The sequence below is a fragment of the Streptomyces sp. NPDC059906 genome (assembly GCF_042730645.1).
In the GTDB taxonomy this organism is placed as follows: Bacteria; Actinomycetota; Actinomycetes; order Streptomycetales; family Streptomycetaceae; genus Streptomyces; species Streptomyces rubrogriseus.
The window spans coordinates 1-55,200 of sequence record NZ_JBHWKU010000035.1; the positions used below are offsets into that span (position 1 = coordinate 1).

The window sequence follows — 55,200 nt, forward strand, 5'->3', positions numbered from 1 at the left end:
GCGCGCGGGGCCCCCCCCGCCCGCCCGGGCCCGCCCCCACCCGGGGGGGGCCCGCCCCGGCCCTTGTGCTTGCCCCCTCTGTTGCTCCACCTCGTGCATGACTTGCGTGACTTGCGGGCTGGGAACGGTCCGTTCACCGCTCGCCCTCCCTTTGTTGCCAGTTCAAGTGCTGCGCAAGCCCGTCGCAAGCAACGCAAGTCGTTTACGTGTCAATTTCCGCCCCAACCGCGACCGTTGACAAACCGGTGACGCGCTAGAAACCTGATGACGCACTTTCCGCAAAGAATCGACTGTCCTGCTCAATTGGCGCGCAGATTCGGTGCTTCCCCCCAACTGCCGGGCCGCCGCGCCCTCCCCGACTCCCCACGGAACAGAGGACCCCCATGAGACGGAGATCTCTCGGCCGTCGGACGCTCACGGGCGCCGCCGTCGCCGGGCTGATGACCCTCGGGCTGCTGCCACTGCCCCTCGCCGCCACCGCGCAGGCGGCGACGGAGCCGGTGACGGCCGCCGCCGACGTCAACCTGGCCCTCGGCCGCCCCGCCAAGGCAGGCGGCTCGCACGGCGCCTACCCGGCCGGCAATGCCACCGACGGACAGCAGGCCACCTACTGGGAGGGGTCGGCCGGCACCTTCCCCGCGTGGCTCCAGGTCGATCTCGGCACCGCCCGCGACGTCGACCGGGTGGTCCTCAAACTGCCCGCCGGCTGGGAGAACCGGACCCAGACGCTCTCCCTGCGGGGCAGCACCGACGGCTCTACGTTCCACAGCCTCGACGCCTCGGACGGCCGGGCGTTCGGCCCGGCGCAGGCCGGCACCGTCGCCATCGACCTCGACACCCCCTCCGAGGCCCGCTACGTCCGCGTCGACATCACCGGCAACACCGGCTGGAACGCGGCGCAACTGGCCGAACTGGAGGTGTACGGCGACGACGTCGACACCGGCCCGCCGCCCACCGGCACCAACCTCGCCCGCAACAAGCCGGTCGAGGCCACCTCCACCACCCAGAACTACGTCGCCGCCAACGCCACCGACGACTCCACCTCCACGTACTGGGAGGCCGCCGGCAACCCGGCCGACCTCACCGTGAAGCTCGGCTCCGACGCCGACGTCAGCGGTGTCGTCGTCAAGCTCAATCCGGACCCGGTGTGGTCCGCCCGCACCCAGAGCATCCAGGTGTTCGGACGGGCCCAGGGCGAGGACGGCTTCACCTCGCTGCGCGACCGCGCCGACTACGCCTTCAGCCCGGGCCAGGACAACGCGGTGACCATCCCGGTCAGCGGCCGGGTCTCCGACGTACGGCTCCGGTTCTTCTCCAACACCGGCGCCCCCGGCGGCCAGGTCGCCGAGTTCCAGGTCCTCGGCAGCGCCGCACCCGCGCCCGACCTCACCGTCACCGGCCTCGACTGGTCGCCCGCCGCGCCGAACGAGCGCGACGAGGTCACCGTGAACGCCACGGTCCGCAACGCCGGCACCGCGGCCTCGGCCGCGACCACCACCGAGGTCACCGTGGAGGGCACCACGGCCGGCAGCGCCGCGGTCCCCGCGCTCGACCCCGGCGAGTCCGCCGAGGTCGCCGTCTCCACCGGCACCCACGCGGCCGGCAGCTACGCGGTCGCCGCCGTGGCCGACCCGAAGGACACCGTCGCCGAACTGGACGACACCAACAACAGCCGCTCCGCCGCCGACCGCCTCGTCGTCGACCGGGCGCCAGGACCCGACCTCGAAGTGCGCTCCATCACCACCAACCCGGCCAACCCGGCGGTGGGCGCCGAGGTCTCCTTCACCGTCGCCGTGCACAACCGCGGCACCAGCGCCGTCGAGGCGGGCTCGGTGACCCGGGTCCAGGCCGGCACCACCACCCTGGACGGCACCACCGGGCAGGTCGCGGCAGGCGCCACGGTGAACGTGCCGGTCAGCGGCACCTGGAAGGCGACGAGCGGCGGGGTCACCCTCACCGCCACCGCCGACGCCACCGCACGGGTCGCCGAGACCAACGAGAACAACAACGTGCTCGCCAAGTCCCTCGTCGTCGGACGCGGCGCCGCCGTCCCGTACACCGAGTACGAGGCGGAGGACGGCCGATACGACGGCACGCTGCTCAAGACCGACGCCAAGCGGACCTTCGGGCACACCAACTTCGGCACCGAGTCCTCGGGCCGCGAGTCCGTCCGGCTCGACGCGACCGGCGAGTACGTCGAGTTCACCTCCACCACGCCCACCAACTCAATCGTGGTGCGCAACTCCATCCCCGACGCCCCCGGCGGCGGCGGAGCCGAGGCCACCATCAGCCTCTACGCCGACGGCGAGTTCGTGCAGAAGCTCAACCTGTCGTCCAAGCACAGCTGGCTCTACGGCAGCACCGACGACCCGGAGGGCCTCACCAACCGGCCCGGCGGCGACGCCCGGCGCCTCTTCGACGAGTCCCACGCACTCCTCGACCGGACCTTCCCGCAGGGCACCGAGTTCCGCCTCCAGCGCGACTCGGGCGACTCGGGCGACTTCTACGTCATCGACCTGATCGACCTGGAGCAGGTCGCGCCCGCCAAGGCCAAGCCCGCCGAGTGCACCTCCATCACCGAGTACGGGGCCGTCCCCGGCGACGGACTCGACGACACCGACGCCATCCAGCGCGCCGTCACCGACGACCAGAACGGGAAGATCGACTGCGTCTGGATCCCTGCCGGGCAGTGGCGCCAGGAACAGAAGATCCTCACCGACGACCCGCAGAACCGCGGCCAGTACAACCAGGTCGGCATCAGCGACGTCACCGTCCGCGGCGCCGGCATGTGGCACTCCCAGCTCTACACCCTGACCCCGCCGCAGGAGGCCGGCGGCATCAACCACCCGCACGAGGGCAACTTCGGCTTCGACATCGACGGCAACACGCAGATCTCCGACATCGCCATCTTCGGCTCGGGCACCATCCGCGGCGGCGACGGCAACGCGGAGGGCGGTGTCGGGCTCAACGGCCGCTTCGGCAAGGGCACCAAGATCAGCAACGTGTGGATCGAGCACGCCAACGTCGGTGTCTGGGTCGGCCGCGACTACTCGAACATCCCCGAGCTGTGGGGCCCCGCCGACGGCCTGGAGTTCACCGGCATGCGCATCCGCGACACCTACGCCGACGGCATCAACTTCTCCAACGGCACCCGCAACTCCACCGTCTACAACTCCTCCTTCCGCACCACCGGCGACGACTCGCTCGCGGTCTGGGCCAACAAGTACGTGAAGGACACGTCCGTGGACATCGGCCACGACAACCACTTCCGCAACAACACGATCCAGCTGCCGTGGCGGGCCAACGGCATCGCGGTGTACGGCGGCTACGGCAACACCATCGAGAACAACGTCGTCTCCGACACCATGAACTACCCCGGCATCATGCTCGCCACCGACCACGACCCGCTGCCCTTCTCCGGGCAGACCCTCATCGCGGGCAACGCCCTGCACCGCACGGGCGGCGCGTTCTGGAACGAGGACCAGGAGTTCGGTGCCATCACCCTCTTCGCCCAAGGCAAGGACATCCCGGGCGTGACCATCCGGGACACCGAGATCCTCGACTCGACCTACGACGGCATCCAGTTCAAGACGGGAGGCGGCGCGATGCCGGACGTGAAGATCGAGAACGTCCGCATCGACAAGTCGAACAACGGCTCCGGCATCCTCGCCATGGGCGGCGCCCGCGGCAGCGCGACCCTGACCGACGTCACCATCACCAACTCGGCGGAGGAGGACATACGGATCGAACCCGGCTCCCAGTTCAAGATCAACCAGTAGGCGGGCCGGCCGGAACCGGCCGGTAGCAGCAGCCGGTCACCTAAAAGCCGCCCGGCGGCGCGGAGCACCACCGCGTCGCCGGGCTTCCGCCGCGTCCGGGATCCGCCCCGGGGTGCGCTCGACCGGGACGCGGGGGTCGTCCTCGACGCGTTCGGCGTTGAGCTCGTTCACCGCGCCGAGCGCGTCGCCGATCGTCGCGTAGTCCACCGCGATGAAGTTGACCGGTCTGCCGCGCTGCCGTTCACAGGTGTGCGCCCGCTCCAGCACCCGCTGCCGCGAGTTGACGACCCCGGCGTCCAGCCGCAGCCCGCCGCCCGCCGTGACGAAGTGGTTCAGCAGGAACAGCCGCTTGTCCGAACCGCCCCGGTTGGGCAGGCACGACATCTCGTCCGGGCTGCGGAAGGCGAAGGGCGTCTCCATGCCGTACCGGTACAGGTTCCGGTACCAGGGCGCGGGTCCGTCCGCCTTCTCCGCGAAGACGACCAGCCGCCGACCGCTGTCGATCATGTCCCCGAGCGTCGGCCAGGGACGGTCCGGGTCCCGGTCCGGCTCGTACAGCAGGTCCGAGAGACCGGCCCGGACGAAGGCGTCCTGCGTCGTCACCGCGTCCACGCCGTCCTGGAGGATCAGCGTGACGATCTCCGTGGGGTTGTCGCGCAGCCACTCGCCGATCTGCCGCAGCGCCGGCTCCAGTTCGAGGGCCCCGGCGCCGCACACCGAGTGGCACAGCCACAGGCCCGGATGGGGCGGGTTCACCCGTTGCAGGATCGCGGTCAGCCGACGGCGCTCGGCGGGGGAGAAGTCGGAGGTGCTCAGCCGCTCCGCGACCTCCTCGGGCCGCTCCCAGCGGTGCGTGTCGAGCAGCAGGACCCGCGACCCGGCGCCCAGCTGACCGACGATGTCCGGGTCCTGGAGGGGACCGATGAACCGGTCCGCGGTCGTCGCCATCGCGTTGTGCGACGCGAGCTGGGCGATCTCGTCGTAGCGGGCGTCGCACAGCTCGGCACTGCCCTGGCAGATCCGCGGGGAGGAACCGCTGATCGCCACCGGCGCCAGCATCGTCCCGACGAGGGCGACGGCGGTGACCGTGAAGGTCAGCGCCGGAACGTGCCGCGGATCGGTGAGGACCGGCACGCTGGGCCGGGTCTGCCAGACCCAGCCGACGGTGATCAGCAGCGCGCCCGCGGCGAGCAGGATCACCGCGACGACGACGGCGGAGGTCAGCAGCCGGTCGAGCGCGGCGGCCTGCACGTCGGCGAGCAGCCCCGTGGCCGCGGGCGGCCAGGACGGCGGGGTGCCGAACAGCGTGTCGCCCAGCGTGAGCCGCAGCACGAGCACGGTGAGCGCCATGAGCGAGGCGGCGGCGGCCGGCACCCAGCCCAGCGGAATCAGCCGGCGCTTGGCGGGCGACGGCCGCAGGAACCACAGCAGGGTCAGCGCGGCGGCGCACAGCACGGCCGCCGCCGGTTCCACCACCTCCTGGAAGAGGCGGGTGACCTTGCGGGCACGGTCCAGCGGAGCCAGTGCCTCGGTCCCGGGGTCGACGTCGACGCTCACCACCCACGTGCCCTGCTTCGCCTCCCGCAACAGCTCCTCGGCGGCGTCCCGGACCTGGTCGGTCAGGGCCACCGGGGCGATCGCGGCCAGGGCGGAGGCCACGTCGCCCCGGTCCAGGGCCGTCAACACGGTCGATCTGACGCCGTCGCGCGCCGCGCCGTCCGGCACCAGCCGCATCAGCGCGTCCGTGGCCGCGTCCGCCTGGCTGCGGGAGAGCGGCAGCGTCGGCAGCTCGTCCAGCGGCGCCTCACCGGCCACCACCTGCGCCACCAGCTCACTCAGGTGCTGCACGAAGGCCTGGAAGTCGGGTTCGGACCGCTTCTGCAGCGCCGCGACGGCATCACCGAAGTACGCCTGGCTGAGCCGTTCGACGTTCGCGACGACGGGCTCCAGGTCGACCGTGATCCGCAGCCGCTCGCGGTCGCCCTCCAGGTAGTGGACCATTTCCGCGATCTGCCCCTGGCCCATGGTCCGCAGCGTCTCGGGCGGGACCACCACCTTGAGGTTCGAGGTGATGGTCGACTGCGGAACGGGCAGCCGCTCCAGCAGGTCGCTGGTGAACGGCGTACTGCGCGGGTCCACCAGCACCTCGTCGTAGAAGCGCTGGTAGGCGTGCTCGTCCTCCAGCACCTGGCCGTAGAACCCGGGGTCCAGCACCGTACTGCGGACGACGGCCGCCGCGGCCAGGACGGTCAGGCTCAGCACGGCCACGCACCAGACCAGCACCTCGACCCAGGGCGAGCGCCGAACCAGTGCGTTCATGGAACCATTCTCGTATCAGCCGGCCGTAGTGCCGCACGGCACCCGGACGGGGCGTGCCCTCACACGCATGCCCCGGCCGGGGCCGGCCGATACCCGTCAGCTTCCGGCCGGCGCCCCGTCCGGTGCGTCGCTCCCCTGCGGATGGACGCAGTGCCACCGATGCGCCCCGGGTCCCTCTGCCGCCGCCGGGAAGACGGTGGCGCAGGCGTCGTCCGCCTTCCAGCAGCGGGTGCGGAACGGGCAGCCGGAGGGCGGGTGGGTGGCCGAGGGCACCGGGCCGTGCAGCACGATCCGCTCGGGCCGCTCCAGCAGGCTCGGCGTCGCGGAGAGCAGCGCCTCGGTGTACGGGTGCCGGGAGGCGCCGGAGACCTCGGCGGACCCGCCCTCCTCGACCACGCGGCCCAGGTACAGCACCGCGATGCGGTCCGCGAGGTACCGGACCGTCTGGACGTCGTGCGAGATGAACACCATGCCGAGGCCCAGCCGGGCGCGCAGGTCCACCAGCAGGTTGAGGATCTGGGCGCGCACCGACACGTCCAGGGCGCTGGTGGGCTCGTCGGCGACGATCAGCTCCGGCTCCAGGGCCAGGGCGCGGGCGATGGCCACCCGCTGGCGCTGGCCGCCGGACAGCTGACCCGGCAGCGCGTCCAGGGTGTGCCCGGGCAGCCCGACCAGGTCGAGCAGTTCCGCCACCCGTTCCTCCCGCCCGGCCCGCGTGCCGCGCCGGTGCACGTCCAGCGGGTCGCGCAGGATCCGGCGCACCGGCAGCCTCGGGTTGAGCGCGGTGGAGGCGTCCTGGAAGACCACGCCGACGGCGGCTCCGAACCCGGTGCGGCGCTCGGCGGCGCCCATCGTCCACAGGTCCCGGCCCCGGAAGTACACGTGTCCCTCGGTGGGGCGCTGCAGTCCGGTGACCACGCGGGCCAGCGTGGACTTGCCGCAGCCCGACTCGCCGACCAGGCCGAGGATCTCGCCGGGCCGGACTTCCAGCGAGGTGTCGGTCAGGGCGTGCACGGCGTCCCGGCGCAGGATGCCGCCGCTGCGGGCCCGGTGCCGTACGTGGATGCGGTCGAGCCGGACGAGTGGGTCCATGGTGCGGTCCTCGGTGGCGGTCATCGGGCACCCTCCAGCGACTTCGCGGGCGCCGGGTGGTGGCAGGCGAAGTGGTGGTCCAGGCCGGCCTCCCGGTCGGTGGCGGGCGGCGGCGTGGTGGCGCACAGGTCGGTGGCGGCGGCGCAGCGGGAGGCGAACCGGCAGCCCGGACCGAACGCCTTCGGGGCCGGTACGACGCCGCGGATCTGGTGCAGCCGCCCGGCGCCCGACTCCAGTGAGACGACCGAGCCGAGCAGCCCCCGGCTGTAGTGGTGCGCCGGATCGGTCAGCAGCGCACGGGTGTCACCGGCCTCGGCGACCTGACCGGCGTACATCACCGCGACCCGGTGGGCGAGGTCGCCGACCAGGGCGAGGTCGTGGGAGACGAGGACCATCGCGAAGCCGAGTTCGTCGCGGAGCCGGACCAGCAGCTCGACGACCTGGGCCTGCACGGTGACGTCGAGGGCGGTGGTCGGCTCGTCGGCGATCAGCAGGCGCGGGCCGCGGGACAGGGCCATGGCGATCAGCACGCGCTGGCGCTGGCCGCCGGACAGCTCGTGCGGGTAGCTGCGCAGGGTGCGCTCGGGGGAGAGGCCGACCAGTTCGAGCAGCTCGGCGGGGGTGCGGGTGCCGCCGCGGGAGGTGAGCCACTTCAGCTGGGTGCCGATCAGCACGGACGGGTTCAGGGACGACATGGCGTCCTGGTAGACCATCGCGATCTCCGGACCCATCAGCGCCCGGCGCTCCTTCGGCGCCAGCTTCAGCAGGTCGCGGCCCCGGTAGCGGATCTCGCCCTCGGCCTCGGCGTTGCGGGCCAGCAGGCCCATGACCGCCAGGCTGGTGATCGACTTGCCGCAGCCCGACTCGCCGACCAGGCCGAGGGTCTCGCCCTCGCGGACGGTGAAGGAGATGCCGTCGACGACGAGGGTGTCGCCGTAGCGGTCCGGGAAGCGGATGGACAGGTCCCGTACGACGAGCAGGTCGGCCGCGTCCTCGGCGAGCGGCGGCACGGCGGGCTCCATGGCCCCCAGCCGGGCCGCCAGTTCGGCGAGCGCGGCGTTCACCTCGGCCTCGTCCGCCGCGGGAGCGGGGGCGCCGGCGCTGTCGTCGGCGTCGGTGCCGCCGGTGCGGGACCTGTCCGGGGAGGCGGCGGCGTCGGTCATGCCCTCGGAGAGCACGTTCAGCGCGAGCACCGTGACCAGCACGCACAGACCGGGGAAGAGGGTCGCCCACCAGCCGCCGGACAGCAGGATCTGCCGGCCGTAGGCCAGCACGCTGCCCCAGCTCGGGTCGGGGTCCTGCACACCGGCGCCGATGAAGGACAGGCTCGCCTCGAAGATGATGGAGTCGGCCACCATGACCGTCGCGAACACCAGCACCGGCGCCGCGCAGTTGATCGCGACGTGCCGGGCCACGATGTAGCCGCGGCGGGCGCCGACGACCCGCTCGGCGGCGACGTAGTCCTCGCCGTACTGCTCCAGCACGTTGGCCCGCACCACGCGGGCCAGCGAGGGCGAGTAGACGAACGCGATGGTGAAGATGATGACCGGCACGCTGGGCCCGAAGACCGCGACGAGCACGGCGGCCAGCGCGATCGGCGGGAAGGACATGACGACGTCGAGCGTGCGCATCACCGACTCGTCGGCGAGCCTGCGCGAGGTGGCCGCCAGCGCGCCCAGGGCGGAGCCCAGGACCAGGGCGAGCAGGGTGGCGCCGAGTCCGATGACCAGGGAGTAGCGCGCACCGTGCACGACCCGGGCGAACACGTCGCGGCCGGCCCGGTCGGTGCCGAACCAGTGGTCGGCGCCCGGCGCCTGCGCGGGGATGCCGGTGGCGAGCGGGTCCTGGGTGAGCAGCGGCGCGAACACCGCGCCGAGCACCACCACGAGGAGGAGTCCGAGGGCGATCCGGGAGGGCACGGGCAGCCGGCGCAGGCGGGTGCCGGGCCGGGCGAGGTGCCCGGCGAGGGAGCGTGGAGCGAACATCACACCGTCCTGATGCGCGGGTTGACGAGCAGGTAGAGCAGGTCGACGACGACGTTGACCACGAGGAAGGCGATCGCGATGGTGAGCACGGTGCCCTGGACCAGACCGACGTCGCCGCCGTTGACACCCTCGAGGATCAGCTTGCCCATGCCGGGCAGGTCGAAGATCGCCTCGATGACGACGGCGCCGCTGAGCATGTAGCCGACCTTGACGCCGAGCACGGTCAGCGGGGTGACCAGGGCGTTGCGCAGCACCGAGCGGATGATCAGGAACGGCGGCAGGCCGCTGCCCTTGGCGGTGCGCACGTAGTCGCGGTCGAGTTCGGTGACCATCGAGGTGCGGATGAGGCGGGCCAGCGAGGAGGCGACGGGCAGGGCGAGGGAGAACGCGGGCAGCGCCATGCTCTCGATCCAGCCGGAGAAGGAGTCGGCCGGGTTGACGTAGCCGCCGGTCGGGAAGAGCGGCATGTTCAGCGCGAACTGCTGGATGAGCAGCACACCGATCCAGAACGAGGGCAGCGCGATGCCGGCCATCGACAGCACCCGGAAGACCTGGTCCGGCCAGCGGTCCCGGTAGACCGCGCTGAGGACACCGAAGACCAGCGCCAGCACGACGGCCAGCGTCAGGCCGAGCAGGGTCAGTTGCAGGGTGAGCGGGAACGCGGTGGCGATCCGGTCGGTGACGGGCTGACTGGGCGACATGGTGACGCCGAGGTCCCCGCGCAGCAGGTCACCCAGGAAGGCGAAGTAGCGCACGGGCAAGGGGTCGTTGAGACCGTTGGCCTCGGCGAACGCCGCTCGCGCCTCGGGGCTCGCCGACTCGCCCAGCGCGTTGTACGCGGGGTCGGTCGGCGAGAACTGGAGGACCACGAAGACCAGCAGCGCGATGCCGAGGACCATCACCGGCATCATCGCGACGCGGCGCAGCGCGAGCCGGAGGAATGCAACCATCGTGAGGTTCCTAGCGATTGGGGCGGGGGCCGCCGCCGGTGGTGGCGCGGCGGCGGCCCGGCGGCCTGGGCGTGCGGGGTCAGCCCCGGCCGACGTCGAGGAAGGACAGTCCGGTGGTGGGCAGCGGCTCGAACCCGCTCAGCGCCCCCTCCCGCCAGGCGGTGGGCAGCTTGCGGTGCAGGATCGGGTACAGGGCGGCCTCGTCGGCGACCAGGTCGGTGACCTGGCCCCACAGCTCCTTGCGCTTGGCCTCGTCGGCCTCCGCGGCGGCCTTGTCGAGCAGCGACCTGGTCTGCTTGTAGGCGTCGCTGCCCTTCCAGCCGTAACGGTTCTCCGGCCAGAAGCCGTAGTAGAACCAGCGCAGCAGCAGGTCGGCGTCGTTGCCGAAGACGGACGGGTCGCCCGGCGCGGCCAGTGCGTCGAAGTTGCCCTGGTCGATCTCGGCGTACTGGGCCGCGGACTGCTGGATGTCCAGCTCGGCGTCGACGCCGACCGCGGCCCAGCTCTCCTTGATCAGCGGCGCGATGTCCTTGACCCAGCCGTTGTCGGTGAGCATCAGCGTGAAGGAGAGCTTGTCCACGCCCGCCTCGGCGAGCAGCTTCTTGGCCTTGGCCGGGTCGTGCGCGTAGACGGTGGCGGCCTTGTGGTAGTCCGGGTGGGTGGCCGGGACGTAGCCGGAGGCGGCCTCGGCGTTGCCGAGCAGCGCGGTGGAGATGATCTTCTCGGTGTCCAGGGCGTAGTGCAGCGCCTGGCGCACCCGCTTGTCCCCGAACCGCTGGTCGGCGCAGTTGAACATCAGGAAGAGCAGCCCGAAGGACTGGACCGACTCCACCTTGTCCTGGCCGGTGAAGCCCTTGACGTCGATGTAGGGCACGTCCTCGATGGCCTGCACGCGGCCCGACTTGAGCGCGCTGACCCGGGCGGACGGGTCGGACATCAGCCGCCAGATCATCTTCTTGGCCTTGGCCGGGTGGGGGCCGTTGTACTTGTCGTACGCCTCCATGACGATCTTGTCCTCGCGGACCGCCGAGACGAACCTGTACGGGCCGGTGCCGACGGGCCTGGCGTCGAAGGACTTGGCGTCCGCGCCCGCGATCTTCTTCGGCACGATCCGCACCACGGATATGCGGGAGGGGAAGAGCGCGAAGGCGTACTTCAGCTTGAACTCCACAGTCGACTCGTCGACGGCCGTGACCCGGTCGACGAACGGGACGAACTGCGCCATCAGCGAGGCGTTCGCCTCGTCCAGGACCCGCTCGAAGCTGAACACCACGTCGTCCGCGGTGACCGCCGAGCCGTCGTGGAAGGTCGCGCCCTCGCGCAGGGTGGCCCGGTAGGTGGTCGCGTTGATCTTCTTGGGCATCCCGGTCGCCAGCGCCGGGCGCGCCACGAGCGTGACCGGGTCGAGGTCGACCAGCCCCTCGAAGATGTGCATGTTGGCCGCGTACGGGGTCGCACCCGAGGTGATCATCGGGTCGAAGCCGGTGGACAGCGGATAGGACAGCCCGGCCTCGATGGTGTCGCCGCCACTGCCCGAGCCGCCGGTGCCGTCCTTGCTGGAGGCCGGTCCTCCGCAGGCCGTCAGGCCCGTGGTGACCGCGGTCGCCACACCGATGGCACTGGTGTATCTCATGAAGGTGCGGCGATCGACGCCGGCTGCACTGCGCGCGGACAAGGAGTCCTCCAGGCGGGGAGATGAGAGTCGAGCAAGGTGGAGGAGGCGAGCGTGGTCGGCGCCTCACCGACGGCGCATCAGACGTCTGATGTCTGATGCTTGATAACGTGGGAACGTAGCCGGGCAAGTGAGAGGGGTCAAGAGGTGGCGGTGGGGCAAAGGGCGATTCGGCCGAGAGAGCCGGAGCCCAAGACGGCACGACAACCGTTGCGCCAGGAGGTCGTCGACGGCATCAAGGCCTACATCCTGCGCAACGATCTGCGGCCGGGGGATCCGCTGCCGACCGAGCCCGCCCTGTGCGAGGCGCTCGGCGCGAGCCGGTCCAGCGTGCGGGAGGCGATCAGGATCCTCACCGCACTCGACATCGTCGAGGTGCGGCACGGGCACGGCACCTACGTGGGCAGGCTGAGCCTGTCCGCCCTGGTGGAGAGCCTGACCTTCCGCGGTCTGCTCAGTCCCGACGACGACTTCCAGGTGATGAGCGACCTCATCGAGGTCCGGGAGCTGTTCGAACGGGGCATGGCCGAGCGGCTCGTCGCCTCGCTGGACGAGGAGCAGATCGGCCGGCTCGAGGCGCACGTCGACGAGATGCGCAGGGCCGGCGCGGGGGAGGGGCACGGGTTCGTCGAGGCGGACCGGGCCTTCCACACGCTGCTCCTGGCCCCGCTCGGCAACGACCTCATCGGCCAGCTCTCGGCGGCCTTCTGGGACGTCTACGTCATCGTCGCGCCGCATCTCGACGTGTTCACCCGCGAGCACGAGGCGGCCACCATCGCCAACCACCAGCGCATCGTGGACGCCGTGCGCGACCGCGACCCGGTCGAGTTCGCGGCGGCCCTCGCCGAGCACTACGCGCCGGTGCGCCTGCGGATCGAGGAGGCCCGCGCCCGGCGCTGACCGGGTCGCACGGACGGTGAAGGCGCCCCCGCCGGGGGCGCCTTCTTCGCGCCCGGGGCCGGGAGGTCCGGCGCGCGGCCCGGGGGACGGGCACTTGACGGTCGTCTGCGGGATCTCTAATGTCCTCGATCAGCAGACATCAGACGTCTGCTGATCGAGAGTGAACCGCTCCGGCGAACCGCTCTCCTCGTCGGGACCGGTCCGGCCGGTCCCTCCCGTTCCTCCGTGCTGCGCCGCGCGCACGCCTCACCCACCGGGGCCCCTCCATGCCACTGACGGACCTCACCCTCGCCCAGTGCCTGGCACTGCGGCCCGACCTCGACGAGCCCGCCGACCTCGACGCCTTCTGGGAGCAGACCCTCCGCGAGGCCCGGGACGCCGGCGGCGCGTCCGGCTTCACGCCGGTGGAGACCGGCCTGACCGAGGTGACGACGCACGACGTCACGGTGCCGGGGTTCGCCGGTGAGCCCGTCCGGGGCTGGCTGCACCTGCCCGCCCGCAGGAGCGCACCGCTCGGCTGCGTGGTGGAGTTCCTCGGCTACGGGCGCGGTCGCGGCCTGCCGCACGAGCAGGTGCTCTGGGCCAACGCCGGTTACGCCCACCTCATCATGGACACGCGCGGCCAGGGCTGGTCCACCGCGGGCGGCGACACCCCCGACACCGCCGCCCTGAACGGCACCGTCCCCGGGTTCCTCACCCGCGGCGTCGAAAGCCCCCACGACCACTACTACCGGCGGGTGTTCACCGACGCGGTGCGCTTCGTGGAGGCCGCCCTCGCCCACCCCGCCGTGGACCGGGACAAGGTCGTCGTCACCGGCGTCAGCCAGGGCGGCGGCATCGCCCTCGCGGTGGCCGGGCTCGTGCCGGGCCTGGCCGGGGTGATGCCCGACGTCCCCTTCCTCTGCGACATCCGGCGCGGCGCGACGATCGCGGCCCGGCCGCCCTACACCGAGGTCGCCGAGTACCTGCGGCTGCACCGCGACCGCACCGAGGCCGTCTTCACCACCCTGTCCTACGTCGACGCCGCGCTGCTGGCCGCCCGCGCCACCGCCCCGTCGCTCTTCTCCATCGCGATGATGGACGACGTCTGCCCGCCTTCGACGAGCTTCGCGGCCTACCACCGCTACGGCGGCCCCAAGGACCTGCGCGTCTACGGGTTCAACGGCCACGAGGGCGGCGGCGGCCACCACCGCCGCGAACAACTCGCCTGGGTGCGCGAGCTGCTCACCGCCTCCCGCCCCGAGGCCCCCACCGCCTCGACCGCACCGCACGCCCCCCGACTCGCCTGATCCCTCACCCGAGAAGAGGCCTGTTCATGCAGCGAAGAGTCACCCTGGCCGTCGGCACCGCAGCCCTGGCCGTCCTGGGCACCACCGTCCCCGCCGCCCACGCCGCCGACTCCCCCCACAAGGCCGCCGCGGCCGCCGGGACCCTCACCTCCCAGGACCTGGCCACCGCGGGCACCGGCTCCCCCTACTACCGCATCCCCGCCCTGACCCGGACCACCGAGGGCACCCTGCTCGCCGCCTACGACGCCCGCCCCACCCTCGGCGACCTGCCCGGCAACATCGGCGTCGTCCTCAGGCGCAGCACCGACGGCGGCACCACCTGGCAGGCCCAGCAGGTCGTGCGCAAGGACGCCGCCCCCAAGGGCTACGGCGACCCCAGCCTCCTCGTCGACCGCGAGACCGGCCGCGTCTTCCTCTTCTACGCGGCCTCCGTGAACCAGGGCTTCTTCGGTTCCGCCACCGGCAACGACGAGAGCGACCCGGACGTCCTCCAGGCCGACTACAGCTACTCCGACGACGACGGCCTCACCTGGCAGCACGAGCGGATCACCGCCGACGTCAAGGACCCCTCCTGGGCCGGCATGTTCGCCGCCTCCGGCGAGGGCATCCAGCTGCGCCACGGCACCCACAAGGGCCGCCTGATCCAGCAGTACGCCATCCGCAGGAACGGCGCCAACTACGCGGTCAGCGCCTACAGCGACGACCACGGCGCCACCTGGAGGACGGGCACCCCCGTCGGCCCCGGCGGCGACGAGAACAAGACCGTCGAGCTGTCCGACGGCCGCGTCATGCTCAACAACCGCTCCAAGCCGTACCGCACGGTCGCCTACTCCACCGACGGCGGCGTCACCTACAGCCCCTTCCAGCAGGACACCGAGCTGCCGGACCCGGCCAACAACGGCTCCGTCACGCGTTTCGCGCCGAACGTGGACGCCTCGCACCCGCGCGCCTCGTGGCTCATGTTCAGCAACACCGCGACGACCGGCAGCCGCAGCAACCTCACCGTCCGCCTCTCCTGCGACAACGGGCAGACCTGGCCGGTGCGCAGGACCGTCGAGTCCGGCGCCGCCGCCTACTCGACGCTCACCCCGCTCAGCGACGGCACGGGCCCCAACCCGGGCATGGGCCTGCTGTGGGAGCGGGGCAACGTCGACCACATCACCTACTCCTCCTTCGACCTGACGTGGCTCGGCGGAGTCTGCGCGCCGGTCACCGTCACCTCGCCCGCCTCCCTGCCCGCCGGGCAGACCACCACCGTCACCGTCCGCGTCGTCAGCCAGAACGACGTACGGCTGCCGGCCGGCACGGTCTCGCTCGACCTGCCCGACGGCTGGAGCGCCCCGGAGACCGCCGTGCCCGCCCTCGACCCCGGTCAGGGCGCGAACACGAAGATCCCCGTCACGGTCCCCGCGAACGCCACCGCGGGCGACGTGCGGGCCACCGCGGCCTACGAGGTCCGCGGCCGCCGGCACTCCTACGGCGACAAGACGCTCACCGTCACCCAGCCGTAGCCGGCCACGGGCCGCCCGGCACCGGCACCCCGGCGCCCGGCGGCCCGTTCCACCCGTACCACCACCCGCACAGCCCAGGAGAAACACCATGTCCTCGTCCCAGCCCCTGAGCGGCGTCGTGCCGCCCGTCTGCACTCCTCTGGACGCGTCGGGCGAAGTCGACACCGCCTCGCTCGCCCGGCTCGTCGAGCACCTCGTCGGCGGGGGAGTGCACGGGCTGTTCGCCCTGGGCTCCAGCAGCGAGGTCGCCTTCCTCACCGACCGGCAGCGGGCCGTCGCCCTCGACACGGTCGTCGAGGCGGTCGCGGGCCGCGTCCCCGTCCTCGCCGGTGTCATCGACACGACCACCCCCCGGGTGCTCGTGCACGCCGAGGCCGCCCGCGAGGCCGGGGCCGACGCCCTGGTGGCCACCGCCCCCTTCTACGCCCGCACCCACCCGCGCGAGATCGCCGCCCACTTCCGCGCGATCCGCTCCGCCGTCGACCTGCCCCTGTACGCCTACGACCTCCCCGTCTCGGTGCACAGCAAGCTCTCCGCCGCCCTGGTGCGCGAACTCGCCGAGGACGGCACGCTGGCCGGGCTCAAGGACAGCAGCGGCGACGAGGGCGGCCTGCGCCGGCTCGTCGTCGAACTGGGCGGACGCCACGGCCGCGCCGACGGCCCCGCCCCCTCCTTCAGCATCCTCACCGGCTCCGAACTGACCGTGGACGCCGCCCTGCTGGCCGGCGCCGACGGCGTGGTCCCGGGCCTCGGCAACGTCGACCCCGCCGGATACGTCCGCCTCTACGACGCCGTGCGCGGCGGCGACCTGGACGGCGCGGCCAAGGAACAGGAGCGGCTCGTCGAGCTGTTCGGCCTGGTCGACGCGGGCCCGGAGAGCGAGATGGGCCGCAACTCCTCGGCCATCGGCGCCTTCAAGCACGCCCTGCGGCTGCTCGGCGTGTTCAGCCACGGCATTACCGCCGCGCCGCAGATCCAGCTGGGCGAGGACGCGGTCGCCCACGTCGAGCGGCACCTGCGCGGCGCCGGGCTGCTGCCGGTCCGATGACCGCACCGCACCCGGACGCACCGGTCATCGGCCTCGACCTGGGCGGCACCAAGATCGCCGCCGCCCTGGTCGGGTCCGACGGCACGGTGCTCGCCCGGCACACCCTGCCCACCCCGGCGACGGAGGGCGCCGAGGTGGTGCTGGACGCCCTGGCCATCGCCGCCCGCGCGGTACGGGTCCACGGCACCACCGCGATCGGCGTCGCCGCGGCCGGCGTCATCGACCCCGTCACCGGGACCGTCACCAGCGCCACCGACACCATCCGCGGCTGGGCCGGCACCGCCCTCGCGGCCGGTCTCGCCACCCGTACCGGACTCCCCGTCGCCTGCGACAACGACGTACGCGCCGCCGCCGCGACGGAACTGGACGGCCCCGACGACGACCGCACCCTCCTCTACGCCGCCGTCGGCACCGGAGTCGGCGGGGCCATCGCCGCGGCGGGACGCATGCTGCACGGCGCCGCCGGAATCGCCGGGCACCTCGGGCACCTGCCCAGCCCGGAGGCCGACGGGCTGCCCTGCACCTGCGGAGCCACCGGCCACCTGGAGGCCGTCGCGGCGGGCCCCGCCATCACCGCCCACTGCGCACGGCTCGGCGGTCGACCGGCCGACCGCCTCCAGACCGTCGCCGCACGCGCGGCCCAGGGCGACCCGCACGCCACCGCCGCCATCACGCTCGGCGCCCGCGCGACGGGCCGGGTCCTCGGCGGCCTCGCCAACGCGCTCGGACCGCACCGCGTCGTCGTCGCCGGCGGCGTGCCCCGCATCGGCGCCCTGTACCGGGACGCCCTGTGCGCGGCCTTCGCCGCCGAACTCATGCCCCCGCTGCGCGACCTGCGCCCGCGCCCGCCGCGGGGCGGCGCCGACGCCGCGGTCCTCGGGGCGGCCGCGCTGCCCCGCACCCTGCCCCTGCACCGGCCCCCCACCACTGGAGCCCCGTCATGACCCCGCCCCCGTCCCTGGCCGAGCGGCTCAAGGGCCGCCTGATCGTGTCCTGCCAGGCACCTCCCGGCGACCCGATGCGCCACACCGACACCCTGGTCCGCATGACCCTGGCGGCGCGCTCCGGCGGCGCTGCGGCCGTACGCGTCAACGACCCGGAGGTCGTCGCCGCCACCGCCGCGGCCGTCGACCTTCCGGTGATCGGCCTGTGGAAGGACGGCGACAGCGGCGTCTTCATCACCCCGACCGTGCGCCACGCGCTGGCCCTGGTCGAGGCGGGGGCCGCGGTCGTCGCCGCCGACGCCACCGCGCGTCCGCGGCCCGACGGCAGCACCTTCGCCGAGCTGGTCGAGGCCGTCCACGCGGCGGGCGCCCTGGTCATGGCCGACGTGTCGACGCTCGGCGAGGGCCGCGCGGCAGCCGGCCAGGGGGCGGACTTCCTCGGCACCACGCTGTCCGGCTACGTGCCGGGCTCCCCGGTGCAGGACGCCCCCGATCTGGCGCTCGTGACCGACCTCGCCGGTGCGCTCGGCACCCCGGTGATCGCCGAGGGCCGTATGGCGACGCCCGAGCAGGCCGCCCGGGCGCTCGCCGCCGGTGCGCACAGCGTCGTCGTGGGCACCGCCATCACGGCACCGACGGCGCTGACCCGGCTCTTCGCGGACGCCCTGGCGTCCTGACCCGGCACGCGCGAGGGGCGGCGGGAGAAGACCTCCCACCGCCCCATGCCCGTGTGTGCCGCGCTCAGACCGCCGGAGCCGGGTACGTCGGGTACTCCACCCCGGAGACGTGCTGCACGACGCGGACGACCTGGCAGGAGTAGCCGAACTCGTTGTCGTACCAGAGGTAGAGGATCGCGTTGTCGCCCTCGACCTTCAGCGCGCCCGCGTCCACGATCGAGGCGTGGCGCGAGCCGATGAAGTCGCTGGAGACGGCGTCGGGCGCGCCGATGAAGTCGATCTGGCGCTTGAGCGGCGAGGTCAGCGACACCTCGCGCAGGTGGTCCACGACCTCTTCGCGGCTCGCCTCGCGGGCCAGCTGGAGGTTGAGGATCGCGATCGACACGTCCGGCACCGGCACCCGGATGGAGCTGCCGGTGATCCGCGCCTTGAGGTCGGGCAGCGCCTTGGCGACCGCGGAGGCGGCACCCGTCTCCGTGATGACCATGTTCAGCGGCGCGCTGCGGCCGCGGCGGTCCGACTTGTGGTAGTTGTCCAGCAGGTTCTGGTCGTTGGTGAAGGAGTGCACCGTCTCCACGTGACCGCGCAGCACGCCGTACTCGTCCTCCATCGCCTTCAGCGGCGGGACGATCGCGTTGGTGGTGCAGGACGCGCAGGACAGGATCCGCTCGTCCGGCTTGATGGTGTCGTGGTTGACGCCGTGGACGATGTTCGGGACGTCGCCCTTGCCCGGCGCGGTCAGCACAACCTTGTCGATGCCCGGACGCAGGTGCTTCGACAGGCCCTCGCGGTCGCGCCACTTGCCGGTGTTGTCGATGAGGATGGCGTCCTTGATGCCGTACGCCGTGTAGTCGACCTGCGTCGGGTCGTCCGCGTAGATCACCTTGATGGCGTTGCCGTTGGCGAGGATCGTCCTGTTGTCCTCGTCGACGGTGATGGTGCCCTGGAACTGGCCGTGCACGGAGTCGCGGCGCAGCAGCGAGGCGCGCTTGACGATGTCCTCGGCGGCCCGCTCCCCGCCCCCGCGGACGACGATGGCGCGCAGCCGCAGCCCGTTGCCCGACCCGGCCTTCTCGATGAGCAGGCGGGCGACGAGCCGGCCGATGCGGCCGAAGCCGTACAGGACCACGTCGCGGCCGTCCCGCCGGTCGATCTTGTTGGCGCCGGTGGCCCCGGCGACGGCCTCGGCCGTGAACTCCTCGACCGACAGACCGCGGTCGTCGCTCCGGTGGGTCGCGGCGAGCATGCCGATGTCGATCTGCGAGGGACCGAGGTCCAGCGCGGTGAGCGCGCGCAGGAAGGGCATCGTCTCGGTGACCGACAGCTCCGCCCCGGCGATCTGGCGGGCGAAGCGGTGGGTCTTGAGGATGCTGACCACCGACTTGTTCACCAGGGAACGGCTGTGCAGCAGGATCGTGACGTCCTGCTCCCGGTGCAGCTTCCCGATCATCGGGATCATCGATTCCGCGGTCTCTTCGCGGTGCTTCCAGTTGGTGAACGAGTCGTCGTTGGCAGTCACGTCTCTATCTTTCGAGCTAGGCGGCGCTCATATGCTAACCCCACCGCGTTACTGATCGATCAAGTGGGCCCCTTGCTGATCAGATGAGTACGGGATATGAGTACGGGATCGTGCAGGTGGCTCGAACGGGGTTGCGCCGTGGGTGACCGGGTACGCGAGGCTGGACCGCGTCCGCGCCGATCGTGCGTGCGGGCCGCAACGCCGCCGCTACCAGGGAAAACGCCATGGAGACACCCGCGAACGACCACCCCGTGACACCCGCGCAGCGGGCACTGGACACGCTCGCCGAGACCACCGAGACCGCCGACAACACGACGGCGCTCGACACGCTCGCGAGCAGCGACGTCCTCGTGCCGGTGCCCGACGACGCGAACGACCAGGACGCCGCCGACCCCGGGATGCTGGCCCTGCCGGTCCTGGAGCAGCAGGGCGGCGGTCAGGTGGTGCCCGTGTTCACCTCGGAACTGGAGATGGCCGACCTGCTGCCGTACGTCTCCCGCTACCGCATGGTGCCGCTGGGCGCCCTCGCCGCGCAGTGGCCGGCCGACGACCTGTCGCTGTCCATCGACGCCGGCTCGGAGCACCGGCTCACCCTCACCTCGGACGGCGTGCGCACCCTGCTGGCCCGCCCCTGAGCCCCGAGGCCGGAGCGGAGGCCCGCGTCCCTGATCAGGGGCGCGGGCCTTCGTCGTCGTCCCCGCCGAGCGTGCGGGCCAGCGCGGCCCGCTGCAGCGGCAGTATCTCGGCGTGCAGCTCCCGGCCCCTGGCGGTCGGCGTGACGTACACGCCGCGCCGGTCCTCCGCGCACATGGAGCGCCGCACCAACCCGTCCTTCTCCAGCCGGGCGATGAGCCGGGACAGCGCGCTCTGACTGAGGTGGACCCGGCCGACCAGGTTCTGCACCCGGCACCGGTCGCCGTCGTCGGGCGCCCCGGTCACGAGGAGGTCGAGCACCTCGAAGTCGCTCGCGCCCAGCCCGTGCGGGTGCAGTGCCCGGTCGATCTCGCACATCGTGCGTGCGTGCACCGACAGGATGTCCCGCCACCGTTCCTCGAGCGGCGCACCGGCCGTCCTCGCTCCCATGACAGAACGGTAGCACCGGAACCGATATTGGTTGAATGTGCAAATGGCCCGGTTGCCGGACAACCGGGGTCCGGCTGCGGGAAGGTGGAGGGACACGGTACGGGCGGGCCCGCACGGAGGGAGGACGAGATGCCGAGGACCCCCGTGCACGGCACCCGTCTCGACATCCTGGAGTGGCTGAAGGACCCGGCCGCGCACTTCCCGCCGCAGCGTCACGTCGACCCCGCGGAGCACGGTGTCCACGCGGGCTCCGTCGCCGCCGGGCTGGGCGTCTCCCGCCGGGTGGCCGAGAGCCACCTCGGGCTCCTCACCCGTCTCGGCCTGCTGCGCGCCACCCGGATCCGCCGCCGCACCTACTACCGGCGCGACGAGGTGCGGATCGCCGAGGTGGCCCGGATGTTCGAGAAGGGCTGGTAGGCGCGGACGCCTCCCGGCGGGAGCCGGGCGCTCTCCCGGAGCGACCCGGGCGCCGCCGCGGCGTTACGCTGGGCATCTGCCGCGGCCCGCAGGGGCGCGGCGCGGCGGTGGGGCCCGCCGTACCCGAACCGCGGCTCAGGCGCCGCCAACGGTCCCTGCTTGACCAGCGCAGGAGGGCATCCCCCTGCCCGGCGAGTAGGAGACGTACGACCATGGCAGTCCCGAGGACCGGGCGCCCCGGCGGCATCCGGGCCACCGCCCCGAGACGGTCCGCATGGCGCAACCAGGCACCGGTCGTCGCGGTCGTGGCCCTCGGCGGCGGCACCGGAGCCGCCGCCCGCTACGCGGCCTCCCTCTGGTGGCCCACACCGGCCGGGGGCTTCCCCTGGACGACCTTCGGGGTCAACGCCGTCGGCTGTGCCGTGATCGGCGTGTTCATGGTGGCCATCACCGAGGTCCGGCCCGCCCACCGCCTGGTCCGGCCCTTCTTCGGCACCGGTGTGCTCGGCGGGTTCACGACCTTCTCCACCTACGCCGTCGACAGCCGGTCCCTGTTCGCCGACGGCCGGGTCCCCACCGGCCTGGCCTACCTCGCCGCGACGCCGCTCGCGGCACTCACGGCGGTGTGGCTCGCCGCATGGGCGGCCCGCCGGGTCCTGAAGTGGAGGCGGTCATGACGAGGCTGACCGGCAGCGCCCCGCGCCTGACCGGGTACGCCGGCGAGCACGACACCTGGCACCACCGTCCCCTGTCCTCGCCCATCCACACCGAGGGCCTGGTCACCCTCGACCCGTGCGAGGTCGTCGGGTACGAGGGCCGGAGGCCGTCGTGAACTGGCTGCTGGTCGTCGCGGGCGGCATGATCGGCGCCCCGCTGCGCTACCTCACCGACCGCGCCGTGCAGTCCCGGCACGACTCCGTCTTCCCCTGGGGCACCTTCACGGTGAACGTGATCGGCAGCGTCGTCCTCGGCCTGCTGACCGGCGCCGCCCTGGCCGGAGCGGTCGGCTCCGACCTGCGGCTGCTGCTGGGCACCGGCCTGTGCGGCGCCCTCACCACCTACTCGACCTTCTCCTACGAGACGCTCCGGCTGACCGAGACCGGCGCGCGCCTGCAGGCCGCGGTGAACGTGGGGGCAAGCGTGGCGGCCGGCCTCGCGGCGGCGTTCGCGGGGGTGACTCTGGCCGACGCGCTCTGGACCTGACGCCGGGCACACAGCCCGGTGTAGTAGGAACTGGATGCCATGAGCGCCATCAGCATCGGTCAGGCCGTCGTCCTCGGAGCCGTCGAGGGGGTGACCGAGTTCCTGCCCGTCTCCTCCACCGGACACCTCAAGATCGTCGAGGGGCTGATGGGCATCCCGGTCGACGACGACGCCGTCATCGGCTTCTCCGCGGTCATCCAGGTCGGCGCGATCGCCGCCGTGCTCGTCTACTTCTCCAAGGACATCGCGCGGATCGTCTCCGCCTGGGGACGCGGGCTGCGCGACCGGGAGGAGCGGTACCACCACGACTACAAGTTCGCCTGGTGGGTCATCTTCGCCACCATCCCCATCGTCGTCGTCGGCCTCGCCGCCAAGCCCCTGATCAAGGGCCCGCTCGCCTCGCTGTGGGTGGTCGCCGGCTCGCTGATCGTCGGCAGCGGCGTGATGTGGTGGGCCGACCGCACCGGCCGGCACAAGCGGGGCGAGGACGACACGTCCTTCAAGGACGCGATGCTGGTCGGCGGCTCCCAGATCCTCGCCCTGCTCTTCCCGGGCTTCTCCCGCTCCGGCGCCACCATGTCCACCGCGCTGATGCTCGACCTGGACCGGGTCGCCGCCACCCGGCTGTCCTTCTTCCTCGGCATCCCGGCCCTGACCGGAGCGGGACTGTACGAGCTGAAGGACGCCCTGGGCACCGGAGCGGGTGCCGCGCCCCTGGCCGTCGGCACCCTCGTCTCCTTCGTGGTGGCCTACGCCTCCATCGCCTGGCTGCTGAAGTTCGTCGCCAAGCACACCTTCAACTCGTTCGTCGTCTACCGGATCGCGGTCGGCGTCCTGCTGTTCGGGCTGCTCGGCACCGGCGTGCTGCACAGCTGACCGCGGCTCAGCGTGCGGCGCGCAGCGGCTCCCCGACGCTCCTCATGTGCCGCAGGGCCTCGCGGTGCGACGCCAGCAGCCCCGTCTGGTGGTAGGGCACGCCCAACTCGGCGCAGTACGCCTCGGTGATGGCCTGGGCCCGGCCGAGGGCGGGGGTCGGCATGCTGGGGAAGAGGTGGTGCTCGATCTGGTAGTTGAGGCCGCCCATGAAGGCGTCGACGAACGCACCGCCCCGCACGTTGCGGGAGGTCAGGACCTGGCGGCGCAGGAAGTCCAGCCGCATGCCCTTCTCGATCATCGGCATGCCCTTGTGGTTGGGGGCGAAGACCGAGCCCAGGTAGATCCCGAACAGTCCCTGGTGGACGGCGAGGAAGACGAGCGCCTTGCCCGGGGAGAGGACCGTGAACAGGCCGCCGAAGTACACCGCGAAGTGGGCGACGAGCAGCGTGCCCTCCAGGACCGGCCGTTTCACGGCCCGGCTGCCCAGCGCCTTGAAGCTGTTGAAGCTCAGGTTCAGGCCCTCCAGCGTCAGCAGCGGGAAGAACAGGGCCGCCTGGTGCCTGCCGACGAAGCGCGGCAGCCCGGTCGCCCGGCTCGCCTGACCCCGCGACCACACCAGGATGTCGGGGGAGACGTCCGGGTCCTTCTCCTCGTGGTTCGGGTTCGCGTGGTGGCGGGTGTGCTTGTTCATCCACCAGCCGTAGCTCATGCCGAGGAGCAGGTTGGCCGTCAGCAGACCGCCCGCCTCGCTGGGACGCCGGCGCGTGAAGACCTGCCGGTGGGCGAGGTCGTGGGCCGCCAGCCCGAGCTGGCCGAAGACGACGGCGAGCGCGACCGCGACGAACAGCTGGCTCCAGCTGTCCCCCAGGGCGACGAACGCGGCGACACCGCCGGCGAGCGCGAGGGCGACGACGCCGAAGCGGACCGTGTAGTACAGCGGGCGGCGCCGGAGCAGCCCCGCGCCGGCCATGCGCCGGGAGAGTTCGGAGAAGTCGCTTCCCCTTTCGCGATCCTTCTCCTGTGCGGGCGTGGGCAGGCTCTCGACGAGCACCGTTGATTCGACCATGTACCTGAGTATGTGAACGGCCGACCGGCCGCAGAATGGCGTCCGCCCCCGAAACGGGGGTGAGGCCAGCACCACCCCGGTGCGGGGGTCCACCCACCGTGGGCCTCCCGCCACCCGCACCGGCCCGGAGGGAGAATGGCGATCATGAGCACACCGACGACCTTCCGGCCGGTCCTGGAGCGCATCGCCGAGGAGATCGAGCGGACCCCGGGCAGCGGCCGGCCCGCCGACTACATCCCCGCCCTCGCCGCCCGCGACCCGCGCCGCTTCGGCATGGCCGTCGCCGAGCCGGACGGCACGGTCTACGGCGTGGGGGACTGGCGGGAGCCGTTCTCCGCGCAGTCGCTCACCAAGGTCTTCACCCTCGCCCTGGACCTGGCCAGGGAGGGCGACACCCTGTGGGAGCACGTGGGCCGCGAGCCGTCCGGCAACCCGTTCAACTCCCTGGTGCAGCTGGAGTACGAGAACGGCATCCCGCGCAACCCGTTCATCAACGCGGGCGCCCTCGTCGTCACCGACCGGCTGCACACCCGCACCGGCGACGCGGCCGGCGAACTGCTCGCCTTCCTGCGCGCCGAGAGCGGCAACCCGGACCTCACCCACGACGAGGAGGTCGCCGCCTCCGAAGCCGCGCACGGCGACCGGAACGCCGCGCTGGCGCACTTCATGGCGTCCTACGGCAACATCGACAACCCCGTACCGGTGCTCCTGGACCAGTACTTCCGCCAGTGCTCCGTCGCCGCGTCCTGCGCAGACCTGGCCCTGGCCACCGGCTTCCTGGCCCGGCACGGCATCCGCGCGGACGGCACCCGGCTGCTCAGCCGCAGCCGGGCCAAGCAGATCAACGCGGTGATGCTGACCTGCGGGACCTACGACGCGGCCGGCGACTTCGCGCACCGGGTGGGTCTGCCGGGCAAGAGCGGGGTCGGCGGCGGCATCATCGCGGTGGTGCCGGGGCACTGCACGCTGTGCGTATGGAGCCCCGGCCTGGACGAGCGGGGCAACTCGGTGGCCGGGGTGGCGGCCCTGGACCGCTTCACGACGCTCACGGGACTGTCGGTGTTCTGAACGTGCCCGGCGCTCCCGTCAACTGCCGTCGTCCCGGACGAGCTTGAGCCGCAGGGCGAGCGCCATGACTCCCGCGCCGAGCCCCGCGACACCGAGGATCGCCCCCGACTCCGGCCAGCCCGGAGCGTCCTCGGCCGGCTTCGCCGCGGCCACCGCCGCGGGTACGGCCTGCGGTCCCTGCCGGGGACGCTCGCCCTCGGGGACCAGCGAGCCCACCGGGTCGACCTCGCCGGCCGCCTCGAAGCCCCAGTCGAGCAGGGCCCGGGCCTCCTCGTAGACGGCGTGGCCGCCGCCCTCCTGCGGGTTCATCACCGTGACGACCAGGGCCCGTCCGTCGCGGCGGGCGGCGGCGATGAGCGTGTTGCCCGCGTTGCTGGTGTAGCCGTTCTTCACCCCGATCAGCCCCGGGTACGGCTCCACGCCGTCGGCCCCGGTGAGCAGCCGGTTGGTGTTCATGATCCCGTACGAGCTTCCGTCGCGGCCGGGGAACATCGCGTCGACCTTGGCGCAGTACCGCGCGAAGTCGGGACGCCGCAGCCCCTCCCGGCCGAAGACGGCCAGGTCGTACGCGGAGGAGACCTGGCCCGGGGCGTCGTACCCGTCGGGCGAGCGGACGTGGGTGTCGCGGGCGCCGAGCGCGCGGGCCTCGGCCTGCATCCGGGCCGCCGTGGCGCTCCACCCGCCGGTGAGCGAGGCGAGCACGTGCACGGCGTCGTTCCCGGAGTTGAGGAAGACGCCGTTCCACAGGTCGGAGACGCGGTACGTCTGGCCCTCGACGACACCGACCAGGCTGCTGCCCGGACCGATGCCGGCCAGGTCCTCGGGGGCCACCTCGTGCCGGATGCCGCCCGGCAGCGCGGGCAGCACCGTGAGCGCGAACAGCGTCTTGAGGGTGCTGGCCGGGGGCAGCTCGCGGTGCGCGTCGTTCGCCGCCAGCACGTCGCCCGTACCGGCGTCGGCCACGACCCAGGACAGGGCGGAGACTTCGGGAACCCGGGGCGCCGCGGGGTGCGGCCGGACCTGCGTGCCGGAGCGGTACAGCGGCGACGACCGGGCCTGCGCACCGCCGGGCGGACCGGGGTCCGGCCGCCCCGCGCGGGCGGCCGCGGTGGCGGGCACGAGCGTCAGCAGTCCTGCGGCGCAGAGCATGCAGGTGGATCGAACCGCCCGGGATGAGAATCCGATAGTCATACCGCAAACGTAGGAACGGCCCCGCACGCCGCCACGCTGACCGGGCCGGGTCCGCCCCGCAAACACCCGGATGCCGTAGCGCGGGGGCCGAGGGGCGGTGCCGGCCGGTGCCGTCGGCGGGAGGTGTCAGCCGGCGGGCAGAGTCGGCTGGACCTGCCGCAGGAACGTGGCGTTGTCCGGCGTCCGGCGCAGCCGCTCCAGCAGGGACTCCAGGCCGGACTGCCCGTCCCGGGCCACCAGGGCCCGCCGCAGCCCGCGCACGGCGCTCGTCTCGGCACCGGACAGCAGCAGCTCCTCGCGCCGGGTGCCCGAGCCGACCGGTTCGACGGCCGGGAAGACCCGGCGGGAGGCCGGCTCCCGGCTCAGCCGCAGTTCCATGTTGCCGGTGCTCTTCAGCTCCTCGAAGTAGAAGTCGTCGGCCCGCGAGCCGGTCTCGACCAGTGCGGTGGCGAGGACGGTGAGGGAACCGCCCTCCTCCGCCTTGCGGGCCGCGCCGAAGAACCGCTTGGGACCCAGCAGCGCCCCGGCGTCGACACCGCCGCTGAGCGTGCGGCCGCCGGAGGAGGCGGCGTTGTTGTGCGCCCTGCACAGCCGGGTGAGGGAGTCGAGGAGGATGACGACGTCCTCCCCGGCCTCGACGAGCCGCTTGGCCCGCTCGATCACCAGCTCGGCGAGGGCGATGTGCTGCTTGGCGCTCCGGTCGAAGGTCGAGGAGTACACCTCGCCCCGCACCGAGCGCCGCATGTCGGTGACCTCCTCGGGGCGTTCGTCGAGCAGCACCACCATCAGCCGGGCCTCGGGGTGGTTGCCGGCCACCGCGGCGGCGATCTGCTGGAGGAGGACGGTCTTGCCGGTCTTCGGCGGGGCGACGATCAGTCCGCGCTGGCCCTTGCCGACCGGGGCGATCAGATCGACGACGCGTCCGGCGAGACCGGCCGCCGGGTGTTCGAGCCGCAGCCGCTCGTGCGGGTGCAGCGGGGTCAGGTCGGCGAAGTGCCGCCGGCTCCGCCCCTCGGGCGTACGCCCGTTGACGCGGACGACGTCGGTCAGGGTGCGCCGGTCGCCGTACACCCCTTCGACGAGGTCGCCCCTGCGCAGGCCGTGCCGGCGGATCAGCGCGGGGGAGAGGGCGGGGTCGGCCGGCTCGGGCTGCAGGTTCTTGCCGCGCAGGCGCCCCTTGCCGCCCGCCTCGATGTCGAGGACACCGCTCGCGATGTCGGCCGGGGAGTGCTGTACAGGGGGGTGTTCGAGTGTGGTGGTCATGTGGGCGGTCCTTTCGAGGACACGGGCATGGGACATGCGGAAGGAAGGGGAGAGCCGCGCGAGGGGTCGGACGACACGCCTCCGGACGGCGGGGAACAGCACCTCGGACACGGCGGGGACGGTGCCCCGCTCACGAGGTTGTGCTGAGAAGCGGACGCGCCGGCCGCATCAGGCCGGGCAAATCCACGAACCGAAGGGAAACTGGCACCGGCGCCCGATCAAGGGGGCGTACACGAGTGCTGACAGCACCCTACCACGACTCCCGGTCCCGACAGGTGCCGACGAGGGTCCGCGTCGCGTCCTCCGCATGTCCCGTGCCGGACTCAGTCCGCCGAAGTCGCCCGTGCCTCCCGCGTCTCCTGTGCCTCCTGTGCTTCCTCGGCGATGCGCTCGAACTGCGCGGCCATGGCCGTCTGCAGGGCCTGGGCGCCCGAGAGCGGGCGCACCATCACCGTCAGTTCGGCGATGCGGCCGGACGCGTCCAGGCGCAGGAAGTCGCAGCCGCTGATCTCGCGGTCGCCCACCCGCGCCGCGAAGAGCAGGGCGTGGTCGCGGCCGTCCGCCTCGCCGATGACCCGCTCGTAGCGGAAGTCCTCGAAGACGCGCTCGACCGCGCGCAGGATCGCCGCCGTGATCGCCTTGCCCCGGTACGGCTTGAACACGACGGGGCTGGAGAAGACCACGTCGTCGGCCAGCAGTGCTTCTACGGCGTCCATGTCGTGTGCCTCCACCGCCGCGCGGAATGCTCGCATCGCAACTCCTTCTTAGTCAACTATTTGAATAGGTGTGGAGTAGAGTAGTCTGCCTGGCCCCCGCTTGCTAGCGTGTCGACATGTCTCTCAAGTACGCCGTCCTGGCCGCCCTGCTCGAGGGCGAGGCCTCGGGCTACGAGCTGTCCAAGGTGTTCGACGTGTCGCTCGCCAACTTCTGGCCCGCCACGCCGCAGCAGCTCTACCGGGAGCTGGAGCGTCTCGCGGGCGACGGACTCATCGAGGCCCGGACCGTGCCGCAGGAACGCAGGCCCACCAAGCGGCTGTTCTCGCTCACCGAGGCGGGCCGGGAGCAGCTCGGCGTCTTCGCCGCCGCGCCGACCCGGCGGCCCACCGCCATCCGCGACGAGTTCCTGATCAAGATGCAGGCCATGGACGGCGTCGACCCGGCGGCGGTCCGCGCGCTGGTCGAGGAGCGCAGGGCCTGGGCGCTGGGCAAACTCGCCCGCTACGAGCGGGTGCGGGAACGCCTCCTGGACGGCCGTACCGAGGAGGAGCACCTGCGGGAGGCCGGCCGCGTCGGGCCCTACCTCACCCTGGCCGCCGGCATCACGTTCGAGCGGGAGAACGCCCGCTGGTGCGAGCGCGTGCTCACCGTGCTCGACGAACGCCGCGCTCCCGCCGGGCCCGCCGGACAGGCCCCAGGGCCTGTCTGACAATTCCCGTCTGCCGCGCGACGCCATGCACGCCCTCTCGCCGCACCGGCCCCAGACCCGAGTACGGCCAGTACGCGGGTCTGGGGCCGGCGCACCGAGAGCACGCACCTGACGCCGCGCGGCCGCCCTTCGGGCGACGACGCGAATTGTCAGACAGGCCCTAGGCTGACCGGATGTTCAGCCCCGAAGGCCCCACCCTGCGCGAACTCGCCGTCCAGGCGCTGTCCTCGGTCGAGCGCGGCTACGACCTGCTCGCCCCGAAGTTCGACCACACCCCGTACCGGACGCCGGACCGGGTGCTGGAGGCCGTGGCCCGCGGACTGGAGCCGCTGGGGCCCTTCGCCGCCGGACTCGACCTGTGCTGCGGCACCGGCGCGGGCGTCGAGGTGCTGGCCCGGGTGTGCCAACGGGACGTGACCGGGGTCGACTTCAGCGCGGGCATGCTGGAGGTCGCGCGCGGGCGCACCCTGCCACCGGGCCCGGCGGTCTCCTGGGTGCGCGCGGACGCCCGCGCCCTGCCCTTCGGCCCCGCCTTCGACCTCGTGGTGAGCTTCGGGGCGTTCGGGCACTTCCTCCCCCGCGAACTGCCGGGCCTGTTCGGCCAGGTGCGCTCCGTGCTCCGGCCGGACGGCTGCTTCGCCTTCCCCGTCGTAGCCCCGCCCCGGCCCGGCTCCCCGGGGTACTGGACGCTGCTCGGCTTCGACGCCGCGATGCGGGTGCGCAACGCGCTGTGGCGGCCGCCGTTCGTCATGTACTACCGGACGTTCCGGCTCGGGGACGTGGGCCGCGAGCTGTCGCGGGCCGGCTTCCGGACGGACCTGCACGCCCTGCCCGAGTTCGGACGCCGCCCCGACGGCAGCCCGCGGGTCCGGCTGGTCGTCGCCCGGCGGCTCCCGTAGGACGGCGGGTCAGCCGGCCGCCGGGAGTGTGAACTCGTAGACCAGGGCGTCCTGCCGGGTGTCCACCAGGAGGTCCGTGATCTCCAGCGGCCGCGCGTACTGGTCGTGCACCCGCCGCACGACCCGGACCGACGCGGTGTCGGGCTGGAGCGTGATGGTGTCCCGGTGATGCAGCGTCAGGCCCGCGCGGCGCATCCAGTCGTAGGCCCGCCGCAACTGCGCGCAGGCGAGCCCGTCGGCCCGGTCGCGGTAGCGGGCCAGTTCCTCCACCTCGGCCAGCGCCACGGCGGAAAACGATGTCACCGCCGTCCGCCTGCCGTTGCCTCCGGCCGCCGCCGAGGTGTAGTGGTGCATCAGGGTCGGCCGGCCCGGCACCAGCCCCAGCGCCGCGGAGTGCTCAGGCGGCGGCGTCCCCCAGACGACGGTGGCACGGTCTCCGCTGCGCGGCTCGGCCGCCCGGGCGCCGACCGGGAAGACCAGGGGCGCCGCGCATCCGGCCGGCGCCCCCGGCAGGGCGACGTGGCTGCCGCGCCGGTCGGTGCTGAGCAGACCGTCGCGGCGCAGCACGTCCAGGGCCTGCCGCACGGTCTCCCGGCTGACTCCGAAGTGCTCCGCCAGCCGGCGCTCGCCGGGCAGCCGTTCACCCGGGGGGACGGTCCCGTCGCGCAATTCGCCGAGCAGTTGGTCCGCCACCCGCCGGTACAGGGGCGGCGGGGCGTCGGCGGGTGCCGGATCGGCGGGGGGCGGGTCGTGCGGGGTGGTGCGGGCCATGCCGCGCCTCCTGTTGATGACGTACGGTAGCCGCGCGGGCTCGGTGCGCCACCAGGATTACCATTGGTCTAAACCAGCAGGGAAGTCCGGTCCGCCGGTTCGGCCGAAACACCACCCACGAACCTCAGGCGTGGCGGCTCAGCCAGCGCAGCTTCGCGGCCTCCTGGTACGGCCCGCCGCCCTCGTGGTCGTTGAAGTCGTACACCTCGATCGTCCGGTCCTCGTGCGTCCAGGCGTTGAACGCGGCGAAAACGGTCGACGGCGGGCAGGTCTGGTCCTCCAGGGCGGCCGAGAACAGGGCCGGGGACCGGCCCCGCGCCGCGAAGTGCACGCCGTCGAAGTACGACAGCGTGCGCAGCGCGTCCCCGGTGCGGCCGCGGTGGGTCTTCAGGTAAAGGCCGACCTCACGATAGGGATGCCGGTCGGTGAGCGTGGTGGCGCGCGGGAAGTCGCACAGGAACGGCACGTCCGGCGCGACGGCGACCAGGTCCGGCACCAGGCCGCCGACGGCTATCGTTATGCCGCCGCCCTGGCTCGTGCCCAGCGCGACCGTGCGGGCCGGGTCGGTCAGCGGATGCGAACGGGCCGCCTCGACCGCGCGCACGGCGTCGGTGAAGACCCGGCGGTAGTAGTAGTTCTCCGGAGCGTCCAGACCGCGGGTCATGAACCCCGGGTACGCGGGCGTGCCGCCGACGGGGTCCGCGGTGCCGCCACCGCCGCCCCAGGCGCTGCCCTGACCCCGGGTGTCCATCACGAAGTGGGCCCGGCCGGTGGACGCCCACAACAGGTGCTCGTGCGGCAGCCCGCGCCCACCGCCGTACCCGACGAACTCCACGACCAGCGGCAACGGCTCGGCCGCCGCGGCCGGCAGGATCAGCCAGCCCTTCACCGGATGGCCGCCGAACCCGGCGAACGTCACGTCGTACACCCGCACCGTGGACAGTCCCGTGTCGACCGGTTCGAAGCGGGCGTCCAGCTCGTGCTCGCGGGCCTCGGCGAGCGTCTTGCTCCAGAACGCGTCGAAGTCCTCGGGCTCGGCCGACGCGCTGCGGTAGGCGTGGAGTTCGTCGAGCGGAAGGTCGAACAGGGCCATCGAGAACCGCCTTTGCGGAGAGACGCGGCAGACCGTACGGGTGATCACACGGTACGTGAGCGGCTCGCGGAAACGCCAGGTCCGGCCGCCCCCGGGAACCGTGCGGGCAGGGGCGCCGTCAGGCCCGCCGGTGGGTCCACTGCGGCTCCGTGAGCGCCCAGTCGCGGTCCCATTCCGCCATGCGGTGACGCATGGCCACCGCGCGTACGGCGCGGTGCGCGAGGAGCACCGTGAGCACCGTCCCGATGGTGGTGAACGAGCCGACGGTGGCGCTGTGCTGCCAGATCTCGGCGCCGTCCGACGGCGGGGGCACGCTCTTCCCGTGGGAGTCCAGCCACACGTCGACGGTGTCACCGTGCCGGGTGCCGGCCGGCACCCGCGCCGTGGTGCTCTTCTCCGTGCCGTCCGGTGCCTTCCAGTGGACGGTCGCACGGTACGAGTGCTGTCCGCCGAGCTGGCCCGTCGACAGGGTGCCGGGGTTGCGGTCCACCACCGTGGCACGGACGTGGTGCCGCTCGGCCCGCTGCGCCGCGACGATCGCCTGCGCCTGCCCGTGGCCCCACCACGCGGTGGCGGCACCGAGCACCGGCGCGGCCACGAACAGCAGGAGGGCGACGACCACCTTGGTCCACGCCTCGACGACGTCCGACCGGCGCCGCAGCGGATTGCGCCGCCGGCGTCGGCCGCGTACCCGGATTCGCATGTCGACCTCCCCGCGATCACCGCGACCGGAGGAGCGGACGGACGGCCGTCGAGCGCGGGGGCCGCCGCGCCTCGGTGTCGCGCCACGTGTGCGAGTGCCCGCACTGGACTGGTACCCAGTCCTGCGGGCCTCGCTCACGAACCGGGCGGGATCAGCCGAAGCGTTCGATCCGGATCCGGTCCACCGGCTGTCCGGCCGCCACCAGCAGCCGCGACGCGTGCTCCGCGAACGCGTTCGACCCGCACACGTAGGCCTCCCAGCCGCCGGCGGGCGGCTCGGCGAAAAGCGGCGCCAGATGCGCGGACGCCAGCCGGCCCACGGGCGTCCCGGCCGGCGCCGTGCGGGTGAACACGGGCGTCGTCTCCGCGCCGAACTCACCGGCGTAGATCAGCTCCTCGGGGCCGCGTGCGGACACCAGGAGCCGCAGCGGCACGGTGAGCCCCCGCGCCCTGTGGTGCCGCACCATCGACATCAGCGGTACGACCCCGGACCCGGCGCCGAGCAGCAGGGCGGGCCGGTCGCCCGGCCAGGCGAAGAAGCCGCTGAGCGGGCCGCGCACCTCGATCTCGTCACCGGGCCGCGCCACCGTGTGGAACCAGCCGGACACCTCACCGTCGGGCACCCGGTCCAGGGTCAGCTCGATGTGCCCGGACCCGTCCGGGGCGGAGGCCAGAGAGTAGTGGCGCTGGGCCCGGTAGCCGTCCGCGGCGGTGAGCCGCAGCATCAGGTGCTGGCCGGGCAGGTGGCCCGCCCAGCCGGGCACGGCGAGTCGGAAGGTCGACGCGCGGGGCGTCTCGCGGCGGATCCCGGTGAGCGTGGCCGTCTGCCACGTCCCGGCCACCCGGCCGTTCACCTCGATGCGCCCGGGCACGGCGAACCGCGCCGGGGGAGTGGGGGCCGCCGCCCCCGCCGTGTGCGTGGCCGTCTCAGTCACCGGAGTACCGCTGCTCCTCCCAGGGATTGCCGCGGGCGTGGTAGCCGTTCTGCTCCCAGAAGCCCGGCTCGTCGTGGTCGAGCAGCTCCAGCCCCGCGATCCACTTCACGCTCTTCCAGAAGTACAGGTGCGGGACCACCAGCCGCGCCGGACCGCCGTGCTCGGGGGCGAGCGGCCGCCCGTCGTACTCCCACACGATCCAGGCCCGCCCGCCGGTCAGGTCCGCGAGCGGCAGGTTCGCGGTGTAGCCGGTGTACGCGTGGGCGACCGCGTGCGTGGCCGACGGCAGCGGACCCGCCGCGTCCAGGAAGGCGTCCAGCGACACGCCCCCGAACCGCACCCCGAACTTCGACCAGCCGGTGACGCAGTGGATGTCGCCCGCGTACCCGGAGGCCGGCAGCAGGCGCGCCCCGGCCAGGTCCCAGGTGCGGGGCTCGGCCACCAGACCGCCCACGCGGAAGGTCCAGTCGGCGGGCGCGATCTCGGGAGTGACCTCGGCGGACAGCACGGGCCAGTCGTCGCCCGCGTCGTACTGACCGGGCGGCAGCCCCGGCCGGGCGGCGCGCGGACGCCCGGTGAAGCCTCGGGTGGTGTTCATGCGGTGGGGCCTTTCGGGCCGTCGGGGCGGGCTGCCCGCGGCCGGCGTGATCAGTGCGTACTCGTCCAACCGTACGGGTCCGCGGGCGCTGCCCGGTCCCGCTCCCGGCCCGGGGCCGCGTCCGGCCACGCGTTGTACCGCTCCAGATACGCGGCGAAGCGGAGCAGCTCCTCCTCGGGCCAGTCGGCGAGCCGTGCCCGGAAGGCGGCCCGCCGCCGCTCGGTGACCCGGTCCAGGACGTGCCGTCCGGATTCGGTCAGATGCAGGACCTGGACGCGGTGGTCGTCCGGGTCGACGCGGCGCTCGATCAGTCCGGCGCGCTCCAGCGCGGACACCTGGCGGCTGACGGTGGACTTGTCCAGGGCGTAGTGGGCGGCCAGGTCCGTGGCCCGGCGGCCGTCCCGCTCCTCCAGATGCCCGAGCAGCGTGTACGACACCAGGGACAGCTCCGGGTGCATGCGGCCGGCCGAGGCGCGGGCCCGGCGGGCGAAGACCGTCATCTCGCGCTGGATGGTCTCCACGGCCGCGTCCGCGGGGCGTCCGCCGGGAACGACGGTCGTCTCGTCCGGTGTCCCGGCAGCCGTCACAGCTCCTCCTCCGCGTTGCTGGTTGCACAGTACAACTTTGGCGGGGAGGTCCGGGAGTCGACCACCCGCGGGAGCCCTCGGGGTCTGATCATTGGGGTAGTGTGTCCGACGGCCGCGGACCGCCCCGGCCGTCGGACGACTGGGAGGTGAGACCGATTACCGCTGTGTCGGCCCGGGTGCTCTCACCTCACGGCAGTGCGGTCACCGGAGACGAGTGACCGCGAGAGCGCCCTTCGGTTCCCGAAAGGCTCTCGGCTTCCATGCCTCCCACTTTCCCCGCCACGCCCACCCCGGCGTCCTCGCCCGCCCCCTCCGCGCTCTTCTCGGCGACTCTCCCGTCGCGTGACGCCGTCGTGGCCGCGCTGCGCGCCGCCGGCTGCGTCTTCGCCGAGGACGAGGCCGCGCTCATCCTGACCACCGCCCGCACCGCCGCCGACCTCACCGCACTGGTCGACCGCCGCGTCGGCGGCCTGCCCCTGGAACTCGTCCTGGGCTGGGCCGAGTTCCGCGGCCTGCGCATCGCGGTCGCGCCCGGTGTCTTCGTGCCCCGCCGCCGGACCGAGTTCCTGGTCTCCGAGGCCCTGGCCCACGCACCGCACGCGCACGTCGTCGTGGACCTGTGCTGCGGGTCCGGGGCCGTCGGAGCGGCACTGGCGACCGCCCTGGACCGGCCCGAGGTGCATGCCGCCGACGTCGATCCGGCCGCCGTGCGCTGCGCCCGCGGCAACCTCGCGGACGCGGGCGGCCGGGTGTACGCCGGTGACCTGTTCGACGCGCTGCCCGGCACCCTGCGCGGCCGGGTGGACATCCTCGCGGCCAACGTGCCGTACGTGCCCACCGGCGAGGTCGCCCTGCTGCCCGCCGAGGCCCGCGAGCACGAACCGCTGGTCGCCCTGGACGGCGGCACCGACGGTCTCGACGTGCTGCGCAGGGTCGCGGCCGCGGCGCCCGGCTGGCTCGCACCGGGCGGCTGCCTGCTGGTCGAGACCAGCGAACGCCAGGCACCCGACGCCGTCGACGCCTTCACCCGGGCCGGTCTGGCGACCCGCCTCGCGGTCTGCGAGGAGCTGTACGCCCATGTGGTGATCGGCGTCAGGGACTGAGCGTTTCGCCGTCGTGCCGCGCCGGCGGTGTGGCCCTGGCGATCAGCAGGGCCACGTCGTCGGAGTTCTCCGGCTCGTGCAGGGTGCGCAGCAGCAGGTCGCAGACCTCCTCCAGCGGGCGGTCCGGGCCCTCCAGCAGGGCGAGGAGCGCGTCCAGCCGCTCGTCCAGCGGATGCCTGCGCGTCTCGACCAGGCCGTCGGTGTAGAACACCAGCCGGTCGCCCGGCTCCAGGCCGACCTCGGTGGTGGAGAAGGCGACGCCGCCCACCCCGAGCGGCACCCCGGTGGGCAGGTCGAGCAGCTCGGGCGGCCGGCCGGCCCGCAGGCGGACCGGGGGCAGATGCCCGGCGTTGGCGATCAGGCACCGCCGCCGGTGCGGGTCGTGGACGGCGTACAGGCAGGTGGCGATGGCCTGGTCCAGGCCCGCCGTGGTCCGCTCCAGGTGCCCGAGCAGCTGCGCGGGGTCCAGCTCCAGGGCGGCCAGCGTGTTCGTGGCGGTGCGCAGCCGCCCCATGGAGGCCGCCGCCGCGATGCCGCTGCCCATCACGTCGCCCACCACGAGCGCGGTCCTGCCGCCCGCCAGCTCGATCACGTCGAACCAGTCGCCGCCGACCTCGCTGGTGCCCCCGGCCGGCTGGTACCGGGAGGCGACCTCGAGGCCGCCCGTCACCGGCGGATGGCTGGGCAGCAGGCTGCGCTGGAGGGTGAGGGCGGTGTCGCGGGCGTTCTGGTACCAGCGGGCGTTGTCGATCTGCAGCGCCGCCCGCGCGGCCAGCTCCCGGGCCAGCAGCAGGTCGTCCTCGTCGAACGGCAGGGGGTTGGAGATCCGCTTCAGGTCCAGGGCGCCGAGCACCTCGCCCCGCGCGATCAGCGGCACGGCCAGGTACGAGTGGACGCCCGCCCGGCGCAGCAGCTCGGCCGCCTCCGGCGAGCGGGCGATGCGTCCCAGGTCCTTGCGCGTCACCCGGGACACCAGCACCGGCCGGGCGGTGCGCACGCACTCGGTGACCAGGCGGTCCGGCCCGTACCGGGCGACGCCGCCGGGCGGGTCGGCGGCCCCCAGGGCGTCCCGGGCCCCGTCGGCCGCGCGAACGGCCAGCGCCCTGATCACCGCCGGTTCGGCCGGACCCAGGGTGCTGCGCCGGCCCTCCACCACGGCGTCCAGCAGATCCACCGCGGCGACGTCCGCCAGGCCGGGCACCGCCACTTCGGCCAGCTCGTACGCGGTGCGGTCCAGCCGCAGCGTGGTGCCGATCCGCGCGGAGGCGTCCGCCACGGCGGCGAGCCGGCGCCGCGCGCCCTCGGCCTCGGCGGCCGTCCGGTACTGCTCGGTCACGTCGACGATCGAGACGGCCACCCCCAGCACGGCGCCCAGGGCGTCCTCCAGCCGGTACAGCGACACCGACCAGGCGTGCTCCTCGTCCGGGTCGGCGGGCGTCCGCCCGGTCGCGGGCTGGTCGACCACCGGGCGCCCGGTCTCCAGCACCCCGCGCGCCGCCGCCTCCAGCGGGTCGGCGTCCACCTGCGGCAGCAGCTCGCGGACCGTCCGGCCGAGGTGCTCCTCGGCGGGGACGCCGTTGAGCCGCTCCAGGGCCGGGTTGACCGAGACGTACCGCAGGTCGGTGTCCAGGACGGCCAGCCCGATCGGGGACTGCATGATCACCCTCGTGGACAGGGCCACGTCCCGCTCCAGCCGGCGGACCATCGACTGGTCGGCCGCGAGCCCCAGGGCGTAGACGTCCCCGCGGTCGTCGAGCAGCCGCATGTTGCGGAACTCGACCAGCCGGGTGCTGCCGTCCTTGTGCCGGACGGGGAAGGCGCCCGCCCAGCTCCGGCCGGTCTTCATGACGTCCCCGAACAGCCGCACGACCAGGTCGAGATGGCGTTCGTGGACCATGATGCGGGCCGCGTACTGCCCCAGCGCCTCCGGTGCGGAGTAGCCGAACAGCTCCTCGGCCTGCGGGCTCCACAGGACGATCCGGCCCTCGGTGTCCAGCACGATCGAGGCCACGTTCAGCAGGTCGAGCAGCCCACTGGGCCGCACGGGTCCGCGCGGCGACGGCTCGCCCTCGAACCCGGCAGACCCCGCTGCAGCCATCCCACGCCCCGCCTTCACCGTCCGACGCGGCACACCCTTCGATGCCGACCCTCCTGTTCTACCGCGTTCCACCGCGTGGAGGGCCGGTCGTGCCGGGGCTCCGCCGTCTCCTCCCAGCATCTCCCCGCAGACCGGGGACCGCCGCACGAAGCGCCGGGGGCCGCCGTACCCAGCGCCGGGGACCGCCGTACCCAGCGCGTCCGGAGTTGGTCTGTACATGCCTTGAGTAGCGGTCCAGACTGTGCGCCGAGTGCCTCCCGCCCGGCCACCCCACCGAGGAGCCCCCATGCCCCTGCGCGCCCGGCAACGTTGTCACGCCGTTCTGACCGGCCTCGCCGTCCTCGCCCTCTCGGCCACTCTTGCGGGCCCGGCCCGGGCGGACGCCCCCGCCCCGGGCGCCCGGACCGCCGACACCTGGACCGAGGTGGGCTCCGACCGCGCCGACCCGCTGACCGAGAGCCAGGGCCTGGCCTCGGTCGAGGTCCCGGCCGGCAGCCCCAACCGCTACACCGGGATCGGCACCATCCCGTTCGGCCTCAGCACCCGCGGCTGGAACCACGTCGGCGACCCGGACGCGTCCTACGACGGCCACTACGTCGAGCCGTACCAGCGCGACGACGGGAACACGAAGATGTTCCGCGTGCAGGCGCCGGACGGGAGCTGGGCGGAGTACGTGCACACGCTGAGCCCCGGGGAGGCGCTGAACAACTCGTGGTCCGCCGTCTCGCCCGACGGGCAGTGGATGCTGGCGGGGGAGTGGGGCACCATGAACCGGCTGCTGGTCTTCCCGAACCCGGGCGTCAACCCCGCCACCTCGCCCTCGGCGAACCTCCCGCAGGCGGCCACCGTCCATCTGGACCACGCCGTGCGCGACGTCCAGGGCTGCGACTTCCTGGACGCCACCACGCTGCTGTGCTCCTCCGACGACCCGGAAGGCACGCTCTTCGGCATCACCAAGCCGCTCCTGCGGATCGACCTGTCGGCGGCGCCGGACGGCACCGCCGACGTCACCGGACACGTCACCGCGCTGCGGCAGCTGCCCCTGCGCAGCGCCTGCTCGGGCGGCTTCGAGGCGGAGGGCATCGACTACGACCGGCGTACCGGCACCCTGCGCGTGATCGTCGTGTCGCCGGGCTTCTGCGTGCTGACGGACAGCAAGACGTACCGGTTCACCCGGGGCTGACCCGGCCCCTTCGCGCCGGGCCGCCGGTGGTGCTTTTCTGGTGGTATCGGCGAGAGCGGTTTCGGTCACGACCACGAGAGGGAGCGATCACGATGGACGGTGAGCGACTGCATCCGGAGTCCGTCTCGGTGGAGCTGAGCGGATGCAGCAAGGAGGACGCCCGGACCGTGTTCGACACCCTGTGCGCGTGCTTCTCCTCCGACCGGCACGCGGGCGACGTGACCCGGGAGTACGACGAGGTGCGTCCGACCGTGTGGCTCGGCACCTTCGACGTGGCCGACAGCCGCGGGGGCGAGTGCGACCCCGCCCGGCTCGGCGCGTCCGTGGAGGCCGACGCCCAGGGCGGCTACTGGGCGATCGAGAGGCTGCGCACCACCCTGGACTCCCTGTTCACCGTGCACGACCTGAGCCAGGCCTCCGGGGACCAGGAGCGGGAACTGCACGTACGGCTCGAGACCCGCTGACCGGGTCTGCGGGCGTCGGTGTGGCGTACGCCGCGTCTTTGTGCAACTAGTTGCACAAAGACGCGGCGGTCCTCTACAACAGAGGCACCACACCCCGCACGGAGGGCCCGATGAGCCGTTACCCGCACCTGCTGAGCCCGCTCGACCTGGGCTTCACCACGCTCCCCAACCGGGTCCTGATGGGCTCCATGCACGTCGGCCTGGAAGAGGCCGAGCGCGGTTTCGAGCGCATGGCCGCCTTCTACGCCGCCCGGGCCCGCGGGGGAGTGGGCCTGATCGTCACCGGCGGCATCGCCCCCAACGACGAGGGCCGCCCGTACGAGGGCGGCGCCAAACTCACCTGCGAGGCCGAGGCGGAGCAGCACCGTGTCGTCACCGACGCCGTGCACCGCGAGGGCGGCCGCATCGCTCTCCAGATCCTGCACTTCGGCCGCTACGCCTACCACGCCGACCTGGTCGCCCCGAGCGCGCTCCAGGCCCCGATCAGCCCGCACGTCCCGCGCGAGCTGACCGACGCCGAGGTCGAGCGCACGGTCGAGGACTACGTCCGCACCGCCCGCCTGGCCCGCGAGGCCGGGTACGACGGCGTCGAGATCATGGGCTCCGAGGGGTACCTGATCAACGAGTTCATCGCCGCGCGGACCAACCACCGCACCGACCGCTGGGGCGGCTCGTACGAGAACCGCACCCGCTTCCCCGTCGAGATCGTCCGCCGGGTGCGCGAGGCGGTCGGCGAGGACTTCATCGTCGTCTACCGCCTGTCCATGCTCGACCTGGTGCCCGGCGGCTCCACCCTGGACGAGGTGATCACCCTCGCCAAGGCCGTCGAGGCCGCCGGAGCCACGATCATCAACACCGGCATCGGCTGGCACGAGGCCCGCATCCCCACCATCGCCACCTCGGTGCCCCGCGGCGCCTACACCTGGGTGACCAAACGCCTCATGGGCGAGGTGTCGGTCCCGCTCGTCACCACCAACCGGATCAACACCCCCGAGGTCGCCGAGGCGCTGCTCGCCGAGGGCGCCGCCGACCTGGTCTCGATGGCCCGCCCGATGCTCGCCGACCCCGACTTCGTCGCCAAGGCCGCGGCCGGCCGCTCCGAGGCCATCAACACCTGCATCGGCTGCAACCAGGCCTGCCTGGACCACACCTTCAGCGGACAGATCACCTCCTGCCTGGTCAACCCGCGCGCCTGCCACGAGACCGAGCTGGTCCTGACCCCGACCCGGCGGCGCAAGCGCGTCGCCGTCGTCGGCGCCGGACCGGCCGGCCTGGCCTGCGCGGTGAGCGCCGCCGAACGCGGCCACGAGGTCACCCTGTTCGACGCCGCGAGCGAGATCGGCGGTCAGCTCAACGTCGCCCGCAAGGTCCCCGGCAAGCAGGAGTTCGACGAGACGCTGCGCTACTTCCGCACGCAGCTCGCGGCGCACGGCGTCGACGTGCGCCTGAACACCCGCGCCGGCGTCACCGACCTCGCCGGCCACGACGAGGTCGTCGTCGCCACCGGCGTCACCCCGCGCACGCCCGACATCCCCGGCGTCGGCCACCCGTCCGTCGTCGGCTACCTCGACGTCCTGCGCGACGGCGCCCCCGTCGGCGAGCGCGTCGCGATCCTCGGCGCGGGCGGCATCGGCTTCGACGTCGCCGAGTACCTCACCGACGGCGGCGACAAGGCCCACGAGGACCCGGAGACGTACTTCCGCCTCTGGGGCGTCGACACCGACTACCGCGCCCCCGGCGGCCTCGCCGCGCCCGAGCGCCCCGCACCGCCGCGCACCGTCCACCTGCTCCAGCGCAAGACCTCCAAGGTCGGCGCCGGGCTCGGCAGGACCACCGGCTGGATCCACCGCACCGAGCTGAGGCACCGCGGCGTCACCATGGTCCCGGGCGTGCGCTACGACCGGATCGACGACGCCGGGCTGCACATCACCGTCGGCGACGAGTCCACCGTGCTGGAGGTCGACACGGTCGTCCTGTGCACCGGCCAGGAGCCCAGCCGCGGCCTGTACGACGACCTGGTCGCCGCCGGCCACCGCGCGCACCTCATCGGCGGCGCCGACGTGGCCGCCGAACTGGACGCCAAGCGCGCCGTCAAACAGGGCACCGAGCTGGCGGCGGCGCTGTAGGAGAGCGTACGGACGGAGGACGGGAGGAGCGCGGGCGAAGGACGGGCCGTCCCTAGGATGAGGCCATGTCACTCCCGCACGCGATCCTCACCGCCCTGGTCGAAAAGCCGTCGTCCGGGCTGGAGCTGACCCGCCGGTTCGACAGGTCGATCGGCTACTTCTGGTCGGCCACGCACCAGCAGATCTACCGCGAGCTGGGAAAACTGGAGACGCAGGGCCTGATCCGCGCGCTGCCCGGCCAGCAGCCGGCCCGCGGCCAGAAGAAGTCCTACGAGGTCCTGCCCGCCGGCCGCGCCGAACTGTCCCGCTGGACCGCGGCCCCGCAGGACCCCAAGCCCCTGCGCGACACCATGCTGCTGCGGCTGCGCGCCGCCGCCGTGGTCGGCACCGCCGGTGTCGAGGCGGACCTGCGACGCCATCTGGAGCTGCACGAGCGGCAGTTGGCCGAGTACGAGGAGATCGAGCGGCGCGACTTCCCGCCCGGCCGGGACAGCACCGAGGACCGGCTGCGGCACCTGGTGCTGCGGGCCGGCATCGACCTGGAGACGTTCTGGACCCAGTGGCTCGGGCACGCGCTGGCCGAGTTCGCCGAACTGCCCGGCGAGGAACCGGCCTGACACCCTTCCCGGGTGCCCGCTCAGAACCGGTACGGCTTCGAGCGGCGGCGCAGGAACCAGGCCCCGGCGATGACGCCCGCCCCCAGCAGCGCGCCGCCCGCCACCAGGGTGGCCGTGCCGTAGTCCTGGACCGCACCGCCGAGACCGCCCATGACGCCGCCCGGCGACGCGGACGGGGACGGGGTGGCGGACCGGCTCGGTGAGGGCGACGGGGAGGGGGCCGAGGAGACGATCACCGTCTGGGTGCCCGCGGTGCTGTTGTTCGAGCACATGACGATCACCGTGTACGTGCCCGGCGAGATTCCCGACCAGGCCGCGGACTGGCCCGAACCGCTGCCGGACAGCGCCACCTGCCGCCCCTGGGCGAAGTCCCGCTGGCTGCTGGTGAGCAGGGAGGCGGTGCCCCAACTGCCGTTGAGCTGGGCGCAGGCCGTGGTCGTGACCGACACCGTGGTCCCGGTGGTGCTCACGGAGATCCCCGGTCCCGCCGGGGCCGGCCCGGCGGCCAGGGCGACGGGCAGCACGGCGGCGGCCGCCACGGTGGCGCCGGAGCGGAGAAGCGGCGATGAGATGCGCATGTGGACTGCCCTCCGGCGGCACGGTCGGCGGTACATCCCTTGCGCCGCCGGGGTCGGGAACGCCCGTGCCCCCTCTGGCAGCCAACAGGGCACCGGCCGCGCCCGCATGCGGAGCGCGACCGCCCAGGTGACGCCTTCCCCGAGCCGGACCGCAGCCGACCGGGCGGCACGTCAGCCGTCGGCCCCCAGCGTCGCCTTCCGTTCCGCCGAGAAGCCGCCCCAGGTCCCGTCGGCCAGCCGCGCCCGGATCCGCACCCGGTGCACGACCCCGGCCTCGCGCCCGGCGTAGAAGCTGTACTCGGCGCGGTCGCGCGGTGCGTCGGCGCCGTAGACCAGCGAGGTCGCCGCACGGCCGTCCAGGTGGATCTGGTACTCGGTCACCGGAGTCTCGGTGCGCGGCGGGACCCAGGAGAGGTCCAGGTAGTAGGCCCCGTCGGCGAGGTGGGAGGCGGCGCGCAGGTCCGTGGGCGCGGTGGCGTGTCCGTCGTCGGTGCCCGGAGTGGTGAGCCGGACGGCGGCGCCCGCGGGGGAGACGTTGTCGGCGGCGTCCCGGGCCCGCACGGTGAACGCGTAGCGGGTGCCCGCCCGCAGCCCGGTCACCACGGCCGCCGTCTGGTTGCCGCCGACGCTGTGCACCTTCGTGTCGCCCTGGTAGACGTCGTACGACACCACCCCGCGGTCGTCCTTCGCCGCCGACCAGGTGAGCTGCACCGCCCGGCTGCCGGCCGCCCGGCCGCGGACGTCTCCGGGGCGGGTCGGCGCGGAGTCGTCGGCCACCGCGGCGGGAGTGGTCGCCCGCACCTCCCGGCTGGGCGGTCCGAGCCGGCCCTCGGCGTCCCGCGCCCGCACGGTGAAGACGTACGGCGTCGAGGGGCGCAGCCGGGTGACGTCCACCATCCGCTCGGCCTTCGGCACCTCCTGCACCAGCGTGCCGCCGCGATACACCTCGTAGGTCCGCACGTCGTCGACCGCGTTCCACATCACGTGCACGGTCGTCGCGCTGCCGGCCTCGGCCGTGACGCCCGTGGGCACCGCGGGCAGCCCGCCGCCGTCCCCGTCCCCGCCCGGGCCCCAGCCGCAGGAGGTGAGCAGCAGGAGCGTCCCGCAGAGCAGGGCGCACCGGCGCGGGAGAGAGGGAACGGGAACCTCGCGCACGGCTCAGCCTCCCCTGCGGCGCCGATTCGACGGCGGTGGACTGTAAAGGTCCGGACCAATATGACCCCCGTGACGCGATCACATCAAGAGGGCCGTGGGTGACGGCCACTCGGGAGGGTTACGTATGCTGAGTCATCTCACGGCCGAACTCCCCGCCGCTTCGGGGAAGTTCGGGCCGGTGGCGCGTGGACCGCTGTCGTCGCCGTCCCGCGCCGGCGCGGGCGGCCGGGCGGGCCGGAGCCGGAACAGGCCCGGCCCGCCCGCCCCCGGTCCCGCACCCCCCGGCGCACCGGGCGCACGGCGGGCGTGCACCGTCTGGCCCTGCGAAAGGTGGTCGCGCGGGCGTTTCGGGGACAGATGAGGCCGAGTGTCCGTCCAAGCCCCCGAGGAGAGGCCACATCGTGCGTGTCCAGTCGCTGACGCTGGTCGCGGCCAGCGCCGCCCTGCTCGCCCCCACGACGTTCCCCGCCGCTCCGCCCCCGCCGCTTCCCGAACCGCCGGCGCAGCTTCTGCTGCCTGGTGCGCCGGACCGGGCAAGGCCCCTGCGCGCGGACCGGTCCGGAGTCAGGATCGGCCCCGTGCCGCACGTCCCGGCCGGGCAGCCCGCGCCCCACGCGCGGGAGCGGACGGACTCCGGCCCGGAGGCCGGGCCCCGTGCGCAGCGGGGCGAGAGCGGGAGCCCCGTCCGCGCCGCCGACCTGCTGGCCCGGGTGCGGGACTGCGACCCCGTCTCGCGCGGGCGCTACCGCAGCGACGCCGGAGCACCGGCGGACATCCCGGTCTGCGGCACCAAGGAGGCCGTGTACTGGAAGGCCGACCTGGACGTCGACTGCGACGGCCGGCCCGGCGACCGGTGCAACAGCGGCACCGACCCGCACTTCAGCCCCGCCACCGCGTACACCGGGTCCGACGGCCGCCCGCTGGACGCCGAACGCCTGCCCTACGTCGTCGTGCCCGGACCCAGCGACACCTGGGACCACCGCGAGGACGGCGTACGCGGCGGATCGCTCGCGGCCCTCGTCCACGGGGACCGGGTGCGGTACGCGGTCGTCGGCGACGTCGGCCCGAGCGGCCTCATCGGCGAAGCCTCCTACGCCGCCGCACGCTCCCTCGGCATCCCGGCGGATCCCGAGGGCGGCGGCGTGGCCTCCGACGTGACGTACATCGTCTTCAAGGGCAGCGAGGTCGAACCCATCGACGACACGGCCGCGGCCGAGAAGACGGGGGAGCGGCTGGCACGGCGGTTCGCGGACGGTGGCTGAGCGGGCGGCCGGGGCCTCCCGCCCAGACCTTGCCGGGCCTTCGGACTTTTCGGTGCTTTCGGCTCTTCCGGTGCCTCAGACCTTGCGGTACGAGTACGCCTCCGCGGCCGCCGCCTCCACGGCCGCGAGGTCGGCGCCCGTCGACGCCGTGACGACCGCCGCCACCGCGCCCTCGACGAAGGGCGCGTCCACCAGGCGGGTGTTCTCGGGCAGTTCGTCACCCTCGGCGAGCAGCGCCTTGACGGTGAGCACCGCACTGCCCAGGTCGGTGAGGACGGCGACCCCCGCGCCCCGGTCCACCGACGCGGCGGCGGCCGCGACCAGTTCCGAACTGGTGCCGAACTCGCCGGACGCGGTACCGCCCGCCGGGGCGACGGCCACCGCCCCGGCACCGCCCGACAGGGCCTTCGCCAGCTCCGCCACCGACGCGGCGACCTCGGCGCTGTGCGACACCAGCACGATCCCCACCAGCTTCTCGTCACTCACCGGCCGTCTCCTCCAGCGCCACGAAGAGCAGCGCGGACGAGGTCGCCCCCGGGTCCTGGTGCCCGATGCTGCGCTCGCCCAGATAGCTCGCCCTGCCCTTGCGGGCCTGCAACGGCGTGGTCGCCTCGGCCCCCTCGACGGCGGCCGTGCGGGCCGCCGCGAACGAGTCGCCCAGGGCGTCCACGGCGGGCACCAGGGCGTCGACCATCGTCTTGTCGCCCGGGGCCGCACCGCCCAGCGTCCGGACCGCGTCCACGCCCGCCCGCAGCGCCTCGGCCAGCTGATCGGCGCTCACCTCGGGGGAGTCCCCGAGCGCCTTGCCGGTACGGCGCAGCAGCGTCCCGTACAGCGGCCCCGAGGCACCGCCGACCGTGGAGATGAGCTGCCGCCCGGCGAGGATCAGGACGGCGCCGGGGGTGTCGGGCGCCTCCTTCTCCAGCGTGGCGGCCACGGCCGTGAAGCCGCGCTGGAGATTGCTGCCGTGGTCGGCGTCGCCGATGGGTGAGTCGAGAGCGGTGAGACGGTCCGCCTCGCGGTCGACCAGCGCGGTGGCCGCCGTCATCCAACGGCGGAAGAAGTCGGCGTCGAGCACAGGATCTCCTTGCCTGGTAGGTACGTCGCGATTCTTCCCCGGCCCGCCGTCACATGCCCCACCGCAGACCCGGGGTGCTGACCGGCGCGTCCCACAGCCCGAGCAGTTCCTCGTCGATCTCGCACAGGGTGACCGAGGCGCCGGCCATGTCGAGGGAGGTGACGTAGTTGCCGACGAGGGTGCGGGCGACGGCCACGCCGCGCTCGCCGAGTACCCGCTGCACCTCGGCGTTGAAGCCGTACAGCTCGAGGAGCGGCGTCGCGCCCATGCCGTTGACCAGGACCAGGACGGGGTTGCGCGGGCCGAGGTCGGTCAGCACCGCGTCCACGGCGGCCTCGGCGATCTCGCCGGAGGTCATCATCGGCCGCCGCTCCCGGCCGGGCTCCCCGTGGATGCCGATGCCCAGCTCCAGCTCCCCGGACGGGAGGTCGAAGGTGGGGCTGCCCTTGGCCGGCGTGGTGACGGCGCTCAGCGCCACCCCGAAACTGCGCGAGCTCTCGTTGACCCGGCGGGCGATCGCCTCCACCTGCTCCAGCGGCCGCCCCTCCCGCGCCGCCGCCCCGGCGATCTTCTCGACGAACAGGGTCGCCCCCGTGCCGCGCCGCCCGGCAGTGTAGAGGCTGTCCGTCACCGCCACATCGTCGTTGACCAGCACCTTCGCGACCTGGATGCCCTCGTCCTCGGCCAGTTCGGCGGCCATGTCGAAGTTGAGCACGTCACCGGTGTAGTTCTTGACGACGAAGAGCACCCCGGCCCCGCTGTCCACGGCCGCCGCGGCCCGCACCATCTGGTCCGGCACCGGCGAGGTGAACACCTCACCCGGACAGGCGGCCGTCAGCATCCCGGGTCCCACGAACCCGCCGTGCAGCGGCTCGTGCCCGGACCCGCCCCCCGACACCAGGGCCACCTCCCCGGACACGGGGGCGTCCCGCCGCACGATCACCCGGTTCTCGACGTCCACGGTCAACTCGGGATGGGCGGCGGCCATACCGCGCAGCGCATCCGCGACGACGGTCTCGGGGACGTTGATGAGCATCCTCAAGGGTATCTCCTAAGCGAGCTGGCAGACGGGCGTCCGACCTGTGTTTCTGCTGGTCAGAGTGGTGCAGGTCGGTTCGTGGTCTCGACGGTCGGCGGCGGTCGTGAGCGGGCTCCTTGATGACGCTGCGTCAGGTCTTCGTGGCGAGTCGGCCGCAGACCGGCAAGAGGCTTGCAGGGGCAGTATCGACCTTGCGACCGCGAAGGTCACGCGAGGCGACGTCCGCGGAGGCCAGGGAGTACCGGTCTGGCAGACACGGAGTCGCCCGCCGAGCGGGGCGGGGCGGCGGGCACCTCTCGCGGATGCCTGTCGGCCCCGGGTGACCGACAGTGTTCAACGCCGCGCCCTCGTGATCACGGACGAGCGCTCCCCTGATCGTAGGCACCACAGCGAAGGAGCAAGGAACAGCATGGCCGCCAACGGATTCGACCAGATCTTCCCGCTCGGCGAGAAGAACGACGCCTACGCGCAGTACTTCATCGGCCAGAGCTATCTGGCCCCGCTCGCCTCGGGCAGCGTCCCCGTCAGCAACGTCTCTTTCGAGCCGGGCTGTCGCAACAACTGGCACATTCACCACGGCACGGACGGCGGCGGTGACCAGATCCTGCTGTGCACGGCGGGCAGCGGCTGGTACCAGGCCGAGGGCGAGGACCCCGTCGGCATGGAGCCGGGAACGGTGATCCGCGTCCCGGCGGGCACGAAGCACTGGCACGGCGCGAAGGCCGACTCGTGGTTCTCCCACGTCGCCTTCATCACCCCGGGTGAAGGCGTCAGCAACGAATGGCTCGAGCCCGTCACCGACGAGGTGTACGGCAAGCTGCCCGAGAACGGAGCGAACGCATGACCGTCCTGGACCCGGGCGTACGGCAACGAGCGCGGTGTCGGCCAGGGCGTGCGCACCGCCGCGGTACCCCGCGACGAGCTGTTCGTGTCGACGAAACTCGCCGCCGAGATCAAGGACCACGACCAGGCGGTCGACGCGATCGACGGGTCGCTGGACCGGCTCGGGATCGAGTACATCGACCTGATGCTCATCCACAGCCCGCAGCCGTGGAACGACTTCCGCGGCGGCGACTGCGCCGAGGGCAACCGCGCGGCATGGCGCGCGCTCGAAGAGGCGCACCGGGCCGAAGGGCGCGACCGTCGTGCCGCACGTGAACCAGCTGCTCGTCCACGCGGGAAACACCCCCTCGCAGCTCCTCGACCACTGCGAGGCCGAGCGGTACGGCGGGTCCGTCCCGCAGGTGTGCATCCGCTACACCCTGCAGCTGGGCACGGTGTCGCTGCCCAAGACCGCGAACCCCGAGCACATGCGCGCCAACGCCCAGGTCGACTTCGAGATCACCGACGACGACATGGACGCCCTGCGCGGCCTGCGGGACGTGGACTACGGCGAGCACAGCGCGTTCCCCGTCTACAGCGGCAAGTGACGCCGCTCCGCGTCACTGGTTGGCTGCTCCGGCCCGGGACTTGATCGCGCGGATGACGTCCGTCTTGGCGTCGGCGTAGTCGTTCATGTCGTTCCACCGCTGGTCGAACAGGGCTCGTTTGACGCTCTCGTACAGGGCGCGGTCGTCCGCGTGGGTGCGCAGGTGGTCACGGAAGAGGAGGTACTCGTGCACCGCCGCGTCCCCTCTTTCGTACACGTGCACATGCACGTCGCGAGTGGGTGTGCGCACGAGTCGGTGTCCTGGCTCTCGAACCCGCAGTTCGTAACCGGCGGCCAGCAGTGCGTCGAGGTAGTCCTCCTCCGCCGTGATGTCGGCCACCGCGACGACGATGTCCACGATCGGCTTGGCGGCCAGTCCCGGAACCGAGGTGGAGCCGATGTGCTCGACCTCGACGTCCGCCGCCAAGGCGTCGAGGATTCGACGCCGGTGACGCAGGTAGTCCTGCGCCCACCGGGCGTCGTAGTCGCTGAGGCCGACCTCGATCGCTTCCGGCCCACCGATGATCTCGACCGTCGTGACGTCCGGCCGACGACGCCCACCGCTGTTCGTCACCAATACATCCTTTGCGTCCGGGGCGAGGCGTTCCCGCACGATCCGAAAGGGGGCGAGTTTACCGCGGGCGGCGGCATCACCGGCGCGGACGAGTTCGAGGACGCGGGAAGCCGTCGGAGTCGCGGTGCGGTTCCGGTTCGCCCGCGGGGAGGAGGTACGCTGCGAAGCGCCTCGTGGGGGAAGTCCGGTCGAAGTCCGGCGCTGACCCGCAACGGTAGGCGGAGCCCCGCAGGGGGTTCCGTAAGCCCGATTACCCGCGGTGGTGAAGCCCCTGTCAATCGCCGTGGACTGCGAGAGGTGCTGTGCAGGGCGCCCCGCGTCCGGGCCCGCTCCTTCGAACACGCAGGCGCACGGCCCGAGGCGAAAGCGAAACGCCTGTGGTCACGCTCCGCGACCGGATACCCGCCGCCCCACCGGATCGCACGGCGAACAGCGGGCCGCCACCGGCCAGGCGCGCCTCACTCCCCCTGCTCGTGACCGGGCTGTGCGTCGCGCTTCCCGTCTCGCTGGCCTGCGGGGCGGGCATCGGCGCGTCGGGGCTCTCCTGGAGCGAGGCGCTGCACTACCTCTGGGCGGGCCTGACCGGAGGGACCATCGGCGCGGACGACGTCGCCGCCTACACCATCGTCTGGGAGCTCCGGTTCCCACGAGCCGTGCTCGCGGCGGTCGTCGGCGCCGGCCTCGCGTCCGTCGGCGTCGCCGTCCAGGCCATGGTCCGCAACGCGCTGGCGGACCCGTTCGTCCTCGGCATCTCCTCCGGTGCCGCCGTCGGGGCCAACGCCGTGCTCATCTTCGGGGCCTTCGGCGCACTCGGTCTGTGGGCGCTGTCCACGGCGGCGTTCCTCTCCGCGCTCGCGGCCATGGTGCTGGTGTACGCGGTCGCCCGGACCCCGCGGGGCCTGACTCCGCTCCGGCTGGTGCTGACCGGTACCGCGATGTACTACGGCTTCTCGGCCGTCACCACCTTCATGGTGTTCGCCGCCGAGCACGGCGAAGCGGCGCGGTCCGCCATGATGTGGCTGCTCGGCAGCCTGGGCGGGGCGAACTGGTCCTCCGTTCCGATCGCCGCGGGCGCGGTCCTCGGCGGCCTCGTCCATCTCGGCTGGTCGGCCCGGCGCCTGAACGCCCTCGCGATGGGCGACGAGACCGCGGCCGCGCTGGGCGTGGACCCCGGACGGCTGCGCAAGGAGCTGTTCCTCACCGCCTCGGCCGTCACGGGTGCGGTGGTCGCGGTCAGCGGGGCGATCGGCTTCGTGGGCCTCATGGTCCCGCACGCGGCCCGGATGCTGGTCGGCGCGGACCACCGCCGGCTGCTGGCCGTGGCGCCCCTGGGCGGGGCCGTCCTGCTGGTCTGGGTCGACATCCTGTCGCGCGTGGTGCTCGCCCCCGCCGAACTGCCGCTGGGCGTACTGACGGCGGCGATCGGCGTGCCCTGCTTCGTCCTGCTGATGCGCCGCCGTACCTACACCTTCGGAGGCGTGTGATGCGGGTCGAGGTCGAGGGACTCACGGTGGAGATGTCCGGCGCGCGGGTGCTCGACGACGTCTCGCTGCACGCGGACAGCGGCGGGTTCGTCGGGCTCGTCGGGCCCAACGGCAGCGGCAAGTCGACCCTGTTGCGCTGCGTGTACCGGGCGCTGCGCCCCACGGCCGGCGTGGTCCGGCTCGGCGGTGACGATCTGCCCTCCCTGAGCCCGCGGGAGAGCGCACGCCGGCTCGCCGCCCTGCCGCAGGAAGCCGGGGCGGAGTTCGACTTCACGGTGGCCGAGGTCGTGGCCATGGGCAGACTGCCGCACCAGGGGGCGACCGCCCGGACCTCCGACGAGGACCGGCACGTCTGCGCCGCCGCCCTGGAAGGAGTCGGCGCGGACCATCTGGCCGACCGCGGCTTCCTCACCCTCTCCGGCGGGGAGCGGCAACGGGTCCTGATCGCCCGCGCACTCGCCCAGCAGCCGCGGATCCTCGTCCTGGACGAGCCCACCAACCACCTGGACATCGCCCAGCAGTTGGAGATCCTGTCCCTGGTGCGGGCCGACGGGCCCACCGTGCTCGCCGCCCTGCACGACCTCAACCTCGCCGCGCTCCACTGCCACCGCCTGCACGTCGTCGACGGCGGCCGGGTCGTCGCCTCCGGCGCCCCGCACGACGTGCTCACGGCCGATCTGCTGGCCGACGTCTTCAAAGTCCGGGCGCACCGCGTCGCCCACCCGGAGACCGGCGCGCTCCAACTGCTCTTCGACCGCCTGCCGGCTCGGTAGCGCGCCCCGCCCGTTCGCCCCGCCCCGTCCGCTCAGCACCGCCCGCCCTCGAAGGAGTCACCCCCAGCATGCCGAACCGCGCACGCCCCGCCGCCCTGGTCCTGGCCCTCGCCCCCGTACTCGCCTTCGCCGTCTCCGGCTGCGGGGCGGACGTCTCGCCGGAGGCGGGGAAGGGGGAGGGCGCCCGGGCGTCGTCCGACGGCCACTATCCGGTGACGGTCGAGAACTGCGGCGAGAAGCTGACGTTCGAGAAGGCCCCGCAGCGCGTGGTCACCAACGACGTGGGAATCACCGAGATCATGTTCGCCCTCGGCCTCGAGGACCACATGGCCGGATACGTCATGCCCGACGACAAGGGCGACCTCACGAAGGTGCCGTGGAAGGACGGCTACCGGAAGACCACCTGGCTGTCGAAGGAGCGCATCAACAAGGAACTGGTCCTGGACGCCCGCGCCGACCTGGTCTTCGCGGGCTGGAACTACGGCTTCAGCGAGGGAGACGGATTCACGCCTCAGGCGCTGCGCCGCGTGGGCATCGACTCGTACCTGCTCAGTGAGTCGTGCCGCAACGGACAGGGCAAGGCCCGCGGTGTGATGCCCCCGCTCGACGCGCTGTACACGGACCTGCGCAACCTGGGGAAGGTGTTCGACGTCGAGGACCGGGCCGAGACCCTCGTCGCCCGGTTCCGCGACCAGGTCGCCCAGGCGCAGGCGAAGGCGCTCAAGGGCGCCGACCGGCCCCGGGTGTTCCTCTACGACAGCGGCGAGGACAAGCCGCTCACCTCCGGGGCCTACGCCGGGCCGCACGACATCATCACCAAGGCCGGCGGCGACCACATCATGAAGGACCTGAAGGACAGCTGGACCACCGTGGGCTGGGAGACGGTCGTCGCCCGTGACCCCGAGGTCATCGTGATCAACGACTACGGGGACACCACCGCCGAGCAGAAGCGCCGCTTCCTCGTGTCCTACAAGCCGCTTGCCAACGTCTCCGCCGTCAAGAACGACCGGATCGTCACCCTCGACTACGTCGACCTCGTCGAGAGCCCGCGCAACCCCGCCGCCATAAGCTCGCTGGCGGCCGACCTCAGGAGCCTCGGCTCCTGAGCACCGGCCGGTGCGACGGCGCTCCGGCCCGGGCGCGGATTCAGATCGTCAGACGCGCGGTTCGGCGGGAAAACCGGTCCAGCGCAGCTCGGCGGGCAGGTGCCGCATGTCGTTGGCGAGGAGGACGGAGGCCGCCCGGCCGGGCGCGTAACGGATGACCGTGAGCGAGGCGTTGCAGTGGTTGAGGCCGAGCCACCGCCACTTCGGCGCGTGCATGGCGTCCCGGACGAGCCAGGCGATGAGGAAGTTGTGGGTGACGACCAGTTCGTGCCGGTCCTGGCCGCCGTCCGGCACCGCCCCCGTGAAAAGACGCAGCGCCTGACGGGCGAGCTCCGGGCCGCGCTCGCGTTCCTCGTCGGTGGCACCGGCGAGGAAGCGGAGGTAGAAGTTGGCCGACTCGGCCGGAAGCTCGGCCCGTTCGGGCACGTGGGGCACGTAGTCACCGGCGGCTTCCGAGACGCGCGGAATGACGCCCTTCAGCTCGTCGGCGATCAGGCGTGCGGTCTGTTCCGCCCGCGGCAGCGGGCCGTGGTGGACGGCATCGAAGGGGATGTCCGTCAGGCGCCGGCCGGCGTCCGTCAGCGCGTTCTCGTCCGGTGCGGCCTCACCGTGCCGGGCAAGGTAGAGGTAGCGGGTGCCTGTGCCGGTCATCTCGGACTCCTCGGGGCCAACTGGCGATCTTGTGCCCCGACGGACGTCGGCCACCCGCGCTCCGGTTCCCCGCACGCCGCGGAAGGACGCTCCCGCGGCCGCGTCAGCGCACGACCTCGGCCCAGACCACCTTGCCGGTGTCCGTCCACCGCACGCCCCACCGGGTGGTGAGCCGGTGCACCACGTGCAGGCCGCGGCCCCCGTCGTCGAGGAGCCCGCCCCGGCCCAGCCGCGGTCTGCCGTTGCCGGTGTCGCCGACCTCGCACAGCAGGCCGGGACCGGCCCTGATCAGCCGCACCGTGATGGGGCCGCCGGCGAACCGGACCGCGTTGGTGACCAGCTCGCTGACCAGGAGCAGCACGCTGTCCCTGGTGCTGTCCCTGGTGCGCCACTGCCGCAGCAGCGCGGAGACCAGCGCGCGGGCCCGGGCGGCCGCGTCCTCGCGAGCGGGCAGCCGCCAGGTCGCGGTGTCCCCCTTGCGGTAGCCGATCGTGCGCGCGATGAGCAGGGTCACGTCGTCGCGCTGGTGCGTCGGCATCACGTCGGAGACCACCCGGCGCGCGGCCTGCTGCAGCGAGTCCCACGGATGCACGCCGGACACGGCGTCCGCCAGCCTGGCGATGCCCTCGTCGATCGGCACCGCCGGGTCCTCGACCAGGCCGTCGGTGTAGAGGGCGAGCAGGGACCCCGGGGGAGCGACGAAGGTGTGCACGCCGTACGGCTCCCGCAGCGCGAACTCGGTACCCAGGCCGGGATGCGGGCGGACCGGGAGCGGGCCGGCGCGCCCGTCCGGCGACACCAGGATCGGGGGGAGGTGGCCCGCGCTGGACAGCGTCACCCGGTGGCTGACGGGGTCGTACACGGCGATGCAGCAGGTCGACCCGAGCGCGCTGTAACCGGCCGCCAGCCCGGACTCCGCGTCGTCCAGCAGCGTCACGGTCTCGTCCAGGTGCTCAAGCACCTCGTCGGGGGCCAGCCCCGCGGACAGTAGCGCCCGGGCCTCCATGCTCAGCTGGCCCATGGTGGCCGCGGCGCCCAGGCCGTGCCCGACGACATCGCCGACGACCAGCGCGGTACGGCCGTCCGGCAGCGGGAAGCTGTTCACCCAGTCTCCACCGACGCCCGCGCTGTCGGGCGTGGCGGGCTGGTAGACGCTGGCGGTCTGGACGGTGCCACCGGCGGAGCGCGGCAGCAGCCGCCGCTGCAGCGCCAGCACCTGCGTGTGCTCGCGCTGGTGCTGGCGGGCCAGGTCCACATGGTGGGAGGTCCTGGCCACCAGCTCCTGGAGGTCGAACAGCTCACTGTCGGCGAACGGGCGGTCCGCCCGCCGCCACACCTCCGCCACGCCCAGGACGACGGGCGGATCACCTTCCAGGACCAGCGGTACGCACGCCACGCCCGCGGACCGGTCGCCGGGCACCAGGGCACGGACCAGCCGCGGGCTGCCGAGCACCCGCTCGATCGCCTCCCGGTCGGGGATGACGATGGACTGCGGGGCGTCGGCGCGCCGTATCGCCTGCGACAGCAGGCGACTCGCGTCGCCGGGAAGGTCCTCGCCCAGGGTCACGTACCCCTCGGGCCAGGCCCGGTCCGGCACCAGGGCCGCCCGCCGCAGCC

General features: G+C 73.2%; 52 protein-coding genes, 1 pseudogene and 1 riboswitch (1 of these 54 only partly in view). Of the genes and pseudogenes, 27 read left to right on the forward strand and 26 right to left on the reverse strand.

What is annotated here, in order from left to right; genetic code table 11:
* Window positions 1-383: 383 nt before the first annotated feature.
* On the forward strand, window positions 384-3,779 hold the full coding sequence (locus ACFV9J_RS34360; RefSeq protein ID WP_385361064.1) for a CARDB domain-containing protein: 3,396 nt from the start codon (window positions 384-386) through the stop codon (window positions 3,777-3,779).
* 36 nt (window positions 3,780-3,815) lie between these two features.
* Here ACFV9J_RS34360 and ACFV9J_RS34365 read toward each other — a convergent pair whose 3' ends face one another.
* From ACFV9J_RS34365 to ACFV9J_RS34385, 5 genes are all read right to left on the reverse strand, one after another.
* A complete protein-coding gene (locus ACFV9J_RS34365) occupies window positions 3,816-6,098 on the reverse strand; it encodes a hypothetical protein (RefSeq protein WP_385361067.1) in 2,283 nt (760 codons plus the stop codon).
* 96 nt (window positions 6,099-6,194) lie between these two features.
* A complete protein-coding gene (locus ACFV9J_RS34370; protein WP_385361069.1) occupies window positions 6,195-7,214 on the reverse strand; it encodes an oligopeptide/dipeptide ABC transporter ATP-binding protein in 1,020 nt (339 codons plus the stop codon).
* Window positions 7,211-9,175, reverse strand: coding sequence for a dipeptide/oligopeptide/nickel ABC transporter permease/ATP-binding protein (locus ACFV9J_RS34375; protein ID WP_385361071.1), 1,965 nt, complete (start codon window positions 9,173-9,175; stop codon window positions 7,211-7,213). Before ACFV9J_RS34375 ends, ACFV9J_RS34370 begins: the two co-directional genes overlap by 4 nt.
* The gene (locus ACFV9J_RS34380) at window positions 9,175-10,125 is read right to left on the reverse strand and encodes an ABC transporter permease (protein ID WP_385361073.1); all 951 of its coding nucleotides are present in this window, start codon (window positions 10,123-10,125) and stop codon (window positions 9,175-9,177) included. Before ACFV9J_RS34380 ends, ACFV9J_RS34375 begins: the two co-directional genes overlap by 1 nt.
* 79 nt (window positions 10,126-10,204) lie before the next feature.
* Window positions 10,205-11,758: an ABC transporter substrate-binding protein gene (locus ACFV9J_RS34385; protein ID WP_385361076.1), complete on the reverse strand. Its 1,554-nt coding sequence runs from the start codon at window positions 11,756-11,758 to the stop codon at window positions 10,205-10,207.
* Between the two features lie 186 nt (window positions 11,759-11,944).
* Between ACFV9J_RS34385 and ACFV9J_RS34390 the strand changes: the two genes are divergently transcribed.
* The 6 genes from ACFV9J_RS34390 to ACFV9J_RS34415 all read left to right on the forward strand — a co-directional run bounded on the left by ACFV9J_RS34390 (window position 11,945) and on the right by ACFV9J_RS34415 (window position 18,166).
* On the forward strand, window positions 11,945-12,697 hold the full coding sequence (locus tag ACFV9J_RS34390) for a FadR/GntR family transcriptional regulator (RefSeq protein WP_385361079.1): 753 nt from the start codon (window positions 11,945-11,947) through the stop codon (window positions 12,695-12,697).
* 266 nt (window positions 12,698-12,963) lie between these two features.
* Entirely contained in the window at window positions 12,964-13,986 is a 1,023-nt protein-coding gene (locus ACFV9J_RS34395; protein ID WP_385361081.1) for an acetylxylan esterase, read from the forward strand.
* A gap of 26 nt (window positions 13,987-14,012) precedes the next feature.
* A complete protein-coding gene (locus tag ACFV9J_RS34400) occupies window positions 14,013-15,497 on the forward strand; it encodes an exo-alpha-sialidase (protein WP_385361083.1) in 1,485 nt (494 codons plus the stop codon).
* 88 nt (window positions 15,498-15,585) lie between these two features.
* Window positions 15,586-16,545: a dihydrodipicolinate synthase family protein gene (locus ACFV9J_RS34405; protein WP_385361085.1), complete on the forward strand. Its 960-nt coding sequence runs from the start codon at window positions 15,586-15,588 to the stop codon at window positions 16,543-16,545.
* Entirely contained in the window at window positions 16,542-17,489 is a 948-nt protein-coding gene (locus ACFV9J_RS34410; RefSeq protein ID WP_385361087.1) for an ROK family protein, read from the forward strand. The genes ACFV9J_RS34405 and ACFV9J_RS34410 overlap by 4 nt, the downstream gene beginning before the upstream one ends.
* The gene (locus ACFV9J_RS34415; protein WP_385361089.1) at window positions 17,486-18,166 is read left to right on the forward strand and encodes an N-acetylmannosamine-6-phosphate 2-epimerase; all 681 of its coding nucleotides are present in this window, start codon (window positions 17,486-17,488) and stop codon (window positions 18,164-18,166) included. The genes ACFV9J_RS34410 and ACFV9J_RS34415 overlap by 4 nt, the downstream gene beginning before the upstream one ends.
* A 64-nt stretch (window positions 18,167-18,230) precedes the next feature.
* Here the strand turns inward: ACFV9J_RS34415 and ACFV9J_RS34420 are convergent, their stop codons facing one another.
* Window positions 18,231-19,685, reverse strand: a complete 1,455-nt coding sequence (locus ACFV9J_RS34420) for a glyceraldehyde-3-phosphate dehydrogenase (protein ID WP_385361092.1) — start codon at window positions 19,683-19,685, stop codon at window positions 18,231-18,233.
* A 224-nt stretch (window positions 19,686-19,909) separates the two neighbouring features.
* Between ACFV9J_RS34420 and ACFV9J_RS34425 the strand changes: the two genes are divergently transcribed.
* Window positions 19,910-20,320 (forward strand): SseB family protein, encoded by a 411-nt coding sequence (locus ACFV9J_RS34425; RefSeq protein WP_385361094.1) that lies wholly within the window; start codon window positions 19,910-19,912, stop codon window positions 20,318-20,320.
* A gap of 34 nt (window positions 20,321-20,354) precedes the next feature.
* Here ACFV9J_RS34425 and ACFV9J_RS34430 read toward each other — a convergent pair whose 3' ends face one another.
* Complete coding sequence (locus ACFV9J_RS34430; protein WP_385361096.1) at window positions 20,355-20,768, reverse strand: MarR family winged helix-turn-helix transcriptional regulator; 414 nt, start codon at window positions 20,766-20,768, stop codon at window positions 20,355-20,357.
* A gap of 129 nt (window positions 20,769-20,897) precedes the next feature.
* On the opposite strand from ACFV9J_RS34430, the gene ACFV9J_RS34435 reads away from it, so the two are divergent.
* The 5 genes from ACFV9J_RS34435 to ACFV9J_RS34455 all read left to right on the forward strand — a co-directional run bounded on the left by ACFV9J_RS34435 (window position 20,898) and on the right by ACFV9J_RS34455 (window position 23,264).
* Complete coding sequence (locus ACFV9J_RS34435) at window positions 20,898-21,185, forward strand: ArsR family transcriptional regulator (protein ID WP_385361098.1); 288 nt, start codon at window positions 20,898-20,900, stop codon at window positions 21,183-21,185.
* Window positions 21,186-21,397: 212 nt separating this feature from the next.
* Window positions 21,398-21,862: a fluoride efflux transporter CrcB gene (crcB, locus tag ACFV9J_RS34440; RefSeq protein ID WP_385361101.1), complete on the forward strand. Its 465-nt coding sequence runs from the start codon at window positions 21,398-21,400 to the stop codon at window positions 21,860-21,862.
* Entirely contained in the window at window positions 21,859-22,017 is a 159-nt protein-coding gene (locus tag ACFV9J_RS34445; protein ID WP_385361104.1) for a hypothetical protein, read from the forward strand. The genes crcB (ACFV9J_RS34440) and ACFV9J_RS34445 overlap by 4 nt, the downstream gene beginning before the upstream one ends.
* Window positions 22,014-22,388: a fluoride efflux transporter CrcB gene (gene crcB / locus ACFV9J_RS34450; RefSeq protein ID WP_385361106.1), complete on the forward strand. Its 375-nt coding sequence runs from the start codon at window positions 22,014-22,016 to the stop codon at window positions 22,386-22,388. Before ACFV9J_RS34445 ends, crcB (ACFV9J_RS34450) begins: the two co-directional genes overlap by 4 nt.
* 39 nt (window positions 22,389-22,427) lie before the next feature.
* On the forward strand, window positions 22,428-23,264 hold the full coding sequence (locus ACFV9J_RS34455; protein ID WP_385361109.1) for an undecaprenyl-diphosphate phosphatase: 837 nt from the start codon (window positions 22,428-22,430) through the stop codon (window positions 23,262-23,264).
* Window positions 23,265-23,271: 7 nt separating this feature from the next.
* Here the strand turns inward: ACFV9J_RS34455 and ACFV9J_RS34460 are convergent, their stop codons facing one another.
* Window positions 23,272-24,330 carry a fatty acid desaturase family protein gene (locus ACFV9J_RS34460; RefSeq protein ID WP_385361111.1) on the reverse strand — a complete coding sequence of 353 codons (1,059 nt, stop codon included), beginning with the start codon at window positions 24,328-24,330 and terminating at the stop codon, window positions 23,272-23,274.
* Window positions 24,331-24,465: 135 nt separating this feature from the next.
* On the opposite strand from ACFV9J_RS34460, the gene ACFV9J_RS34465 reads away from it, so the two are divergent.
* Window positions 24,466-25,398 (forward strand): glutaminase, encoded by a 933-nt coding sequence (locus tag ACFV9J_RS34465; RefSeq protein WP_385361114.1) that lies wholly within the window; start codon window positions 24,466-24,468, stop codon window positions 25,396-25,398.
* Between the two features lie 18 nt (window positions 25,399-25,416).
* Here ACFV9J_RS34465 and ACFV9J_RS34470 read toward each other — a convergent pair whose 3' ends face one another.
* The 3 genes from ACFV9J_RS34470 to ACFV9J_RS34480 all read right to left on the reverse strand — a co-directional run bounded on the left by ACFV9J_RS34470 (window position 25,417) and on the right by ACFV9J_RS34480 (window position 28,604).
* Window positions 25,417-26,589, reverse strand: a complete 1,173-nt coding sequence (locus ACFV9J_RS34470) for a D-alanyl-D-alanine carboxypeptidase family protein (protein WP_385361116.1) — start codon at window positions 26,587-26,589, stop codon at window positions 25,417-25,419.
* A 126-nt stretch (window positions 26,590-26,715) separates the two neighbouring features.
* Window positions 26,716-27,963 (reverse strand): transcription termination factor Rho, encoded by a 1,248-nt coding sequence (gene rho / locus ACFV9J_RS34475; RefSeq protein ID WP_385361119.1) that lies wholly within the window; start codon window positions 27,961-27,963, stop codon window positions 26,716-26,718.
* 212 nt (window positions 27,964-28,175) lie between these two features.
* Complete coding sequence (locus ACFV9J_RS34480) at window positions 28,176-28,604, reverse strand: nuclear transport factor 2 family protein (protein WP_385361120.1); 429 nt, start codon at window positions 28,602-28,604, stop codon at window positions 28,176-28,178.
* A gap of 80 nt (window positions 28,605-28,684) precedes the next feature.
* Between ACFV9J_RS34480 and ACFV9J_RS34485 the strand changes: the two genes are divergently transcribed.
* Window positions 28,685-29,278 carry a PadR family transcriptional regulator gene (locus ACFV9J_RS34485; RefSeq protein WP_385361122.1) on the forward strand — a complete coding sequence of 198 codons (594 nt, stop codon included), beginning with the start codon at window positions 28,685-28,687 and terminating at the stop codon, window positions 29,276-29,278.
* Between the two features lie 173 nt (window positions 29,279-29,451).
* Complete coding sequence (locus tag ACFV9J_RS34490; RefSeq protein ID WP_385361125.1) at window positions 29,452-30,177, forward strand: class I SAM-dependent methyltransferase; 726 nt, start codon at window positions 29,452-29,454, stop codon at window positions 30,175-30,177.
* Between the two features lie 9 nt (window positions 30,178-30,186).
* Here the strand turns inward: ACFV9J_RS34490 and ACFV9J_RS34495 are convergent, their stop codons facing one another.
* The 6 genes from ACFV9J_RS34495 to ACFV9J_RS34520 form a co-directional block, all read right to left on the reverse strand.
* On the reverse strand, window positions 30,187-30,948 hold the full coding sequence (locus ACFV9J_RS34495) for a GntR family transcriptional regulator (RefSeq protein ID WP_385361127.1): 762 nt from the start codon (window positions 30,946-30,948) through the stop codon (window positions 30,187-30,189).
* A 124-nt stretch (window positions 30,949-31,072) separates the two neighbouring features.
* Complete coding sequence (locus ACFV9J_RS34500; RefSeq protein WP_385361129.1) at window positions 31,073-32,041, reverse strand: acetylxylan esterase; 969 nt, start codon at window positions 32,039-32,041, stop codon at window positions 31,073-31,075.
* 118 nt (window positions 32,042-32,159) lie between these two features.
* Window positions 32,160-32,744, reverse strand: a complete 585-nt coding sequence (locus ACFV9J_RS34505) for a hypothetical protein (protein ID WP_385361131.1) — start codon at window positions 32,742-32,744, stop codon at window positions 32,160-32,162.
* Window positions 32,745-32,895: 151 nt separating this feature from the next.
* Window positions 32,896-33,615: a ferredoxin reductase gene (locus ACFV9J_RS34510; protein WP_385361208.1), complete on the reverse strand. Its 720-nt coding sequence runs from the start codon at window positions 33,613-33,615 to the stop codon at window positions 32,896-32,898.
* Between the two features lie 55 nt (window positions 33,616-33,670).
* Entirely contained in the window at window positions 33,671-34,276 is a 606-nt protein-coding gene (locus ACFV9J_RS34515; protein WP_385361133.1) for a sulfite oxidase-like oxidoreductase, read from the reverse strand.
* A 50-nt stretch (window positions 34,277-34,326) separates the two neighbouring features.
* Window positions 34,327-34,863 carry a MarR family winged helix-turn-helix transcriptional regulator gene (locus ACFV9J_RS34520; RefSeq protein ID WP_385361135.1) on the reverse strand — a complete coding sequence of 179 codons (537 nt, stop codon included), beginning with the start codon at window positions 34,861-34,863 and terminating at the stop codon, window positions 34,327-34,329.
* Between the two features lie 260 nt (window positions 34,864-35,123).
* Here ACFV9J_RS34520 and ACFV9J_RS34525 point away from each other — a divergent pair, with 260 nt between their 5' ends.
* Window positions 35,124-35,966: a putative protein N(5)-glutamine methyltransferase gene (locus ACFV9J_RS34525; protein WP_385361137.1), complete on the forward strand. Its 843-nt coding sequence runs from the start codon at window positions 35,124-35,126 to the stop codon at window positions 35,964-35,966.
* Here ACFV9J_RS34525 and ACFV9J_RS34530 read toward each other — a convergent pair.
* A complete protein-coding gene (locus ACFV9J_RS34530) occupies window positions 35,956-38,064 on the reverse strand; it encodes a SpoIIE family protein phosphatase (RefSeq protein ID WP_385361139.1) in 2,109 nt (702 codons plus the stop codon). The genes ACFV9J_RS34525 and ACFV9J_RS34530 overlap by 11 nt on opposite strands.
* A gap of 286 nt (window positions 38,065-38,350) precedes the next feature.
* Between ACFV9J_RS34530 and ACFV9J_RS34535 the strand changes: the two genes are divergently transcribed.
* The 4 genes from ACFV9J_RS34535 (at window position 38,351) to ACFV9J_RS34550 (ending at window position 42,454) form a co-directional block, all read left to right on the forward strand.
* Window positions 38,351-39,247 carry a hypothetical protein gene (locus ACFV9J_RS34535; RefSeq protein WP_385361141.1) on the forward strand — a complete coding sequence of 299 codons (897 nt, stop codon included), beginning with the start codon at window positions 38,351-38,353 and terminating at the stop codon, window positions 39,245-39,247.
* A gap of 92 nt (window positions 39,248-39,339) precedes the next feature.
* Window positions 39,340-39,711 carry a hypothetical protein gene (locus ACFV9J_RS34540; protein ID WP_385361144.1) on the forward strand — a complete coding sequence of 124 codons (372 nt, stop codon included), beginning with the start codon at window positions 39,340-39,342 and terminating at the stop codon, window positions 39,709-39,711.
* A 110-nt stretch (window positions 39,712-39,821) separates the two neighbouring features.
* Complete coding sequence (locus ACFV9J_RS34545; RefSeq protein ID WP_385361147.1) at window positions 39,822-41,837, forward strand: FAD-dependent oxidoreductase; 2,016 nt, start codon at window positions 39,822-39,824, stop codon at window positions 41,835-41,837.
* A 65-nt stretch (window positions 41,838-41,902) separates the two neighbouring features.
* Window positions 41,903-42,454: a PadR family transcriptional regulator gene (locus ACFV9J_RS34550; protein ID WP_385361149.1), complete on the forward strand. Its 552-nt coding sequence runs from the start codon at window positions 41,903-41,905 to the stop codon at window positions 42,452-42,454.
* Between the two features lie 20 nt (window positions 42,455-42,474).
* On the opposite strand, the gene ACFV9J_RS34555 is transcribed toward ACFV9J_RS34550, so the two are convergent.
* Both ACFV9J_RS34555 and ACFV9J_RS34560 read right to left on the reverse strand, forming a co-directional pair.
* Window positions 42,475-43,032: a hypothetical protein gene (locus ACFV9J_RS34555; RefSeq protein WP_385361151.1), complete on the reverse strand. Its 558-nt coding sequence runs from the start codon at window positions 43,030-43,032 to the stop codon at window positions 42,475-42,477.
* 171 nt (window positions 43,033-43,203) lie between these two features.
* Window positions 43,204-44,187 (reverse strand): fibronectin type III domain-containing protein, encoded by a 984-nt coding sequence (locus ACFV9J_RS34560; RefSeq protein ID WP_385361153.1) that lies wholly within the window; start codon window positions 44,185-44,187, stop codon window positions 43,204-43,206.
* Window positions 44,188-44,588: 401 nt separating this feature from the next.
* Here ACFV9J_RS34560 and ACFV9J_RS34565 point away from each other — a divergent pair, with 401 nt between their 5' ends.
* On the forward strand, window positions 44,589-45,449 hold the full coding sequence (locus ACFV9J_RS34565; RefSeq protein ID WP_385361156.1) for a glycoside hydrolase family 75 protein: 861 nt from the start codon (window positions 44,589-44,591) through the stop codon (window positions 45,447-45,449).
* Between the two features lie 75 nt (window positions 45,450-45,524).
* Here ACFV9J_RS34565 and ACFV9J_RS34570 read toward each other — a convergent pair whose 3' ends face one another.
* From ACFV9J_RS34570 to dhaK, 3 genes are read right to left on the reverse strand one after another with little or no spacing between them, the layout of a single operon-like run.
* Entirely contained in the window at window positions 45,525-45,935 is a 411-nt protein-coding gene (locus ACFV9J_RS34570) for a PTS-dependent dihydroxyacetone kinase phosphotransferase subunit DhaM (RefSeq protein ID WP_030865695.1), read from the reverse strand.
* A complete protein-coding gene (gene dhaL / locus ACFV9J_RS34575) occupies window positions 45,928-46,527 on the reverse strand; it encodes a dihydroxyacetone kinase subunit DhaL (protein WP_109028845.1) in 600 nt (199 codons plus the stop codon). Before dhaL ends, ACFV9J_RS34570 begins: the two co-directional genes overlap by 8 nt.
* 49 nt (window positions 46,528-46,576) lie before the next feature.
* Entirely contained in the window at window positions 46,577-47,569 is a 993-nt protein-coding gene (dhaK, locus tag ACFV9J_RS34580) for a dihydroxyacetone kinase subunit DhaK (protein ID WP_385361160.1), read from the reverse strand.
* A gap of 406 nt (window positions 47,570-47,975) precedes the next feature.
* On the opposite strand from dhaK, the gene ACFV9J_RS34585 reads away from it, so the two are divergent.
* Both ACFV9J_RS34585 and ACFV9J_RS34590 read left to right on the forward strand, forming a co-directional pair.
* A complete protein-coding gene (locus ACFV9J_RS34585) occupies window positions 47,976-48,410 on the forward strand; it encodes a cupin domain-containing protein (protein ID WP_385361163.1) in 435 nt (144 codons plus the stop codon).
* Window positions 48,411-48,422: 12 nt separating this feature from the next.
* A pseudogene (locus ACFV9J_RS34590) lies at window positions 48,423-48,996 on the forward strand (aldo/keto reductase family protein); the annotation flags it as partial.
* Window positions 48,997-49,008: 12 nt separating this feature from the next.
* Here the strand turns inward: ACFV9J_RS34590 and ACFV9J_RS34595 are convergent.
* The gene (locus ACFV9J_RS34595) at window positions 49,009-49,569 is read right to left on the reverse strand and encodes a GrpB family protein (protein ID WP_385361165.1); all 561 of its coding nucleotides are present in this window, start codon (window positions 49,567-49,569) and stop codon (window positions 49,009-49,011) included.
* 154 nt (window positions 49,570-49,723) lie between these two features.
* A riboswitch (cobalamin riboswitch) is annotated at window positions 49,724-49,827 on the forward strand.
* Between the two features lie 119 nt (window positions 49,828-49,946).
* Between ACFV9J_RS34595 and ACFV9J_RS34600 the strand changes: the two genes are divergently transcribed.
* The 3 genes from ACFV9J_RS34600 to ACFV9J_RS34610 all read left to right on the forward strand — a co-directional run bounded on the left by ACFV9J_RS34600 (window position 49,947) and on the right by ACFV9J_RS34610 (window position 52,932).
* A complete protein-coding gene (locus ACFV9J_RS34600) occupies window positions 49,947-51,053 on the forward strand; it encodes a FecCD family ABC transporter permease (protein WP_385361167.1) in 1,107 nt (368 codons plus the stop codon).
* Entirely contained in the window at window positions 51,053-51,826 is a 774-nt protein-coding gene (locus ACFV9J_RS34605) for an ABC transporter ATP-binding protein (protein ID WP_385361170.1), read from the forward strand. Before ACFV9J_RS34600 ends, ACFV9J_RS34605 begins: the two co-directional genes overlap by 1 nt.
* A gap of 68 nt (window positions 51,827-51,894) precedes the next feature.
* The gene (locus ACFV9J_RS34610) at window positions 51,895-52,932 is read left to right on the forward strand and encodes an ABC transporter substrate-binding protein (protein WP_385361172.1); all 1,038 of its coding nucleotides are present in this window, start codon (window positions 51,895-51,897) and stop codon (window positions 52,930-52,932) included.
* Window positions 52,933-52,980: 48 nt separating this feature from the next.
* Here the strand turns inward: ACFV9J_RS34610 and ACFV9J_RS34615 are convergent, their stop codons facing one another.
* A complete protein-coding gene (locus tag ACFV9J_RS34615) occupies window positions 52,981-53,583 on the reverse strand; it encodes a histidine phosphatase family protein (protein WP_385361174.1) in 603 nt (200 codons plus the stop codon).
* Between the two features lie 103 nt (window positions 53,584-53,686).
* Window positions 53,687-55,200: the 3' portion of a SpoIIE family protein phosphatase gene (locus ACFV9J_RS34620; RefSeq protein ID WP_385361176.1), read on the reverse strand. It continues 646 nt past the right edge of the window; only the last 1,514 of its 2,160 coding nucleotides appear in the window; its start codon lies off the right edge, out of view; its stop codon occupies window positions 53,687-53,689.

Bases quoted from the DNA above. Each gene is read 5' to 3' on its own strand.
- ACFV9J_RS34365 (WP_385361067.1), bottom strand. From the start codon at position 6,098: ATGAACGCACTGGTTCGGCGCTCGCCCTGGGTCGAGGTGCTGGTCTGG.
- ACFV9J_RS34375 (WP_385361071.1), bottom strand. From the start codon at position 9,175: ATGTTCGCTCCACGCTCCCTCGCCGGGCACCTCGCCCGGCCCGGCACC.
- ACFV9J_RS34515 (WP_385361133.1), bottom strand. From the start codon at position 34,276: ATGAACACCACCCGAGGCTTCACCGGGCGTCCGCGCGCCGCCCGGCCG.
- ACFV9J_RS34490 (WP_385361125.1), top strand. From the start codon at position 29,452: ATGTTCAGCCCCGAAGGCCCCACCCTGCGCGAACTCGCCGTCCAGGCG.
- ACFV9J_RS34405 (WP_385361085.1), top strand. From the start codon at position 15,586: ATGTCCTCGTCCCAGCCCCTGAGCGGCGTCGTGCCGCCCGTCTGCACT.
- ACFV9J_RS34435 (WP_385361098.1), top strand. From the start codon at position 20,898: ATGCCGAGGACCCCCGTGCACGGCACCCGTCTCGACATCCTGGAGTGG.
- ACFV9J_RS34555 (WP_385361151.1), bottom strand. From the start codon at position 43,032: ATGCGCATCTCATCGCCGCTTCTCCGCTCCGGCGCCACCGTGGCGGCC.
- ACFV9J_RS34540 (WP_385361144.1), top strand. From the start codon at position 39,340: ATGGACGGTGAGCGACTGCATCCGGAGTCCGTCTCGGTGGAGCTGAGC.
- ACFV9J_RS34385 (WP_385361076.1), bottom strand. From the start codon at position 11,758: ATGAGATACACCAGTGCCATCGGTGTGGCGACCGCGGTCACCACGGGC.
- ACFV9J_RS34550 (WP_385361149.1), top strand. From the start codon at position 41,903: ATGTCACTCCCGCACGCGATCCTCACCGCCCTGGTCGAAAAGCCGTCG.
- ACFV9J_RS34615 (WP_385361174.1), bottom strand. From the start codon at position 53,583: ATGACCGGCACAGGCACCCGCTACCTCTACCTTGCCCGGCACGGTGAG.
- ACFV9J_RS34460 (WP_385361111.1), bottom strand. From the start codon at position 24,330: ATGGTCGAATCAACGGTGCTCGTCGAGAGCCTGCCCACGCCCGCACAG.
- ACFV9J_RS34585 (WP_385361163.1), top strand. From the start codon at position 47,976: ATGGCCGCCAACGGATTCGACCAGATCTTCCCGCTCGGCGAGAAGAAC.
- ACFV9J_RS34480 (WP_385361120.1), bottom strand. From the start codon at position 28,604: ATGCGAGCATTCCGCGCGGCGGTGGAGGCACACGACATGGACGCCGTA.
- ACFV9J_RS34605 (WP_385361170.1), top strand. From the start codon at position 51,053: ATGCGGGTCGAGGTCGAGGGACTCACGGTGGAGATGTCCGGCGCGCGG.
- ACFV9J_RS34495 (WP_385361127.1), bottom strand. From the start codon at position 30,948: ATGGCCCGCACCACCCCGCACGACCCGCCCCCCGCCGATCCGGCACCC.
- ACFV9J_RS34380 (WP_385361073.1), bottom strand. From the start codon at position 10,125: ATGGTTGCATTCCTCCGGCTCGCGCTGCGCCGCGTCGCGATGATGCCG.
- ACFV9J_RS34525 (WP_385361137.1), top strand. From the start codon at position 35,124: ATGCCTCCCACTTTCCCCGCCACGCCCACCCCGGCGTCCTCGCCCGCC.
- ACFV9J_RS34360 (WP_385361064.1), top strand. From the start codon at position 384: ATGAGACGGAGATCTCTCGGCCGTCGGACGCTCACGGGCGCCGCCGTC.
- ACFV9J_RS34505 (WP_385361131.1), bottom strand. From the start codon at position 32,744: ATGCGAATCCGGGTACGCGGCCGACGCCGGCGGCGCAATCCGCTGCGG.
- ACFV9J_RS34455 (WP_385361109.1), top strand. From the start codon at position 22,428: ATGAGCGCCATCAGCATCGGTCAGGCCGTCGTCCTCGGAGCCGTCGAG.
- ACFV9J_RS34430 (WP_385361096.1), bottom strand. From the start codon at position 20,768: ATGGGAGCGAGGACGGCCGGTGCGCCGCTCGAGGAACGGTGGCGGGAC.
- ACFV9J_RS34370 (WP_385361069.1), bottom strand. From the start codon at position 7,214: ATGACCGCCACCGAGGACCGCACCATGGACCCACTCGTCCGGCTCGAC.
- ACFV9J_RS34395 (WP_385361081.1), top strand. From the start codon at position 12,964: ATGCCACTGACGGACCTCACCCTCGCCCAGTGCCTGGCACTGCGGCCC.
- ACFV9J_RS34415 (WP_385361089.1), top strand. From the start codon at position 17,486: ATGACCCCGCCCCCGTCCCTGGCCGAGCGGCTCAAGGGCCGCCTGATC.
- ACFV9J_RS34410 (WP_385361087.1), top strand. From the start codon at position 16,542: ATGACCGCACCGCACCCGGACGCACCGGTCATCGGCCTCGACCTGGGC.
- ACFV9J_RS34500 (WP_385361129.1), bottom strand. From the start codon at position 32,041: ATGGCCCTGTTCGACCTTCCGCTCGACGAACTCCACGCCTACCGCAGC.
- ACFV9J_RS34545 (WP_385361147.1), top strand. From the start codon at position 39,822: ATGAGCCGTTACCCGCACCTGCTGAGCCCGCTCGACCTGGGCTTCACC.
- ACFV9J_RS34610 (WP_385361172.1), top strand. From the start codon at position 51,895: ATGCCGAACCGCGCACGCCCCGCCGCCCTGGTCCTGGCCCTCGCCCCC.
- ACFV9J_RS34530 (WP_385361139.1), bottom strand. From the start codon at position 38,064: ATGGCTGCAGCGGGGTCTGCCGGGTTCGAGGGCGAGCCGTCGCCGCGC.
- ACFV9J_RS34485 (WP_385361122.1), top strand. From the start codon at position 28,685: ATGTCTCTCAAGTACGCCGTCCTGGCCGCCCTGCTCGAGGGCGAGGCC.
- ACFV9J_RS34470 (WP_385361116.1), bottom strand. From the start codon at position 26,589: ATGACTATCGGATTCTCATCCCGGGCGGTTCGATCCACCTGCATGCTC.
- ACFV9J_RS34400 (WP_385361083.1), top strand. From the start codon at position 14,013: ATGCAGCGAAGAGTCACCCTGGCCGTCGGCACCGCAGCCCTGGCCGTC.
- ACFV9J_RS34425 (WP_385361094.1), top strand. From the start codon at position 19,910: ATGGAGACACCCGCGAACGACCACCCCGTGACACCCGCGCAGCGGGCA.
- crcB (WP_385361101.1), top strand. From the start codon at position 21,398: ATGGCAGTCCCGAGGACCGGGCGCCCCGGCGGCATCCGGGCCACCGCC.
- ACFV9J_RS34535 (WP_385361141.1), top strand. From the start codon at position 38,351: ATGCCCCTGCGCGCCCGGCAACGTTGTCACGCCGTTCTGACCGGCCTC.
- ACFV9J_RS34445 (WP_385361104.1), top strand. From the start codon at position 21,859: ATGACGAGGCTGACCGGCAGCGCCCCGCGCCTGACCGGGTACGCCGGC.
- ACFV9J_RS34465 (WP_385361114.1), top strand. From the start codon at position 24,466: ATGGCGATCATGAGCACACCGACGACCTTCCGGCCGGTCCTGGAGCGC.